The 57,671-nt window shown below is 64.8% G+C and carries 47 protein-coding genes (2 of these 47 only partly in view); 30 read left to right on the plus strand and 17 right to left on the minus strand.

All coding sequences use genetic code 11. The annotated features are described in order from the left end of the window. The 11 genes from mltG to ACOCG7_RS20385 all read left to right on the plus strand — a co-directional run. Positions 1–615 carry the 3' portion of an endolytic transglycosylase MltG gene (mltG, locus tag ACOCG7_RS20335; protein ID WP_347143460.1) on the plus strand. 396 nt of this gene lie to the left of the window's left edge, so only the last 615 of its 1,011 coding nucleotides appear in the window; its start codon lies beyond the left edge, outside the window; the stop codon is at positions 613–615. After that, the gene (gene tmk / locus ACOCG7_RS20340; protein ID WP_073426659.1) at positions 615–1,235 is read left to right on the plus strand and encodes a dTMP kinase; all 621 of its coding nucleotides are present in this window, start codon (positions 615–617) and stop codon (positions 1,233–1,235) included. The genes mltG and tmk overlap by 1 nt, the downstream gene beginning before the upstream one ends. A 94-nt stretch (positions 1,236–1,329) precedes the next feature. Next, the gene (locus tag ACOCG7_RS20345) at positions 1,330–2,364 is read left to right on the plus strand and encodes a DNA polymerase III subunit delta' (RefSeq protein ID WP_347143461.1); all 1,035 of its coding nucleotides are present in this window, start codon (positions 1,330–1,332) and stop codon (positions 2,362–2,364) included. A 120-nt stretch (positions 2,365–2,484) separates the two neighbouring features. After that, on the plus strand, positions 2,485–3,006 hold the full coding sequence (locus ACOCG7_RS20350; protein WP_347143462.1) for an N-acetyltransferase family protein: 522 nt from the start codon (positions 2,485–2,487) through the stop codon (positions 3,004–3,006). 82 nt (positions 3,007–3,088) lie between these two features. Beyond that, the gene (locus tag ACOCG7_RS20355) at positions 3,089–3,880 is read left to right on the plus strand and encodes a TatD family hydrolase (RefSeq protein ID WP_073426656.1); all 792 of its coding nucleotides are present in this window, start codon (positions 3,089–3,091) and stop codon (positions 3,878–3,880) included. Between the two features lie 66 nt (positions 3,881–3,946). Then, positions 3,947–4,672 (plus strand): ankyrin repeat domain-containing protein, encoded by a 726-nt coding sequence (locus tag ACOCG7_RS20360; protein ID WP_347143463.1) that lies wholly within the window; start codon positions 3,947–3,949, stop codon positions 4,670–4,672. A gap of 218 nt (positions 4,673–4,890) precedes the next feature. Next, positions 4,891–5,247 carry a Rap1a/Tai family immunity protein gene (locus tag ACOCG7_RS20365; RefSeq protein WP_073426654.1) on the plus strand — a complete coding sequence of 119 codons (357 nt, stop codon included), beginning with the start codon at positions 4,891–4,893 and terminating at the stop codon, positions 5,245–5,247. Between the two features lie 253 nt (positions 5,248–5,500). Beyond that, positions 5,501–6,733 (plus strand): mechanosensitive ion channel family protein, encoded by a 1,233-nt coding sequence (locus tag ACOCG7_RS20370; RefSeq protein WP_176035733.1) that lies wholly within the window; start codon positions 5,501–5,503, stop codon positions 6,731–6,733. Positions 6,734–6,910: 177 nt separating this feature from the next. Then, a complete protein-coding gene (gene otsA / locus ACOCG7_RS20375; protein ID WP_083083709.1) occupies positions 6,911–8,323 on the plus strand; it encodes an alpha,alpha-trehalose-phosphate synthase (UDP-forming) in 1,413 nt (470 codons plus the stop codon). A 67-nt stretch (positions 8,324–8,390) separates the two neighbouring features. After that, the gene (locus ACOCG7_RS20380; protein ID WP_347143464.1) at positions 8,391–9,551 is read left to right on the plus strand and encodes an AAA family ATPase; all 1,161 of its coding nucleotides are present in this window, start codon (positions 8,391–8,393) and stop codon (positions 9,549–9,551) included. 250 nt (positions 9,552–9,801) lie between these two features. Next, positions 9,802–10,869, plus strand: coding sequence for a glycosyltransferase family 4 protein (locus tag ACOCG7_RS20385; protein WP_347143465.1), 1,068 nt, complete (start codon positions 9,802–9,804; stop codon positions 10,867–10,869). 307 nt (positions 10,870–11,176) lie between these two features. Here ACOCG7_RS20385 and ACOCG7_RS20390 read toward each other — a convergent pair whose 3' ends face one another. From ACOCG7_RS20390 to ACOCG7_RS20400, 3 genes are all read right to left on the minus strand, one after another. Beyond that, entirely contained in the window at positions 11,177–11,767 is a 591-nt protein-coding gene (locus ACOCG7_RS20390) for a BPSL1445 family SYLF domain-containing lipoprotein (protein ID WP_073426650.1), read from the minus strand. A 434-nt stretch (positions 11,768–12,201) separates the two neighbouring features. After that, a complete protein-coding gene (locus ACOCG7_RS20395) occupies positions 12,202–12,651 on the minus strand; it encodes a hypothetical protein (RefSeq protein WP_073426649.1) in 450 nt (149 codons plus the stop codon). Between the two features lie 286 nt (positions 12,652–12,937). Continuing rightward, the gene (locus ACOCG7_RS20400; protein WP_073426648.1) at positions 12,938–13,243 is read right to left on the minus strand and encodes a PsiF family protein; all 306 of its coding nucleotides are present in this window, start codon (positions 13,241–13,243) and stop codon (positions 12,938–12,940) included. 454 nt (positions 13,244–13,697) lie between these two features. Between ACOCG7_RS20400 and ACOCG7_RS20405 the strand changes: the two genes are divergently transcribed. Together ACOCG7_RS20405 and ACOCG7_RS20410 are read left to right on the plus strand one after the other, a co-directional pair. Further along, entirely contained in the window at positions 13,698–13,994 is a 297-nt protein-coding gene (locus tag ACOCG7_RS20405; RefSeq protein ID WP_073426647.1) for a YciI-like protein, read from the plus strand. Between the two features lie 577 nt (positions 13,995–14,571). After that, on the plus strand, positions 14,572–15,813 hold the full coding sequence (locus tag ACOCG7_RS20410) for a transposase (protein WP_347143466.1): 1,242 nt from the start codon (positions 14,572–14,574) through the stop codon (positions 15,811–15,813). Between the two features lie 104 nt (positions 15,814–15,917). On the opposite strand, the gene ACOCG7_RS20415 is transcribed toward ACOCG7_RS20410, so the two are convergent. Beyond that, positions 15,918–17,465 carry a mannose-1-phosphate guanylyltransferase/mannose-6-phosphate isomerase gene (locus ACOCG7_RS20415; protein WP_347143467.1) on the minus strand — a complete coding sequence of 516 codons (1,548 nt, stop codon included), beginning with the start codon at positions 17,463–17,465 and terminating at the stop codon, positions 15,918–15,920. 650 nt (positions 17,466–18,115) lie between these two features. On the opposite strand from ACOCG7_RS20415, the gene ACOCG7_RS20420 reads away from it, so the two are divergent. The 10 genes from ACOCG7_RS20420 (at position 18,116) to ACOCG7_RS20465 (ending at position 31,420) form a co-directional block, all read left to right on the plus strand. Then, positions 18,116–19,513 (plus strand): undecaprenyl-phosphate glucose phosphotransferase, encoded by a 1,398-nt coding sequence (locus ACOCG7_RS20420; RefSeq protein WP_073426644.1) that lies wholly within the window; start codon positions 18,116–18,118, stop codon positions 19,511–19,513. A 128-nt stretch (positions 19,514–19,641) separates the two neighbouring features. Continuing rightward, positions 19,642–21,084 carry a UDP-glucose/GDP-mannose dehydrogenase family protein gene (locus tag ACOCG7_RS20425; RefSeq protein WP_347143468.1) on the plus strand — a complete coding sequence of 481 codons (1,443 nt, stop codon included), beginning with the start codon at positions 19,642–19,644 and terminating at the stop codon, positions 21,082–21,084. Between the two features lie 53 nt (positions 21,085–21,137). Continuing rightward, positions 21,138–21,593 carry a low molecular weight phosphotyrosine protein phosphatase gene (locus ACOCG7_RS20430; protein WP_114162422.1) on the plus strand — a complete coding sequence of 152 codons (456 nt, stop codon included), beginning with the start codon at positions 21,138–21,140 and terminating at the stop codon, positions 21,591–21,593. Then, positions 21,587–22,831, plus strand: a complete 1,245-nt coding sequence (locus ACOCG7_RS20435; protein ID WP_374709878.1) for a polysaccharide biosynthesis/export family protein — start codon at positions 21,587–21,589, stop codon at positions 22,829–22,831. Before ACOCG7_RS20430 ends, ACOCG7_RS20435 begins: the two co-directional genes overlap by 7 nt. A gap of 167 nt (positions 22,832–22,998) precedes the next feature. Continuing rightward, complete coding sequence (locus ACOCG7_RS20440; RefSeq protein ID WP_073426641.1) at positions 22,999–25,197, plus strand: polysaccharide biosynthesis tyrosine autokinase; 2,199 nt, start codon at positions 22,999–23,001, stop codon at positions 25,195–25,197. Between the two features lie 78 nt (positions 25,198–25,275). Further along, a complete protein-coding gene (locus tag ACOCG7_RS20445; RefSeq protein WP_083084286.1) occupies positions 25,276–26,208 on the plus strand; it encodes a glycosyltransferase family 2 protein in 933 nt (310 codons plus the stop codon). A 97-nt stretch (positions 26,209–26,305) separates the two neighbouring features. Then, complete coding sequence (locus ACOCG7_RS20450) at positions 26,306–27,481, plus strand: glycosyltransferase (protein WP_073426640.1); 1,176 nt, start codon at positions 26,306–26,308, stop codon at positions 27,479–27,481. Positions 27,482–27,484: 3 nt separating this feature from the next. After that, positions 27,485–28,948 (plus strand): glucose-6-phosphate isomerase, encoded by a 1,464-nt coding sequence (locus ACOCG7_RS20455; protein WP_073426639.1) that lies wholly within the window; start codon positions 27,485–27,487, stop codon positions 28,946–28,948. Continuing rightward, positions 28,945–30,174 carry a glycosyltransferase family 4 protein gene (locus ACOCG7_RS20460; RefSeq protein ID WP_073426638.1) on the plus strand — a complete coding sequence of 410 codons (1,230 nt, stop codon included), beginning with the start codon at positions 28,945–28,947 and terminating at the stop codon, positions 30,172–30,174. The genes ACOCG7_RS20455 and ACOCG7_RS20460 overlap by 4 nt, the downstream gene beginning before the upstream one ends. Before the next feature lie 79 nt (positions 30,175–30,253). Then, complete coding sequence (locus ACOCG7_RS20465; RefSeq protein WP_073426637.1) at positions 30,254–31,420, plus strand: glycosyltransferase family 4 protein; 1,167 nt, start codon at positions 30,254–30,256, stop codon at positions 31,418–31,420. 20 nt (positions 31,421–31,440) lie between these two features. Here ACOCG7_RS20465 and ACOCG7_RS20470 read toward each other — a convergent pair whose 3' ends face one another. The 4 genes from ACOCG7_RS20470 to ACOCG7_RS20485 form a co-directional block, all read right to left on the minus strand. After that, positions 31,441–32,943: a Fic family protein gene (locus ACOCG7_RS20470; RefSeq protein ID WP_347143469.1), complete on the minus strand. Its 1,503-nt coding sequence runs from the start codon at positions 32,941–32,943 to the stop codon at positions 31,441–31,443. Between the two features lie 271 nt (positions 32,944–33,214). Next, positions 33,215–34,258, minus strand: a complete 1,044-nt coding sequence (gene gmd, locus ACOCG7_RS20475; RefSeq protein WP_073426636.1) for a GDP-mannose 4,6-dehydratase — start codon at positions 34,256–34,258, stop codon at positions 33,215–33,217. A 212-nt stretch (positions 34,259–34,470) separates the two neighbouring features. Continuing rightward, positions 34,471–35,292 (minus strand): SGNH/GDSL hydrolase family protein, encoded by an 822-nt coding sequence (locus ACOCG7_RS20480; protein ID WP_416448104.1) that lies wholly within the window; start codon positions 35,290–35,292, stop codon positions 34,471–34,473. Between the two features lie 26 nt (positions 35,293–35,318). Further along, on the minus strand, positions 35,319–36,452 hold the full coding sequence (locus ACOCG7_RS20485) for an acyltransferase family protein (RefSeq protein WP_073426635.1): 1,134 nt from the start codon (positions 36,450–36,452) through the stop codon (positions 35,319–35,321). 690 nt (positions 36,453–37,142) lie between these two features. Here ACOCG7_RS20485 and ACOCG7_RS20490 point away from each other — a divergent pair. Genes ACOCG7_RS20490 through ACOCG7_RS20500 form a run of 3 tightly spaced genes read left to right on the plus strand, consistent with a single transcriptional unit; the run spans position 37,143 to position 43,307 of the window. Then, positions 37,143–39,344, plus strand: a complete 2,202-nt coding sequence (locus ACOCG7_RS20490) for a hypothetical protein (protein WP_347143471.1) — start codon at positions 37,143–37,145, stop codon at positions 39,342–39,344. 52 nt (positions 39,345–39,396) lie between these two features. Beyond that, a complete protein-coding gene (locus ACOCG7_RS20495; protein WP_073426633.1) occupies positions 39,397–40,863 on the plus strand; it encodes a flippase in 1,467 nt (488 codons plus the stop codon). Next, entirely contained in the window at positions 40,860–43,307 is a 2,448-nt protein-coding gene (locus ACOCG7_RS20500) for a glycosyltransferase family 4 protein (RefSeq protein WP_347143472.1), read from the plus strand. The genes ACOCG7_RS20495 and ACOCG7_RS20500 overlap by 4 nt, the downstream gene beginning before the upstream one ends. Positions 43,308–43,465: 158 nt before the next feature. Here ACOCG7_RS20500 and ACOCG7_RS20505 read toward each other — a convergent pair whose 3' ends face one another. After that, positions 43,466–44,668, minus strand: coding sequence for an acyltransferase family protein (locus ACOCG7_RS20505; protein ID WP_421379750.1), 1,203 nt, complete (start codon positions 44,666–44,668; stop codon positions 43,466–43,468). Positions 44,669–44,923: 255 nt separating this feature from the next. On the opposite strand from ACOCG7_RS20505, the gene ACOCG7_RS20510 reads away from it, so the two are divergent. After that, positions 44,924–45,067: a hypothetical protein gene (locus tag ACOCG7_RS20510; protein WP_167363261.1), complete on the plus strand. Its 144-nt coding sequence runs from the start codon at positions 44,924–44,926 to the stop codon at positions 45,065–45,067. 328 nt (positions 45,068–45,395) lie between these two features. Next, complete coding sequence (galU, locus tag ACOCG7_RS20515) at positions 45,396–46,301, plus strand: UTP--glucose-1-phosphate uridylyltransferase GalU (RefSeq protein ID WP_073426630.1); 906 nt, start codon at positions 45,396–45,398, stop codon at positions 46,299–46,301. Between the two features lie 186 nt (positions 46,302–46,487). Here galU and ACOCG7_RS20520 read toward each other — a convergent pair whose 3' ends face one another. The 5 genes from ACOCG7_RS20520 to glcD form a co-directional block, all read right to left on the minus strand. Continuing rightward, the gene (locus tag ACOCG7_RS20520) at positions 46,488–48,659 is read right to left on the minus strand and encodes a malate synthase G (protein WP_347143474.1); all 2,172 of its coding nucleotides are present in this window, start codon (positions 48,657–48,659) and stop codon (positions 46,488–46,490) included. An 83-nt stretch (positions 48,660–48,742) separates the two neighbouring features. Further along, positions 48,743–49,147 carry a heme-binding protein gene (locus ACOCG7_RS20525; RefSeq protein ID WP_073426628.1) on the minus strand — a complete coding sequence of 135 codons (405 nt, stop codon included), beginning with the start codon at positions 49,145–49,147 and terminating at the stop codon, positions 48,743–48,745. 19 nt (positions 49,148–49,166) lie between these two features. Further along, the gene (gene glcF, locus ACOCG7_RS20530) at positions 49,167–50,435 is read right to left on the minus strand and encodes a glycolate oxidase subunit GlcF (protein ID WP_347143475.1); all 1,269 of its coding nucleotides are present in this window, start codon (positions 50,433–50,435) and stop codon (positions 49,167–49,169) included. A 56-nt stretch (positions 50,436–50,491) separates the two neighbouring features. Further along, a complete protein-coding gene (gene glcE, locus ACOCG7_RS20535; RefSeq protein WP_347143476.1) occupies positions 50,492–51,556 on the minus strand; it encodes a glycolate oxidase subunit GlcE in 1,065 nt (354 codons plus the stop codon). Next, entirely contained in the window at positions 51,556–53,055 is a 1,500-nt protein-coding gene (gene glcD, locus ACOCG7_RS20540) for a glycolate oxidase subunit GlcD (RefSeq protein WP_347143477.1), read from the minus strand. The genes glcE and glcD overlap by 1 nt, the downstream gene beginning before the upstream one ends. Positions 53,056–53,307: 252 nt before the next feature. Between glcD and glcC the strand changes: the two genes are divergently transcribed. Beyond that, the gene (glcC, locus tag ACOCG7_RS20545; RefSeq protein ID WP_073426624.1) at positions 53,308–54,075 is read left to right on the plus strand and encodes a transcriptional regulator GlcC; all 768 of its coding nucleotides are present in this window, start codon (positions 53,308–53,310) and stop codon (positions 54,073–54,075) included. A 407-nt stretch (positions 54,076–54,482) separates the two neighbouring features. After that, on the plus strand, positions 54,483–55,367 hold the full coding sequence (locus ACOCG7_RS20550) for an MOSC domain-containing protein (protein ID WP_347143478.1): 885 nt from the start codon (positions 54,483–54,485) through the stop codon (positions 55,365–55,367). Positions 55,368–55,445: 78 nt separating this feature from the next. Here the strand turns inward: ACOCG7_RS20550 and ACOCG7_RS20555 are convergent, their stop codons facing one another. The 3 genes from ACOCG7_RS20555 to ACOCG7_RS20565 form a co-directional block, all read right to left on the minus strand. Continuing rightward, positions 55,446–55,832 (minus strand): response regulator, encoded by a 387-nt coding sequence (locus ACOCG7_RS20555; RefSeq protein WP_073426621.1) that lies wholly within the window; start codon positions 55,830–55,832, stop codon positions 55,446–55,448. Between the two features lie 308 nt (positions 55,833–56,140). After that, positions 56,141–56,956, minus strand: a complete 816-nt coding sequence (gene cobA / locus ACOCG7_RS20560) for a uroporphyrinogen-III C-methyltransferase (protein ID WP_347143479.1) — start codon at positions 56,954–56,956, stop codon at positions 56,141–56,143. Positions 56,957–57,497: 541 nt separating this feature from the next. Then, positions 57,498–57,671, minus strand: the 3' portion of a protein-coding gene (locus ACOCG7_RS20565; RefSeq protein WP_143326606.1) for a hypothetical protein. Its footprint extends 51 nt past the window's final position; the window shows 174 of its 225 coding nt (coding positions 52–225); its start codon lies beyond the right edge, outside the window; its stop codon occupies positions 57,498–57,500.

The raw sequence follows: 57,671 nt of genomic DNA on the forward strand, positions 1-57,671 counted from the left end.
CTCAGGCACGACACGCTCGGCATGAGCGACGCCGCGCTGATGAACGCGATCAACGCGCCGGAAGCGCCGATCGGCAACGGCGAGGGGCTGTTTTTTCCGGACACGTATCTGTTCGACAAGAACACGAGCGACCTCGACGTGTACCGCCGCGCATACCGGCTGATGCGCTTGCGTCTGGACGAGGCGTGGGTCGCGCGCGCGGCGGACCTGCCGTACAAGACGCCGTACGACGCGCTGACCATGGCCTCGATCATCGAAAAGGAAACCGGCAGGAAGTCCGACCGCCCGATGGTGGCGGCCGTGTTCGCGAACCGGCTGCGCGTGGGCATGCCGCTGCAAACCGATCCGACCGTGATTTACGGCATGGGCGAAAACTACGCCGGCCGCATCAGGAAGAAAGACCTGCAGACTGACACTCCCTACAATACCTACACCCGGATGGGTTTGCCGCCTACGCCCATCTCGTTGCCCGGTGTCGCGTCGCTGCAAGCGGCGATGAACCCGGCGCAAACCACCGCGCTGTACTTCGTGTCGCGCGGCGACGGCAGCAGCATCTTTTCTGACACCCTCGGCGATCACAACAAGGCCGTGGACAAATACATTCGAGGGCAATGATGGCGCGGGGCAAATTCATCACATTCGAGGGCATCGACGGGGCCGGCAAGACCACCCATCTCGGCTGGTTCCGCGAGCGCCTCGAAACGAAGGTCGCGAGCACCGGCCGTTCGGTCGTCATGACGCGCGAGCCGGGCGGCACGCCGCTCGGCGAGCAGATCCGCGAGATTGTGCTGCATCAGAAAATGGACCTCGAAACCGAGGCCTTGCTGATGTTCGCGCTGCGCCGCCAGCATCTGGCCGAGGTCATCGAGCCGGCGCTCGCGCGCGGCGACTGGGTGCTGTCGGACCGTTTCACCGACGCGACTTTCGCCTATCAGGGCGGCGGGCGCGGACTGCCGCGCGACAAGCTGGAAACGCTGGAGCGCTGGGTGCAGGGCGGGTTTCAGCCGGACCTGACGGTGCTGTTCGACCTCGCGCCCGAAGTCGCCAGCGAACGGCGCAGCGCGGTACGCGACCCGGACCGCTTCGAGAGCGAGTCGGTGGCGTTTTTCAACCGCACGCGCGCCGAGTATTTGCGCCGCGCGGAAGAAGCGCCGTACCGGTTCGCTATCATCGACTCGTCGCAAAGCATCACGCGAATTCAGAAGCAACTCGAAGAATTGATTGCAAGCCTTTGATTTTTAAAAAATATAAGCCGCCATTATAGCGACCTACGAAGTTCTTGTGACCTCTCGTGAAACGCCGTCAACTGATTGAATTCAAAGAGAAACGATGATTTATCCGTGGCAAGCCGATGACTGGAACCGCCTGCAGCAGTTGCGCGGCCACTGGCCGCATGCGTTGCTGCTTCATGGGCAGGCCGGCATCGGCAAACTGCGTTTTGCGCAGCATCTCGCGCAGGGCTTGCTATGCGAGGCGCAGCAGGCCAACGGCGAGCCGTGCGGCGCGTGCGTCGCCTGCAACTGGTTCGCGCAAGGCAATCATCCCGACTACCGGATCGTCGTGCCCGAGGCGCTGGCCGCTGAAGCCGGCGCCGGCAACGCCGCCGAGGAAAAAGCCGACAAGGCCGACGCCGACGAGGGCAAGAAGACTCGCGCGCCCAGCAAGGAAATCAAGATCGAGCAGGTTCGCGGTCTGCTGGACTTCGTCGGCGTCGGCTCGCATCGCGGCGGCGCGCGCGTGGTCGTGCTGTATCCGGCCGAGGCGCTGAATATCGCGGCGGCCAACGCGCTCCTGAAAACGCTCGAGGAGCCGCCCGCGGGCGTCGTGTTCCTGATGGTGTCGGCGCGCGTCGACCGGCTGCTGCCCACCATCATCAGCCGGTGCCGCCAATGGCCGATGAGCCTGCCGGCGCAGCAAGCGGCAACGCAGTGGCTGGCCGCGCAAGGCGTCGCCGAGGCGCCCGCGCTGCTGGCGGAAGCCGGCGGCGCGCCGCTCACGGCGCTGGCGCTCGCGAGCGACGAGAACCGCGCGCTGCGCGACTGGACCCTGAAGCAATTGGCCGCCGGTTCGGAGTGCGACGCCTTCGCCTGCGGCGAGGCGTTGCAGAAGCTGCCGGTGCCGCTGGTGCTCGGCTGGCTGCAACGCTGGATGTACGATTTGCTGGCGCAGCGCACCGCCGGCGCGCCGCGTTATTTTCCGCAAGCCTCGGCGGCGCTGACGCGCTGCGCATCGCAGGCCGACGCTGGAGCGTTCGCGCGCTTCATGCGCACGGTGACGCGCCAGCGCGCCGTCGAGAACCATCCGTTGAATGCGCGGCTGGTGTTCGAGGAACTGTTCCTCGGTTATCGCGAGTTGTTCGCTTAGGTTGGTCACTTAGGTTGGTTACTTAGGTTGCTCACTTAGCTTGGTCACTGCGGCGCCCTTTGGCCGGCAGCTCGCACGGCGTTTCCACGCTGTTTCCAATTCGATCTCACTCAAAACACCATGAGCCTTGTCTACCGCGATGCGACGCTCGACGATCTGCCCGCGATCGTTGCCATTTACAACTCGACCGTGCCGTCGCGGCAAGTCACCGCCGACCTCGAACCGGTCAGCGTGGCAAGCCGGCATGCGTGGTTCCACGCGCACGGTCCGCAAAAGCGTCCGCTGTGGGTCGTCGACGATCCGCGGCAGCCGGGCCGCGTGATCGGGTGGCTGAGCTTTTCGGACTTTTATGGCCGTCCGGCTTACCAGCGCACGGCCGAGGTCAGCATCTATCTGGACGAGTGCGCGCGCGGCAAGGGCATCGGCAAGCAACTGCTGGCGGCCTCGCTCGCGGTGGCGCCGGCGCTCGGCATCGATACGGTGCTGGGTTTTATCTTCGGCCACAATGAAGCGAGCCTGCGCCTGTTTCGCGGCTTCGGTTTCGACACCTGGGGCTCGCTGCCGCGCGTCGCGGTGCTCGACGGCGTGGAGCGCGATCTGGTGATTCTCGGCAAGCGCCTCGACACCGGGTTTGCCACCTGATTTGCCGCCTGATTTGCCACCTGATTTGCCACCTGATTCGCGCCGCCGCATTTTGATCATTAGCTAGCAGGACATCATCCTCATGTTTGTCGACTCGCACTGCCATATCAACTTCGAAGGACTCGCCGACCGCCTGCCGCAGGTGCTCGACAACATGCGCAGCCATTCGGTCACGCATGCGCTGTGCGTGTCGGTCGATCTGGAAACGCTGCCGTCCGTGCTGGACATCGCCAGCCGGTATGAGAACGTCTACGCGTCGGTCGGCGTGCATCCCGATCACGAGGACATGCGCGAGCCGAGCCTCGCCGAACTGGTCGAGCTGGCCGACCATCCGAAGGTGGTGGCGATCGGCGAGACCGGCCTCGACTACTACCGTCTGGAAGGCCGCACCATCGCCGACATGGAATGGCAGCGCGAGCGTTTTCGCACGCATATCCGCGCGGCGCATGCCACGCAAAAGCCGCTGATCATCCACACGCGTTCGTCGGCGGAAGACACGCTGCGCATCATGGCCGAGGAGCGCGCGGGCGAGCCGGGCGGCGTGATGCATTGCTTCACCGAACCGTGGGCGGTCGCGGAGCAGGCGCTGGCGCAGAATTTTTATATCTCGCTGTCGGGCATCGTCACGTTCAAGAGCGCGACCGACGTGCAGGACGTCGCGCGCCGCGTGCCGCTCGAGCGCTTGCTGATCGAAACCGATTCGCCGTACCTCGCGCCGGTGCCGTATCGCGGCAAGCCGAATGAACCTGCGTACGTCAGTTATGTCGGACGCTTCATCGCGCAACAGCGCGAGATGCCGGATGCCGCGCTTGCCGCCGCGACCACGCAGAATTTCTTCCGGCTCTTCAAGATCCCGGCGCCTGCCGGGGTTTGAGTCTAAAAATGATAAATATCAAGTGGATAGGAAAGTTTCCTAAAGCAAAATATGAGAACTAATCCGATGTCGAACGCAGCGTTTCCCCTGATTCCAGTCACGCAAACCGTTCCCGCCTTGGCGCGGCGCGGTGCGGCCCGCATGGCGCTCGCGGCCACGCTGGCCTGCGCGGCGTTCACTGCGCTCTTTGCCGCGCCGGTTCAGGCCGCGCCGATCGACTCGCTGATCAAGTCGGTCAAATTCGACGACGTCGACGGCGTGAACAAGCTGCTCGCCAAGGGCATGGACCCGAACAGCGTCGACAACCAGGGCTATCCGCTGCTGGTATTGGCCGCGCGCGAGAAGTCGGACAAGGTGGGCGCCGCCTTGCTCGCGAATCCTAAAACCGATGTCGAGATCCAGGACAAGGCCGGCGAAAACGCGATGATGATGGCCGCGCTGAACGGCGACATCGAGTTCGTCAAACAGTTGATCGCGAAGGATGCCGAAGTCAACAAGAAGGGCTGGGCGCCGCTGCACTACGCAGCCGCGAACGGCCACGACGACGTCGTCAAGCTGCTGCTCGACCACTCGGCCTATGTCGACGCCGGTTCGCCCAACGGCACGACGCCGCTGATGATGGCCGCGCGCGGCGGCCATGTGTCGACGGTGAAACTGCTGCTCGACAATGGCGCGGACCTCACGGTGAAGAACCAGATCGGCCTGACCGCGCTCGATTTTGCGAAGACCTATAAAGAGCCGGACGTCGTCGAAGGACTGACGGCGCGCCTGCAGCAAATGCAACAGAAGTGAAGGGCGCGGCGAGGCGGTGTCCGCGCCGCCGCGGTCCGGCGCGCCGGATTGCATGCCGGCAAGCCGCGAACACCGCGCACGTAAAAGCGCCTGAAGCTAGCCGCTGTTGCCTGCTGCCGCTTCGCAAAACAGTGCAGAATGACGACTTTGGCGCGCCGCGTGGCGCGCCCTCGGGACGCGGCAGCAGACCGCGTGATAAACGACTGGAAAGGAACACCATGCTGCGGGCTTTGATTTTCGCCAGCGCGCTTGCCGCACCGCTATCGGCATTCGCGTTTACGGGAGGCGACCTCAACAAGCTGTGCACCAAGACGGACGTGGCGTCGCGTAGCGCGTGCGCCGCTTATATCGAAGGCGCCGCCGACGGCATCTTCAATACCATCGACGCGATCGGCGGCACCACCGGGCCGCGCGTCGGCCAGTACTTCTGCCTGCCGCAAGACGCGCGCTCGGCGCAACTGACCGACGCGGTGCGCAAGTACATCGCGGAAAATCCAATCGTCGCGGGCTACAACGCCAGCACGGCGATCTCGTTGGGACTCGGCAAGGCGTTTCCTTGCAAGAGCGGAAGCTGATCCAAACGACGGCTGACGCCTCCCACGCCGGGGTTAACGGGCCGCCAGGCGCGGCCCGGGCAATCGAAACATAGACGGCGCGCCGCGTTTATTTCAGGCGTGTCAGTATCATCAGCGGGACGGGGCTTTCGGGCTCGCGCCCGCGTCGCGGGCGCCTTGCCGCCTCTTTCGCCGTGCGCGGCGAGCCGCACGCGCCGCGTTCTCGCGTCGCGGTTCGGCGATTCCGTGGTCCGATATCCAAGTCAGGAGGAACATGCGCTACCTGCCTACTCTCGACGAACTCAGCCGTATCGCCGAAGCGCCGCTGCATACGTGGCTCGGCGCGTTGATCGTCTCGGGCGTCGCGGTGCTGCTGGGCATCGGCATTCATCGGGTCGGCGCGCGCATCGTGACGCGCATCGCGCGGCCTTATCCGCTCACCAGCGTGGTGCTGCGCTACATCGACAAGCCGTCGCTGTTCGTCCTCGTGATCCTCGCGCTGGAGGCGGTGTGGTGGGAAGCGCCCGATACGCTGCGCTTCATCGCACCGTTGCGCGACGCCGCCGCGATGGCGCTGATCGGCGCGCTCACGTGGCTGTCCGTGCGCTCGGCGGCGGCCATCGGCGAGGCGATCATTCAGGCGCATCCGCTCGACACCGCCGACAATCTGCACGCGCGCCGCATCCATACGCAGGCGAGGGTGCTGGCGCGCACGGTGATGCTGGTGATCGTGATCGTCGGGGTGGGCGGTGCGCTGATGACGTTTCCGAATGTCCGGCAGATCGGCGCGAGCCTGCTGGCGTCGGCGGGCGTGGCCGGTCTGGTCGCCGGTATTGCCGCCCGGCCGGTGCTCGGCAATCTGATCGCCGGTTTGCAGATTGCGTTGTCGCAGCCGATTCGTCTGGACGACGTCGTCGTGATCGAGGGCGAGTGGGGGCGCATCGAGGAAATCACCGGTACGTATGTGTCGGTGCGTCTGTGGGATCAGCGGCGGTTGATCGTGCCGCTGCAATGGTTCATCGAAAATCCGTTTTCGAACTGGACGCGCAGCAGTTCGCAGATCATCGGCACCGTGTTTCTTTACGTCGATTACCGGATGCCGCTCGCGCCGCTGCGCGAGGAACTCGCGCGCATCGTCGAGAGCGCGCCCGAGTGGGACCGCCGCGTGCAGGTGCTGCAAGTCACCGACGGCACGGAGCGCTCGATGCAATTGCGCGCGCTCGTCAGCTCGCTCGATTCCGGCCTGAACTGGGACCTGCGCTGCCGGGTTCGCGAGGGGCTCCTCGACTTCATTCAGAAGCACTATCCGCAGTACCTGCCGCGCGCGCGTGCCGAAGTGTCGGCGGAACTCGAAAACGGCAAGGGCGAGCCGCTCGACTGGGTGCCGCGCGGTGCGCGCACGCCGGCCGGCAGCACCGCCGCGCACACCGAAGCCGATCCGGTCGCAAGCCGTGGCAGCCGTCCGGCGGTGCCCGAGCCGTCGCGCAAGGTGAAGGAGAACGCCTAGCGCGGCCGGGCGGCGCGTGCGTGAAACTGCGTGCAACCGATCGGGCACCACGTGGTCGAACCGCCCACTGATTGACGAACCTGACGCGGCATGGCGCGCCTCGCTTCACTCGCTTATCTTCCTGCCGTCGAAGCGAGGCCGCGCTCAAAGCCGTGCGAACCAAGGAGGATAACCAACATGGGCCGACTGATCGTCGTGTCGAATCGCGTCGCAACGCCGACGGAAACCAAGGGGTCGGCGGGCGGCCTCGCGGTCGGCGTATTCGGCGCGCTGAAGGACGCGGGAGGCGTGTGGTTCGGCTGGAGCGGTGACGTGGTCAGCGAAACCGTCGCCAACGCCGGTCCGACGCTCGAACAGGACGGCGCGGTGACGTTCGCGACCGTCGGCCTCACGCGCAAGGACTACGACCAGTACTACCGCGGCTTTTCGAACGCGACGTTGTGGCCGGTGTTCCACTACCGCAACGACCTCGCGCGCTACGAGCGCGAGGAATACGCGGGCTACCGGCGCGTCAACGCATGGCTTGCGCACAAGCTGATCAAGCTGCTCGAACCGGACGACGTCATCTGGGTTCACGACTATCATCTGATCCCGTTCGCCGAAGCGTTGCGTTCCGAAGGCATCACGAACCGCATCGGTTTCTTCCTGCACATTCCGTTTCCCGCGCCGCAGATCCTGCTCAACATTCCGCCGCACGAAGAACTGGTGAAGTCGCTGTCGTGCTACGACCTGCTCGGCTTTCAGACCGCGACCGATGAACTCGCCTTTCACGATTACGTGACGCGTCATGCGCGCGGCACCGTCAGCGCGGACGGCCTCGTCGAAGCATTCGGCCGCAAGCTGCGCACGGGCGTCTACCGGATCGGCGTGTTTCCCGACGAAATCGCCGAACAGGCCAAGCGCTACGAAAGCCGCCAGCACGTGCTCGATTTGAAGCAGAGTCTGGAGGGCCGCAAGCTGATCATGAGCGTGGACCGGCTCGATTATTCGAAGGGACTGGTCGAGCGGTTCCGCGCGTTCGAGCATCTGCTGGAGCGCTCGCCCGAGTGGCGCGGCAACGTCACGCTGGTGCAGATCGCGCCGCCCACGCGCTCGGACGTCGCTACTTATCAGAAGATCCGCCAGGACCTGGAGTACGAGGCAGGGCGCATCAACGGGCGCTATTCGGGCCTCGACTACACGCCGATCCGCTATCTGAACCAGCAGTACGACCGCTGGAAACTGATGTCGCTGTTTCGCGAGTCGCAGATCGGCTTCGTCACGCCCTTGCATGACGGCATGAACCTCGTCGCCAAGGAGTATGTGGCCGCGCAGAATCCCGACGACCCTGGCGTGCTGGTGCTGTCGATTTTCGCGGGCGCGGCGGCCGAGTTGAGCGGCGCGCTGCTCGTCAATCCGCACGATGCGATCGGCATGTGCGAAGCCTTGCAACGCGCGCTGCAAATGCCGCTCGATGCACGTCAGCGGCGTCACGAGATCAACATGGCGGCGCTGCGCAAGAACGATCTCGGCGTGTGGCGCGATACGTTCCTGCGCGATTTACGCAGTGTGCCGGTGCAGACGCCGGGCAAGGGCGGCGGGCATGGATGATGACGCATGGATACGGGGTGCGTGTCGCGGGCACGTCGCGGCTCGCGTTTGACCGAAGGCGGCGCGTATGCTGACGACCCTGGCCATCGCCGGTTACCGGTCGCTGCGCGAATTGATCGTGCCGCTCGGCCGGCTGAATGTGATCACGGGCGCGAACGGCAGCGGCAAGTCGAGCGTATATCGCTCGCTGCGTCTGCTCGCCGAGACCGCGCGCGGCGGAGTGATCACGTCGCTCGCGCGTGAGGGCGGTTTGCAGTCCACCTTGTGGGCTGGGCCCGAGCGTTTTTCGCGTGCGGTGCTGGATGGGGAATTTGCGGTTGAAGGGACGCGCCGCAAAGAGCCGGTGAGTCTGCGGCTCGGCTTTTCCGGCGACAGTTTCGGTTATGCGATCGACCTGGGGCTGCCGCAGCCCGGAAACAGCCGCTTCCAGCTCGACCCGATCATCAAACGCGAATGCATCTGGAGCGGTCCGGTGCTGCGCCCGGCCGCAATGCTGGTCGATCGGCGCGGCCCCGCGATCCACACGCGCGACGGTCGCGACTGGCAAGCCGTTCCGCAACCCGTCGCCAGCTTCGACAGCATGATGACGGAGTTCTCCGACCCGCGCACCGCGCCGGAGATGATCACGGTTCGCGAACAGATCCGCTCGTGGCGCTTCTACGACCACTTCCGCACCGACGCCGAAGCCGCCGCGCGTCTGCCGCAAATCGGCACGCATACGCCGGTGCTTTCCAACGACGGCGCCGACCTCGCCGCCGCGTTGCAAACCATCCGTGAAATCGGCGACCCGGTCGCGCTCGATGCGGCAATCGACGACGCCTTTCCCGGCTCGCGCCTCGACATCGCGACGCAGGACGGCCGCTTCGAAGTGACGATGCAGCAACACGGCCTGCTGCGACCGTTAAAGGGCGCGGAGCTATCGGACGGCACCTTGCGCTATCTGCTGCTGGTGGCCGCGTTATTGACGCCGCGTCCGCCGGCGCTGCTGGTGCTGAACGAACCGGAGACGAGCTTGCATCCGGATCTGCTGCCGGCGCTCGCGCGTCTGATCGCGCGTGCTTCAACGCATTCGCAGGTGCTGGTGGTGTCGCACGCGGCGCGGCTGATCGCGGCGCTCGAGCGCGAGAACGACAGCCGCTCGATCGTGCTGGAGAAGCACTTCGGCGCGACGCGTATCGCGGACGCGGACGATCGCGACTTACCGGCGTGGAAATGGCCGACTCGTTAGCAGCGTCGCGATTCGGTGCCTGGGCGGATGTAAGCTGAATGTAACAGCACCGAGGAAATGCAAGACCAGGGGCTTTTTGTTGCGCCTTGATGAATAATGCTTCGATGCCGGTGATGCACGCGCTCGCGCGGCGGGTGATCGCACTGATCGGCATTGATCGGCATTGATCGGGAAGCACCTGGCGCCGGCATCCCGGCGCCGCTGACGCGCACCGCCGCACGCGCAAGCCGTCAGTTCACGGAGACACAATATGAAGATTGCGCAGATCGCCCCCTTGACCGAATCGGTGCCGCCCAAGTTATATGGCGGCACGGAGCGCGTCGTGTCGTACATCACCGAGGCGCTCGTCGATCTCGGCCATGACGTGACGCTGTTCGCGAGCGGCGACTCCGTCACGAACGCAAAACTCGAAGCGGTCTGGCCTCGCGCCTTGCGTCTGGACCCCGGCATCCGCGACCGCGTGGCGCCCCATATGTTGCTGATGGAACTGGTGCGCCGCCAGGCCGAGAGCTTCGACGTTCTGCATTTCCACCTCGACTACTACTCGTTTTCGGTGTTCAAGCGCCAGGAGACGCCCTTCGTCACGACGATGCATGGCCGTCTCGACTTGCCCGAGCAGCAGCCGGTGTTCGACACGTTCAACACCGCGCCGGTGATTTCGATTTCGAATGCGCAGCGTCATCCGCTGCCGCAGGCCAGGTGGCTCACGACCGTCTATCACGGTTTGCCCGAGCAGCTCTACACACCGCAACCCGTCGAGCAGAAGTACCTCGCGTTTCTCGGCCGCATCTCGCCGGAAAAACGTGTCGACACGGCGATTCGCATTGCCGGACGTTGCGGCATGCCGATTCGCATCGCCGCGAAAGTGGACGCCGCCGATCGCGAGTACTTCGAACGCGATATCCGGCCGTTGCTGGACTTGCCCTATGTCGAATTCATCGGCGAGATTGCGGATCACCAGAAGGCCGAGTTCCTTTCCGGCGCGCATGCGCTGCTGTTCCCGATCGACTGGCCGGAGCCGTTCGGCCTCGTCATGATCGAGGCGATGGCGTGCGGCACGCCGGTGATCGCGTTCAATCGCGGCTCGGTGCCCGAAGTGCTGGAAGACGGCGTGACCGGCTTTATCGTCGAGGACGAGATCGGCGCGGTCGCGGCGGTCAATCGCCTGCATAAGATGCCGCGCGCGGGCGTGCGGCAACGTTTCGAGGAGCGCTTTACGTCGCACCGGATGGCGCAGCAGTATGTGGACGCGTATCAGTCGGTGATTCGCGCGCAGAAGCGTTCGCGCTTCAAGGTGATCGATACGTCGGGCAGTTGAGGCGAGCGGACATGGCGCAGTGGGCCGGGTTGATAAAGCGGCCACCGCCTCGCGCGGCACGATAAAAAGAACGGCGATGTGCAAGGCGCATCGCCGTTTTTATTGCCGCTTCGCTGGGGATAGTCGCATCGCCGGCATGAGGGCTCGCATCGGGATGCCGAACACAAAGCTCCATGACCCGCAGGCACCGCGTGCGCGGGATGCAACGTGCAATCGCCTCGTCCGCGGGCTGCGTCTGAACCGCTGCCGCCGCTAGCGGAACCGGCGGATCCGCCGCAGCCCGCGGACCGGCAAACTCACCGCGCGCTCAGATCTTCAGGCGCGACACCTTGGTGCCCTGGAGCGACAGGTCGGCCATCAGGCCGGCATTGGTCATCACGAATACCTCGACCGGCGCCGTGGCCGTGTTCGTGTCGATCGCGCCGTTGGCGCCCATCTTCACCAGTGCGACGGAAGCGTCGCCGCCCACGGACCAGCCGTCGGCGTTGCGGAATTTGTCGAGCGCGTCTTGCGTCATGAACAGGAAGACGATGGCCTTCGATTGCGCGCCTGCCTGCAGACCGAACGATCCCGTGGCCGTGCTGTAGTAGCCGACCGTGCTGCCGCCCACGCGCAACGCGCCTTCGCCGTACTGGCCGCCGACGATGAAGCCCGCTTGCAGGACCGACGGGAACACGAGAACGCCGCGCGCCTTGGCGACGAGTTCGCGCGAACCCTTCACCGTTGTATAGAGGCGCGACATGGTGCCGTCGACGCTGGCGTCGATCGACTGGCGTTTGGAGGTATCGGTGGAGGACGTGCCCTGCTTGCCGCCGCCGGTGGTCGTACAGCCGGCGAGTGCAAGGCCTCCGAAAGCGAGCGCAGCGGTAGTCTTCAACATGAAGTTTCGTCTTTGCATCGTTTTTCTCCGTCATGGTTCCGGGGCGCAACCTCGTTGGATGTTGCCGGGGTTGCCCTTTGAGTTATATCACATGCGGACCTGGAGGGACGCCTCGCCGGCAGGCGGAGAGCCTTGTGTGGCGGGGCTTTGCGGCTAATCGCAAGGCATCGTGATGTAAATTTGACCTGCATCGAAAACACCGTTCGAAGCGCTCCGGCAGCGAGTTCGAATGGGCTTTCCGGGGCGGCCGTCGAGACTCGATCCGCTCCACGCTCGAAAGGACCTGACCGAACCGAATGCCCGTTTTTACCGATTTTTCGCGCCAGCGATTCCCGTTGCAATTCAATTGAAAGTGTTGCTTCTGCGCCGCGAACCGGTGTTTCGTGACGCTGATCCGGCGCCCGCGCGAATGCAACGACGCCAGCGCGCAGCGACTATCGACGCAGTCGCCGTCATCCGTGATTCGCCGGGCTTTTCACCGCCGGCGGCCGCCGCAGCGCGCGGCGAATCATGCCGATCAGCACGCCGAGCAGGAACAGTGCGATAGCCGGCACGACCCAGTAGCCGACGAACGCATGCCAGAGATAAGCCATCAGGGTAGTGCGGCGCACGCTGTATTCATTGCGGGCGTCCTGCTGACGCGGCGCATTGGCGGCCAGCACCTCGGCTGGGCAGCCGGCGGCTTGCGCTTCGTCGGGCTTGCCGTGGCAGCGCGCGGCTACGCCTGCGGCGCGTTGCGCGTCGGTGAGATTCCAGGTGGTGAGCGCGCGATCGAGGTCGACGGCGTTGTACGCCATTTCCTCCCTGATCTCGTTCACCGCAACGATCGCCACGGGCACCGCCCAGAAGATGATGACGACCAGCCACCGCCTTAACCAGCGGTTTTTATGCTTCGATACCATCCTTGCCTCCGATCGATGCCCTGCAGCACCAACGACAAGATGGCGGCCCGTCTGATGTTGTATTGAGGGTGGGCCGTCTCCGCAGCCATCATAGAAGAAAAACGGCACGTTCGTGCGCGCGTTGGTGCGTGCGTTGATGCGCGCGTTGATGCGCACGGAGCGTTGCAAGAAGGGCGCACAAAGCAAAGGGCCGCGCCAGAGAAAGGCGCGGCCCTTATCGATCGATGAGCGACTCAATGCCGGACGTTTGCGCCGGGTTCATTCCGTCGCATTCATTGCGCATCGCTCATTGCACGGCCTGGTTGGCCGGCGCGGACGACAGGCAACTCTTCATGAACGCCTTGCGGTCGTCGCCTTTCTTGCCGGTGGCTTGCGTGTTGCACACTTTCATCTTTTCCTGCTGGGTCATCGGCGCGGCCGCGGGCTTGGCGGACAGGCAACTCTTCATGAAGGCCTTGCGTTCGTCGCCTTTCTTGTCGGCTGCCTGCTTGTTACAGTCGGCCATTTTGGTCTGCTGGCTGTTCTGTGCGAACACCGGCGAAACGAGCACCGCGCCCAGCACCAGCGTAGCGATAGCGGATTGGATCTTCATGTGACACTCCATGGGTGGTGAGACATTTTGTGGTTGTTCAGGCGCGCGGGCACAAACGCAACAGCCCGCAACAGAGCCGCTCGGCACGTTCATTATGGCAAATACTGTCTGCCACAACGGCGGACGGCGCGTTCTGGTTGACACGCGCGCGCCGTGGTATTCCCTTACGCCTGCCATGGCGGAGGCCGCGTGCGTCCCATGATTTGAGCAAGCGCGACAGCGCCGAATCATGTCATGCGACGCAGAGGAATTGTCGCGGCGAATTCGCATGAATTACATCAACGGCATTCACGCCGAATGATGAAAGGCGTAAGTATGCATTTCGGATTGCTGCGGGCGCACGTGAATAGTAAATCGGAAGAAAATCCATTGGTGATCATTGGCGTCTATTAGACTCGACATGTGCCCGGTGCGTCACTGATCCATTCTTGCAAGCAAGCCTTGGGAGACTCTCATGCACTACCTCTTGATGTATGACCTCGTGCCCGACTATCTCGAACGTCGTGGCACGTATCGCGACGAACATCTGAAGCTCGCATGGGCGGCAGTCGAACGCGGCGAGCTGCTGTTGGGCGGTGCGTTGACCGAACCCGCGGACACCGCCTTGCTGCTCTTCCAGGGCGACTCGCCCGCTGCCGCGAGAGCCTTTGCCGAGGCCGATCCGTATGTTCGCGCGGGTCTGGTCGCGCAATGGCGCGTGCGCGAATGGACGACCGTGGTGGGCGAGGGCGCCGCCAAGCCAGTGCGCTAGAAACCTGCGCCGGCCCGCGCGGGTGTCGTCGAACGCGAAGCCGGCGCTTTGCGTGGGCGTTGCTCGCGCGCGCGGCGGCGTACAGGCGGCTGTTCGCGCGCTGTCGAAAAGATGCGTCCGAGGTGTTGCGCGCCTCTTCGACATTCACTCAAAATGTATTGAAATCGCGTTCCGTCTGGGCAACAGATTTACCAAGGCAACTCGTTTAGATAGTCGTAACGTTGTGCTGCGCAGCAACCTTTTCCATCGCCCGAATGGACAGTAGTTCTGTTACGGCAATGCGTGGAATGACGCAGCAAAAAGGACAAGTTTGTTTCCATCCGTAACACTTGTCTCAGTCATATTCACGCAAACCCTGGGGATGGTATGCTTCGTGCACAATTCTCCCATGCACGAGTGAGACCACGTTTTGTGCTTCGCAATAGGGACAAACCGCACTAAGACAGGGCGGTATTGACCAGCCAGCAAAACGTCCAAGACATATTTGTGCAACCGAGGGTCGCACATGGATCGTGAAAGTTGAATCCGTGGCTGACCCAAAGCCGCGGCCTGGCCAGGCTGCGTGGAGAAAATCCAAATGTTTTTTGATGAGCTAAGCAATGACGAATGGGCGCTGCTGGCAGCGCTCGTCTCCGATGAGCCGGCCGTCCGTCTAAACCGACGCGGCCGGCCCCGCGCCGAACCACGCATCGTGGCGAATGCCGTCCTGTGGATTTTGACAACCGGTGAGCCCTGGTCGAAACTGCCAGGCCGCTATCCGTCGGGTCCTACCTGCCGGCGCCGTTTTGAAGAATGGCAATTGAACGGCACGCTGCTCGAGATGGTTCGGCTGTTATCCCAAACCGGGCGCACTTTCGCGTACGTCCCCCAACCGGCGCCGCCCGTCGCGGCCAAACCCGCGGCACCGGTCACGGAAACCCCCAGCACGCGTGACGAAAGCATGCGTGGCGTGTCCTGGAAGAGTCCCGAGTCGTGGCAAGCGCCGGGCTCGTCCAATGGCACGTCGCATCATGCGGGTAACTGGCGTTCGGCCGATCCGATCGCGGACATCACGCGCCAATTGGCGGGGCTCGATACCGCGCCAGCCGTGGTGCCGCCGGCCGCGCCGTCGCGCATGCAGGCGGCGTCCAACGGCGCGTCGGCAGTGGCGGCACGGCCCGTGTGGCGAGCCGGTCTGCCGCGCATGGACGAAGCGGGCGCGGTCGGCGCGGCCATGAACGGTTTGAATTCGGCCGTTGTGTCGGCACGCCACGCGCATGAACAGGCGGATCAACGCACGCCGCTGTCGATGAGTCTCGCGCCACGCGGCACCGAGATCGCCGACCGGCGCGGCTATCAGATCTACATCGCGGCCGAGCGGGTGCCCAATGAGATGTATCGCGCATGGGCGGAAATCATGAAGGACGGCAAGCGCATCGAGCGCTCCGGTCTCGTGGGCCCACGCTTCGCGCATGCCGAAGAAGCGGAGCAGTACGCGTTTGAATGGGCGCGGCAGTGGATCGACCGTGAATGCGGCACGCTCGCGGCGGCCCAGACACAAGCGACCCAAGCGGCACCGGAGCCGGCATCGACGGTGAATGTGCCCGCGCCTGCGGTGAATTCAACGGTGCCGGCGCCCGCGCGTCCCTTGCCGCCCATGCGTCATGTGCCGGAGCCTGTCGCGGTGAATCACGGCGCGCCTTTGCACGGTCCGCTCAATGCGTTCCGCGGACCCTTGCGCCGCTATCCCGGCGAACCGGCCAGCACGAACGCAAGCAGCGAGAACAGTGCGTCAGATCGTTTTTCGTCGTACCCAGAACTCATCTCCCACGCGGGATGAGCGCAGCACCCCGCGGCCGGTAGGAGCAACCGCCGCAGGTTCCCGCTTCATCCGTTGTGACTCGTCACTGGCATTGATTCATCGACGTCCCTGACCGGCGTCCCTCATTGACGTCCATAAGTGTCGTCAAAGCGCACGATATCGTCTTCGCCGAGATACGAACCGGACTGCACCTCGATCATTTCGAGCGGCATCTTGCCGGGGTTCTCGAGACGATGCGTGACGCCCAGCGGAATATAAGCCGATTCGTTTTCGGAGACGATGAAGCGCTCTTCGCCGCGCGTGACGAGCGCCGTGCCGCGCACGACGATCCAATGTTCGGCGCGGTGATGATGCATTTGCAGCGAAAGCCGCGCACCCGGTTTCACGACGATGCGCTTGACCTGGAAACGCTCGCCCGTGTCGACGGAATCGTAGTTGCCCCACGGGCGATGCACCTTGCGATGGTTGGCCGCTTCGAGCCCGCCGTCCTCGCGAATCCGGCCGACGATTTTCTTGACGTCCTGCACGCGCGATTTATCGGCGACCAGAATCGCGTCGGCCGTTTCGACCACCACCAGATCCTGCGTACCCACGCAGGCAATCAGCCGTCCCTCGGAATGCGCGAACGTGGAGTTCGCGCCTTCGAACATCACGCGCCCGCGGCCTACGTTCTGACTCGCGTCCTTGTCGGAGATGTCCCAGATCGCGTCCCACGAACCGACGTCCGACCAGCCCGCCTGCAACGGCACGACCACGCCCGAGGCGGCGGTCTGATCGTTGCCGAGCTGCTCCATCACCGCGTAGTCGATCGAATTCGACGGCGACGCGCTGAACGCATCGCGTTGCAGACGGAAGAAGTCGCCGTCCGCCTTGCCGCCCGCGAAGGCCGCTTCGCATGCTTCGAAAATCGCCGGCTGGAAGTGGCGGATCGCCTTCAGCCACGTCGACGCGCGCATGATGAAAATGCCGCTGTTCCACCAGTATTCCTGCGATTCGATGTAGCGCTGCGCGAGTTCCAGATGCGGCTTCTCGACGAAGCGATCGAGCTGATGCACCTCGATCTTGCCGGTGCTTTCTTCCTGAGCTTCGTCGGCTGCACCGACAAGCGCCGCGCCGATGCGAATGTAGCCATAGCCGGTTTCCGCGCGGGTCGGCACGATGCCCATCGTCACGATATGACCGGCTGCCGCGTGCTTCACGCCGACGGCCACCGCCGCATGAAAGCCGTCGAGGTCGGTGACCGCGTGATCGGCGGGCATCACGACCATGATGCCGTCCTCGTCCTGCGCGGCGACCGACAGCGCGGCCACCGTGAGCGCCGGCGCCGTGTCGCGCCCGACGGGTTCGAGAATCAGCCGGGCCGGCTTGCCGCTCGTGCGCAATTGCTCGGCGGTGGTGAAGCGCTGCTCTTCGTTGGCCACCACGACGAGTTGTCCGGTGACGGGATAGCCGGCCTCGAGTCCGTCGAGGCGGCGCGTGGTGGATTGCAGCAATGAATCCTCGCCGAGCAGGCCGATCAACTGCTTCGGATGCTGTTCGCGCGACATCGGCCACAAGCGCGTGCCGGAGCCGCCCGCCAGAATCACGGGATGAACCTTGAGCTTGACGTTCAGGGGCGTAGCTTGCGTGGACCGGGTGTCGGCGGGGATGGCCGTGACCGGAGCTGTCATGATGGACTCCTCGAGGCTGGGGTGAATGCGTCGAGTTTTATCATGAACTCTGGAATCAATAAAAGCGCGTTAAATAGAAACTATATAAATCCGCTAATAAAAATCGTCTGTTTCGTGAAGAAAAAATGTCGGCGTAACTTTTAAAAAAGAAAAATTACCCGAAAAAAATCATGGGCCATTTTTTTACGCCCGACAATGCGGCAGAATAACCACGAAAGGCGCCGCTGTAAGCTTCGTAGGAAACGCTCGGCAGCCACCGCATAGGCCGACGGAAAGGCGCGCAATACGCCGTTCCAACGCTAAATCCGGTAACAATTGCCGAACAAAAGTCGGAAAAAATACCGAAACTTTGACCGATACAATTTGAGATTTTTTGCAGGCTTGCGGCGCGAATTTTAATACCGCTTTATCTATACCTGTACAAGGGTATTCACTCATTCCGACACGCATTTTCCAGCCGGCCGTTCCAGTCATTTCTCTGGAAAGGAAAACGGCGGAGCAATTAGCACCGGTTCAATTCATTTCGCGTCGCGCATTTATCTGGCCGGACGCGGATACCGGCGTTGTGCGTCGCGCGGCGGACCGAAGTGCATGACGGAATTAATCAACCACAACGGATGGCACTTGACTGACGAACTGAGGGGCCACGCATGCTGAGCGTTCTATCGAGAATCATCGACATCGCCATGGTCGCGCTGGGCGCCGCCCTCGCGGCGGCCGCGCACAGCGGGAAGTTCGTGTGGCTGGACGATATGCAAAGCGTGTCGCTCGCGTTCGATTGCCTGCTGGTGGTGGTGTTTTTCCCCGCGCTCGGCATCTATCAGTCATGGCGCGGCAAGCCGCTGTACGACCTGCTGTGCCGCGTCGCCGGCGGCTGGGTGCTGGTGGAGGTCACCGGCATTCTGATCAGCTTCAGCCTGCACCGCTCGGACAGCCTGTCGCGGCTGTGGCTCGCGTATTGGGCGCTGGCCACCATCGTGCTGCTGATCGTCACCAAGGTGATCGTGTATTCGATCCTGCGCGGTCTGCGCCGCGAGGGCTTCAATCAGCGCGCGGTGGCGATCGTCGGCGGCGCGCCGTATGGGCGGTTTCTGATCGAGCAGATGCGCAGTCGCCCCGATGCGGGCTTTAGCCCCGTGGTGGTGTTCGACGAGGACGGCACGATCAACCATTACGAAGACCCCGACGCGGGCGACGCGATCGACGGCGTGCCGGTCGAGCGCGACTATCAGCGCATGCTCGAACTGGTGCGCCGGCGCGCGATTCGCGAGTTGTGGCTCGCGCTGCCGATTTCGAAAGAGAAGGCGATTCACCGCTTCGTGATGGACCTGCGCAACGACTTCGTGAATATCCGCTTCATTCCCGACGTGCGCAGCCTCACGCTGTTCAACCAGCCGATGGTCGATCTGCTCGGCGTGCCGGCGATCAACCTGGCCGCCTCGCCGATCACCGATCTGCGCGTGCTGCCCAAGCGCATTTTCGATCGCCTGTTCGCGCTCGCCGCGTTGACCGCGCTGTCGCCGCTGATGATCGTGATCGCGGTCATGGTGAAGCTCAGTTCGCCGGGCCCGGTGTTTTTCCGCCAGAAGAGAAAAGGCATCGACGGCCATCAGTTCGAGATCTACAAGTTCCGCTCGATGCGCATCCATCAGGAAGAGGCCGGCAAGATCACCCAGGCCACGCGCCGCGACCCGCGCATCACCGCGGTCGGCGCGTTCCTGCGGCGCACGAGCCTCGACGAGCTGCCGCAATTCATCAACGTGCTGCGCGGCGAGATGTCGGTGGTCGGCCCGCGTCCGCATGCGCTCGAACACGACGACATCTACAAGGATCTGGTGAAGGGCTACATGCACCGCTACCGGATCAAGCCGGGCATCACCGGGTGGGCGCAGATCAACGGCTATCGCGGCGAAACCGACCGCATCGAAAAGATGATGGGCCGCGTCAAGCTCGATCTGTACTACATGCAGCACTGGACCTTCTGGCTCGACATCAAGATCGTCGTGCTGACGCTGTGGAAGGGCTTCGTGGGCAGCAATGCGTACTGATGTCGGCCCCCAACTGTCGCTGCGCGCCAGCCCCCCGAGGGGGTGCGAGAAAACCTGGGGCGGCCCGGCGTTTTCTTGCGGTGGCCCCGAACTTTATTTGTGAACCAACCCAACCTCCGAGGTAACACATGAACCTGACGATCATCGGTAGCGGCTACGTAGGCCTCGTGACGGGCGCCTGTCTGGCCGACATCGGCCACGACGTGTTCTGTCTCGACGTCGATCAGCGCAAGATCGACGTGCTCAACAACGGCGGCGTGCCGATCCATGAACCGGGTCTGCAGGAGGTCATCGCACGTAATCGCAAGGCCGGGCGTCTGAAGTTCTCGACCAACGTCGAAGCCGCGGTCGCGCACGGCGACATTCAGTTCATCGCGGTGGGCACGCCGTCGGACGAGGACGGGTCGGCCGACCTGCAATACGTGCTGGCCGCCGCGCGCAACATCGGCCGCCACATGACCGGCTTCAAGGTGATCGTCGACAAATCGACGGTGCCGGTGGGCACCGCCTCGCGCGTGCGCGAAGCGATCGCGGAAGAACTGGCCGCGCGCAATGCGAGCCACATGTTCTCGGTGGTCTCCAATCCCGAGTTCCTGAAGGAAGGCGCGGCGGTGGAGGACTTCACGCGGCCCGATCGCATCGTGCTCGGCTGCGACGAGGACGTGCCCGGCGAAAAAGCGCGCGAACTGATGAAGCGCCTCTACGCGCCGTTCAACCGCAATCGCGAACGCACGCTGTACATGGACGTGCGCTCCGCCGAATTCACCAAGTACGCGGCCAACGCGATGCTCGCCACGCGCATTTCGTACATGAACGAACTCGCCAATCTGGCCGACCGCGTCGGCGCCGACATCGAGGCCGTGCGCCGCGGCATCGGCTCCGATCCGCGCATCGGCTACGACTTCCTGTATGCCGGCTGCGGCTACGGCGGCTCGTGCTTCCCGAAGGACGTGCAGGCGCTGATCCGCACGGCCGCCGATCACAAGGCGAACCTGCGCATTCTCGAAGCGGTGGAAGCCGTCAACGACACGCAGAAGAAAGTGCTCGCGCACAAGATCGTCGCGCGTCTGGGCGAGGACCTGTCGGATCGCACGTTCGCGATCTGGGGTCTCGCGTTCAAGCCGAACACCGACGACATGCGCGAAGCGCCGAGCCGTCCGCTGATCGCCGAACTGCTGCGCCGCGGCGCGCGCGTGAAGGCCTACGACCCGGTCGCGATCGACGAATCGAAGCGCGTGTTCGCGCTCGATCTGAAGGACGTGCCGCAGCAGCACGCGCGCCTCACGTTCACGACGGAAGAGATGGAGGCGGCCGAGGGCGCCGACGCGCTGGTGATCCTCACCGAATGGAAGGTCTTCAAGAGCCCGGATTTCGACGCGCTCAAGCAGTTCCTCAAGACGCCGCTGATTTTCGACGGCCGCAATCTGTACGAACCGGACGCGCTGCTGGAACTCGGTATCGAGTATCACGCGATCGGCCGTCAGCATGCGCTGCGCAACGCGCCGGCGAAGGTCGGCGCGAACGGCTTGCCGCTCGTCGCCGAGGCCGCCACGGCCGAGACCGGCCGCTAGGCCGTCGACGCCAACGCGCCGTCACGAAGCGTCTCACCCGAAGGGAGTCCGCTATGTTCGCCAACGTTCTGATCGTCTGCCACGCCAACGTGTGCCGTTCGCCTGCCGCCGAAATGCTGTTCAAGGCCCGGCAGCGATTGACGTCGCGCACGTCAGCAGCGCCGATCGCGTTTCATTCGGCGGGCATCCGTGCCGTGAACGGCCACGGCATGGACCCGGTGATGCAGCGCCTGCTCGCGGAGCGGGGCGTCGCCTCCGGGATCCACTACTCGAGACGTCTCGACCGGCAGCTCGTGCGCGCCGCCGATCTGGTGCTGGTCAGCGAGCGCGCGCAGGTGAGCGCGGTCGAGGCGCTCGATCCGGCCTCGCGCGGCAAGGTTTATCCGCTCGGCAAGTGGGAGGCCGATTCCGACGTCGCCGATCCGCACGGCGGCGCGGAAACCACTTATAGGGAGAGTCTCGTGCTCATCGAACATCTGGTCATGGGATGGCTGAAGAAAATATGCTGATGAAAAAAACCGCTGCAAGCTCGCTTGCGAACTTCACATCGACGGGCTTCGACTCGACGCGCTTCAAGTCGAGCGTTGCCGCCTCGCTTTTGCTGACGTCCTTTCTGTCGGCCTGCGCCACCGCACCTGGCAATTATCTCGACACCTCCCGTCTGAAAGACGACGGCCAGCACCAGAGCCAGGCCGCGGAAACCTATCCGGTCCATCTGATCGACGGCCCGCTGGTCGCCGCGCAGGCGCAAGCCGCCGCCGCCGCGACCCAGGTGCTGCCGACCTCGCGTTTCAGCGATCCGTCGCAGTACGTGTACCGTCTGTCGCCGCAGGACATTCTCGGCATCACCGTGTGGGATCACCCCGAATTGACCACCCCGCAGGGCAGCACGCTGTCCTCCGGCGGCAACACCACGCAAAGCGTCGCCGGCGCGTTGCAGCAGCCCTATACGGCCGCGCTGCCGGGCCAGGCCGATCCGTACGGCCAGACCATCGCCGCCGACGGCACGATCTTTTTCCCGTTCGTCGGCCGCATCAAGGCCGCCGGCAAGACGCCGGGCGAACTGCGCGATCAGCTCGCATCGGGCCTCGTGCGCTATATCCGCAACCCGCAGGTCGACGTGCGCGTGCTGTCGTACCGCGGGCAGAAAGTGCAGGTCACCGGCGAGGTGAAGACGCCGGGGCCGCTCGCCGTCAGCGACGTGCCGCTCACGCTGGTCGACGCGATCACGCGCTCGGGCGGCTCGACCGGCGACGCGGACATCCAGCGCGTGCGTCTCACGCGCAACAACAAGCTCTATGTGCTCGACGCCAACCGCATGCTCGACAAGGGCGACACCACGCAGAACGTGATGCTGCAAGGCGGCGACGTGATCAACGTGCCGGACCGCAGCGACAGCCGCATCTTCGTGATGGGTGAAGTGAAGACGCCGATCCAGGTGCCGATGCTGAAGGGCCGTCTGACGATCGCCGACGCGCTCACGCAGGCGGGCGGCATTCTCGACACCGACGCCAATCCGCGGCAGATCTTCGTGATGCGCGGCATGCGCGAGAAGCCGACCACGCCGGACGTGTACCGCCTCGACATGACGCAGCCGGACGCGATCATGCTGTCGTCGCAGTTCCAGTTGCAGCCGATGGATGTCGTGTATGTGGGCACCGCCGCCTCGACCACCTTCAACCGTGTGTTGCAGCAGGTCTTGCCGAGCGTGCAGACGTTGTTCTACCTGAAGCAGTTGACGCGCTAAGCCGCGACGGCGTCGACGGGTCCGCGCCGCCTTCACGGGGCGCGGGCCCTCGACACGGAAAGACAGGCAAGCCAGCCGGGAAGCAGGATGAAAGAAGCAAGAAGCCCAGACACACGCCGCAGCAACCGATACGGGATCGAATTGTGAGCAATCAAATCTCTCCATACATGGCCGGTCCGGTTCGGACCGAAGAAGAGGACGTCGTCCTCGGGCAACTGGTGCAGGTGATCCTCGACGACATCTGGTGGCTGATCGCCATTGCCGCGGTGATCGTCGGCATGGCGGGCGCGTACTGCTACCTTGCCAAGCCGGTGTATTCGGCCGACGCGCACGTGCGCGTCGAGCAGTCCGACAACACCTCGCAGGCGCTCACGCAGACGCAGACGGGCGCGGCGATCACCACCGGCTCCACCTCGCTGCCGACCGACGCCGAAATCGAAATCATCAAGAGCCGCGGCGTGGTCGCGCCCGTGGTGCAGCAGTTGAAGCTGAACTTCAGCGTCACGCCGAAGATGTTCCCCTTGCTCGGCAGCATCGCCGCGCGCATGGCGAGCCCCGGCCAGCCGGCGCGGCCGTGGCTCGGTCTGTCGTCGTATGCATGGGGCGGCGAGGTGGCCGACGTCGATTCGATCGACGTGGTGCCCGCGCTGGAAGGCCAGAAGCTCACGATGAAGGCCATCGACGACCAGCACTACGAGCTCTACGCGCCGAACGGCACGCTGCTGCTGCGCGGCCAGGTCGGCCAGCAGGAGCAGGGCGGCGGCGTGACGATGCTCGTGAACAAACTGGTGGCGCGTCCGGGCGAGCAGTTCACCGTGATGCGCGCGAACGATCTCGACGCGATCACCGCGTTCCAGTCGGCGATCAGCGTGCAGGAGCAGGGCAAGCAGACCGGCGTGATCCAGATCTCGCTGGAGGACAAGGACCCGGCGCACGCGGCCGAGGTCGCCAACGCGCTCGCGCAGTCGTATGTGCGCCAGCACGTGCTGAACAAGCAGGCCGACGCGAGCAAGATGCTCGACTTCCTGAAGAGCGAGGAGCCGCGCCTGAAGTCCGATCTCGAACGCGCCGAGGCCGCGCTGACCGCGTACCAGCGTCAGTCCGGCTCGATCAACGCGAGCGAGGAAGCCAAGGTCTACCTGGAAGGCAGCGTGCAGTACGAGCAGCAGATCGCCGGCTTGCGTCTGCAGATGGCGCAGCTCACCGAGCGTTACGGCGACGACCACCCGACGCTCAAGGCCGCGCGCGAACAGATGGCCGAATTGCAGGCGCAGCGCGCCAAGTACGCCGACCGCTTCCGCGATCTGCCCGCCACCGAAGTGAAGGCCGTGCAGTTGCAGCGCGACGCGAAGGTCGCCGAGGACATCTACGTGCTGCTGCTCAATCGCGTGCAGGAGCTCTCGGTGCAGAAGGCCGGCACCGGCGGCAACGTGCATATCGTCGACGCCGCGTTGCGCCCCGGCGTGCCGGTCAAGCCGAAGAAGGTGCTGATCCTGTCGGCGGCGGTGATTCTCGGCCTGATCGCGGGCACGGGTTTCGTGTTCCTGCGCCGCAATATGTTCAAGGGCATCGACGACCCCGACCACATCGAGCGCGCTTTCCATCTGCCGGTGTTCGGCCTCGTGCCGTTGAGCCCCGAGCAGGCGCTGCTCGAAAGCAGTTTCGAGCGCGGCGGCGAACGCCTGCGCTCGGTGCTGGCGAACGCGCGGCCGAAGGACGTCACGATCGAAAGCCTGCGCAGCCTGCGCACCTCCATGCAGTTCACGATGCTCGACGCGAAGAATCGCATCGTCATGCTGACGGGCCCGATGGCCGGCGTCGGCAAGAGCTTCCTGACGGTCAATCTCGCGGTGCTGCTGGCGAATTCGGGCAAGCGCGTGCTGCTGATCGACGGCGACATGCGCCGCGGCGTGCTCGAACGCTATCTGGGCGGCGCCCAGGACAATGGCCTGTCCGAATTGCTGAGCGGCCAGATCTCGCTGGAGGAAGCGATCCGCAACGCGCCCGTGGAAGGCTTGAGCTTCATTTCGTGCGGCCGCCGTCCGCCGAATCCGTCGGAGCTGCTGATGTCGCCGCGTCTGCCGCAATACCTCGACGGCCTCGCCAAGCGCTACGACGTGATCCTCATCGACACGCCGCCGGTGCTGGCGGTGACCGATGCGTCGATCATCGGCGCGTATGCCGGCTCGACCTTCTTCGTGATGCGCTCGGGCGTGCACAGCGAGGGCGAGATCGCCGACGCGCTCAAGCGTTTGCGGGCCGCCGGCGTGCACGTGCAGGGCGGCATTTTCAACGGCATGCCGGCGCGCGCGCGCGGCGGCTACGACCGCAGCTATGCGGCGGTTCAGGAATATCTGAGCACCTGAGGTGAGGCGCGTTGACGAGCCCCTGAACTTCGCGCGCATTCGAAAGCTGTCGCAATGACGATAACAAAGGACATCACGATGAAAGTGACGGTACTGGTTCCGACTTACCGCCGCCCGGCCGATCTGGCGCGCTGCCTCGCGGCGCTGCAACGGCAATCGCGCGCGCCGGACGAAGTGGTGGTGGTGGCGCGCGCCGACGACGAAGCGACCCATGCCTGTCTGCGCGATCCGGCGGTGCCGGGCAAGCTGCCGCTCGCCGTGGCGCTGGTCGACGTGCCGGGTCAGGTCGCGGCGCTCAATCGCGGACTGGACGCCGCCACGGGCGACGTGATCGCGATCACCGACGACGACGCCGCGCCGCACGCCGACTGGGTCGAACGCATCGCGGCCGCGTTCGAAAACGATGCGCGCCTCGGCGCGCTCGGCGGACGCGACTGGGTGCATGAAAAAGGCCGCGTGCTCGACGGCCAGCGCCCGCTGGTGGGCAAGGTCACCGCGCACGGCAAGATCATCGGCAATCATCATCTCGGCGTGGGCGGCGCGCGCGAAGTCGACATCCTGAAGGGCGCCAACATGAGCTACCGGCGCGATGCGGTGCGCGCCATCCGCTTCGACGCGCGTTTGCGCGGCGCCGGCGCGCAGGTCCACAACGACATGGCCTTCAGCCTCGCCGTGAAGAACGCCGGCTGGAAGCTGATGTACGACCCGCGCGTGGCGGTCGATCACTTCCCCGCCGAACGTTTCGACGACGACCGGCGCGACGCGCAGACCATGACCGCGTTGCGCAACGCCGCCTTCAACTTCCATCTGATCCTGCGCGACCAGTTGCCGCCGCTGCGCCGCGAAACCGCGTGGTGGTGGTGGACGCTGGTCGGCACGCGGGTCTATCCGGGACTCACCCACGCGGCGCTCGCACTCGTGTCGAGGCAGGCGGCCCTGAAGCTGTCGCGCTGGCGGGCGGTGCGCACCGGCGCGCACGAGGCGCGCCGCGCGCTGTCACGCGCCGCGTGAGCGAAACCAGCGACATGTCCGGCACGTTCGTGCATCGGCCGGCGCGCGGGCACGCGCGCGGCGATGCCCCTTTCCACCGGCAGACCGGAGTGACTGCATGAGTACGAAAGTTCACGTTCACCTGTTTTATGGCGCCGACCCGCGTTTTTATCGACCGGGCGACAACATCGGCTGCCTGTATGGCTATCACCACGCGGAATCCGACGCGTTCGCGCTGACCTATTCGCAGGACGCGCGCGAAGGCAAGGCCGCGCGCCTTTTGCGCCGCGCGCTGAAGGCGGCGCTCGGCTTCGACTTCATCCACACGTGGCGCAACCGCGCCGACATGCTGCGCGCCGACGTGATCTGGACGCACACCGAACAGGAATGGCTCTCCGCCGCGCTGATGCTGCTGCTCTCCGGCCGCAAGGCGGGCGCCGAGTCCTCTCCCTTGCTGCTCGCGCAAAGCGTGTGGCTGCTCGACAAGTGGCCTTCGTACGGGATGCTGCGTAGCTGGCTGTATCGCAAGCTGATGACGCGCGCCGATCAGTTGACCACGCTCGCCAGCGAAAACGCCGAGCTGTGCCGGCGCTATTTCGACCGCGATGCGAAGCCGCTGCTCTACGGCCTGAATACGCAGGACTTTCCGGTGCGCGCGCCGAGCGAGTGGAAGCCGCACACGCCGCTGCGCATCGCCGCGATCGGCAACGACCGCGACCGCGATTGGGAGACGCTCATCAAGGCGCTCGGCAACGACGACCGCTACACGGTGAAACTCGCGACGCGCCGCCGGATTCCCGCCTCGCTGCGCGCGCCGAACGTCGAGATCGCGCTGTTCTCGGGCATCAAAAAGCAACACGAACTGTACGACTGGGCCGACGTGATCGTCGTGCCGTTGCGGCCCAATACGCACGCGTCGGGCATCACCGTGATGCTGGAGGCGGCCGCCGTCGGCAAGCCGATGGTGGTCACCAACGTCGGCGCGTTGCAAGATTATTTCCCGGCGGGCGAGGCCGCGTATATCCCGCCGTTCAATCCGCAGGCACTGCGCGAAGCGGTGGACCGGCTCGTCGCGTCGCCGGCCGAAGCGTTGCAGCAGGCCCAGGCGGCGGCGGCCGGTTTGCTGTCGCGCGATCTGACCACCCAAAGCTACGCGATGCAGCACGTGCGGATCACGCAGGACATGCTGCGGGCGCGCGCGGCGTTGCGCGGGCGCATGGCGGGTGCGGGCGCGGGCGCAGGCGCAAGCGGTTCCGCCGGACAGCGCGCGCGCGAATCGCGCGGAGGCTTCTAAACGATGTCGACGATCACGCGAGCCGGCGCCGACGGCGCACCGCGAGCCGTCTCCAACGGCCGCAAGGAGTGGATGCCGGAGGCGCTGCTGTGGCTGATCACGGCGCTCATGATCGGCGCGCGTCAGGGCACGGTGCTCACGCTCGCGTTTCCGCTGCTCGCGATCCTCACGGGCCTGTGGCTGTATTTCAGGAATCCGGCGCGCTACATCGGCTTCATGTGGTGGCTGTGGTTCCTGAGCCCGGAAGTGCGGCGTCTCGCCGACTGGTCCAAGGGCTCGTTCACGCCGACCAGTCTGATCCAGGTCGCGCCGCTCGCGGTGACGATGATCAGCGCGTTCTCGTTGCTGCGCTACTACCGGCTGCTGTCGCAGCGGCGCGGCTTGCCGGTGCTGCTGGTGCTGCTCGGGCTCGCCTACGCGTTCATGATCGGCGTGATGTCGAGCGGGCCGCTCGCCGCCACCTACGACCTCGCGAACTGGCTCTATCCGATCCTGATCGGCTTTCACATCATGGCGCACACGCGCCAGTATCCGCAGTACCGCGACACCATCGTCAATACCTTCATCTGGGGCATGCTGGTGATGGGCGGCTACGGGCTGATCCAGTTCTTCATCATGCCGCAGTGGGACGCGCTGTGGATGCTCGGCTCGCAGATGAACTCGCAAGGCGACGCCGTGCCGATGGGCGTGCGCGTGTTCAGCACGATGAATTCGTCGGGCCCGTTCGCGTTCGCGATGATGGGCGCGATGGTCTTCGTGATGGCGGCCACGCACCGCGTGCGCTGGATCGCCGCGGCGCTCGGCTTCTTCTCGTTCGCGCTGAGCCTCGTGCGTTCGACGTGGGGCGGCTGGATCGTCGCGCTCCTGATTCAACTGGTCAAGTCGAACAACAAGGTGCGCGTGCGCATCATCGCGAGCGCGGTGCTGCTCGCGGGCCTGTGCGTGCCGTTGCTCGCGGTCGGTCCGGTGGCCGAGCGGATGCAGGCGCGGCTCTCCACCATCGTCAACCTGAACGACGACCAGAGCTACGCCGCGCGTAACGAGTTCTACGCGACCTTCGCGAAAACCGCGTTTACCGACGTGGCCGGCGAGGGCATGGGCGCGACCGGCACCTCCACCAAGCTCTCGAACGACGGCGGCCAGCTCGGCCAGTACGGCAACTTCGACAGCGGCGTGATGAACATTCCGTTCGTGCTCGGCTGGCCCGGCACGCTGCTGTACATGTCCGGCATCGTCTGGCTGGTGGTGCGCGCGGTGCTCGCGTCGTTCAGGATGCGCAACGACAAGTTCGTGTCCGCCTGCCTGAGCCTGAGTCTCGCGACCTTCGCGATGCTGGTGTTCACCAATTCGCTGGTCGGCACAGGCGGACTGCTGCTTTTCATGAGTGTTTTTTCGATCCTTTCTGCGGTGCACTACGAAAAAATGAACCGCAGACGCACGCTATTTGTCCACGGAGGCACTGAGTGAGAGTCGCCATTGTCACGCACGTCGTGCGCCATAACGACGGCCAGGGGCGCGTCAACCACGAGATTGCGCGCGCCGCGCTCGACGAGAACATCGGCGTCACGCTGGTCGCCTCGCACGTCGCGCCCGATCTGCTCGCCCACCCCAACGTCCGCTGGGTGCCGATGAAAATCGGCCGCTGGTGGCCCACCAATCTGCTGCGCCAGCAGGTGTTCGCGTTCAAGAGCGCGATGTGGCTACGCGCGCATCGCAGCGAATACGACGTGCTGCACGTGAACGGCTTCATCACGTGGATGCCCGCCGACGTCAACACCTCGCACTTCGTGCATAGCGGCTGGTTCGGCAGCAAGTACTATCCGTTCGGGCTCACCAAGGGCGTGTGGTCCGCGTACCAGTCGATCTATACGCGCTGCAACGCGCTGCTCGAACGCTGGGCCTACCGCCGCTCGAAGGTCATCACGGCGGTGTCGCAGAAGGTCGCCGACGAGATTCGCGCGATCGGCCTCACGCCGGATAACCGCGTCGATGTGATCTACAACGGCGTCGACACGCAAGGCTTCGCCGCAGCCACCGGCGACCGCGAGAAATTCGGCTTGCCGAAGGACGCGTTCCTGCTGCTGTTCGTCGGCGACTTGCGCACGCCGCGCAAGAACCTCGGCACGGTGCTCGCCGCGCTCAAGCATCTGCCCGGGCACGTGCAGATGGCGGTGGCCGGTTTTCTGCCGGGCAGTCCCTATCCTGAAGAAGCGAAGGCGCTCGGCATCGCGCATCGCGTGCATTTTCTGGGGCTCGTGAAGGAGATGCCGGTGCTGATGCATTCGGTCGACGCCTTCGTGTTTCCCTCGCGCTATGAAGCGATGAGCCTGTCGCTGCTCGAGGCGATGGCGGCGGGTCTGCCGGTCGTCACCGCGCGCACGGCGGGCGGCGCCGAGATCATCACGCCGGAATGCGGCATCGTGCTCGACGACCCGGACGATCCCAAGGCGCTGGCCGGCGCGGTCGCGCGTCTCGCCGACAACGACGGCGCGCGGCGCGCGATGGGTGTCGCCGCCAACGAACTCGCCACCGGCTTCGGCTGGGCCCGGATGGCCGCGCAATACATCGCGCTGTACCGGCAACTGGAAGGGCAGCAGAAAAACCGCCGGCGCAGCGACGCGGAAGCGGCAGTGGTCGCCAAGACCGACGCGTTGACGCTGAACACGCTGGCCGGACAGAAGAGCGCCGAATGATCGCGCGGACCTCGCTTGCACGATCGCGCGCCGCATCGCTTGACTCACACAACTCACAGAACGCACAGGGGCAACAACCATGACGACGAGCTCAATCAAATCGCTGCAGATCGGGATGCACTGGTTCCCCGAGCGCGCGGGCGGCCTCGACCGCATGTACTACTCGCTGGTCGGCGCGCTGCCGGGCGCGGGCGTCGCGGTGCGCGGCGTGGTGGCCGGCTCGCCCAAGGTGGCCGCGGACACCGGCGGCGCGATCAACGGCTTCGGCTCCGCCGCGCAATCGCTGCCGCTGCGGCTGATGGCCGCGCGCCGCGCGCTGCGTCAGGAAATCAGCCGGTCGCGGCCCGACGTGATCTCGTCGCACTTCGCGCTGTACACGTTTCCGGGGCTCGACGTGACGCGCGGCATTCCGCAGGTCTCGCATTTCCAGGGACCGTGGGCCGACGAGAGTCATGTGGAAGGCGCCGATTCGCTCGGCCAGCGCGCGAAGCGCTATCTGGAGCAATCGGTGTATGCGCGCTCGTCGCGGCTGATCGTGCTGTCCGAGGCGTTCGGCAAGATTCTGACTTCGCGCTATCGCATCGCGCCGGATCGGGTGCGCGTGGTGCCCGGCTGCGTCGACGTCGAGCAGTTCAATCTGCCGATCACGCCGGCCGAGGCGCGCCTCAAACTGCAATTGCCGCAAGACCGGCCGATCGTGCTGGCGGTGCGGCGTCTGGTGCGCCGCATGGGTCTGGAGGATCTGATCGACGCGGTGAAGCTGCTCAAGCGCAGCGAGCCCGACGTGCTGCTGTTGATCGCGGGCAAGGGGCGGCTCGAAGGCGAGTTGCAGGCGCGCATCAGCGAGGCTGGGCTGGAGAACAACGTCAAGCTGCTGGGCTTCGTGCCCGATCAGCATCTGGCGGCGCTGTACCGCGCGGCGAATATCAGCGTGGTGCCGACCGTGGCGCTGGAAGGCTTTGGGCTGATCACCGTCGAATCGCTGGCGTCGGGCACGCCGGTATTGGTGACCCCGGTGGGCGGTTTGCCGGAAGCGGTGGCGGGTCTGTCGCCGAACCTGGTGCTGCCGGAGACGGGTGCGAAGGCAATCGCCGAAGGCCTGGCGGGCGCGTTGAACGGCTCGCTGAAGATGCCGGATTCGGATGCGTGCCGCCGCTACGCGCGTGAGAACTTCGATAACTCGGTGATCGCGAAGCGGGTCGCCGCGGTGTATGGCGAGGCGATCGCGGCGGGTGGGGTGCATTGAGCGAAGTGGGCTCGGTGCGCTTATGTGGCTCGGCTACCGTCGGCGTTCAGCAATCGGAATTCCGCAGGAGACTCTTCGAACGCATTCGCGCGCCTCATTGCTGATACGAGCGTTGCAAGGTCCTTATAGTCGAATGCCGCGCACCAGATTGCCACGCGCGATAGTGCGTTGATGAGCGGCTCTGGCCGCCCATTCTGGGTGAGCGCCCGAAGACAGTCCACAAACTGCGGGTGAAAGAGTGTGGGAATAATGATTCGGGAGTGCCCAGACCTGGATAGCTCGGCGTTCATCACCAGTCTTGAGAGCCGCCCATTGCCATCGGCAAATGGATGCACCTCGGCGATGAGGAACAGGTAATAAATCGCCCTTGCCATGCCTTCAGGAATCGCCAGGGCAAGGCGCGATCCTTCGGCAAGCGTCCCGCGCACATGCGAAGGTTGAACAAACTCAGTCGTGCCGGCGTAGTTTGCATCGAGCTTAAGGTGCCCTGGATTAACTTCCGGTCTGCGCTCGAGCATGATTCGATGGCGTTCCTGGAGCACATCCACGAAGTCGTCGCCGACAGGTGGCACTATTGCGCGGGTCTCGGTCTGATAGGCAAGATTGAATACGCCCAGGATGTCGTGTGAATCCTTGGGACGCTGCGCGACGATCTGATTGCGCAAGACGATGCTCTCTGCCTCCTCCACTGAGAATCGCGTGCCCTCGACATAGTTGGAAAAATACGATTCGACGAATGCAAAATGGATGCGGCTACTGCCTTGACCAGCAACGTCTGCAAGATCCGGCAGCACTGTTGTCCGTAGCGCCGTCGCAAGCGTGTTGAAGAGTTCGACGCGCGCCATGTCGATGGGCGTGCCTTGCGCAATCGCCAGGCCAGCCTTTGTTTTGAGTACGCCTTTTGAATGGGTGCTCAGCAGAGCGCCGATCAGTCCGTTGAGAACTTCGTAATGGGTCTGGGCTCCGAGCGGCTCGGCAAGTTCGCGAGCACGATCCCGAATCTGGTTAAGTCCAGCCTCTTTATTTGCGTTCAGGCAGGTGACGAGGCGTTCTTCGACCTGGTCGCGGGTAGCGCGGGTCGTAGCGGAACTTCGACCCAGGTTCTCAAGAAGCGCGCGTTCCTGCGAGGCCCAATACAGGTCGAGCGAACCGAGCCGAAGATCACCAGGTTGCGGGCCCGGTCCTTTCATCAAGACCAAGGTGAGGCCGGGATAGCGGATGCGCCGGTTAAATCGCGTTGGATGGGACAGCACCACTTCATGGGACGGCGTGATGCCCCCCGCAAACGCGCTCAGGTGCGAGACGACGGCGCCCGGTACCGCGTACGCCGCAATCTTCTGCCAGTTCCGGCGAATCCGGCCTTCCACTTCCTCGGCGGTGCCGTGTTGGACGTAGATGCCAGACCCGACGCGAATTAGCTGACCTTCCTTGGCGCGTCGCTGAAGATGGCGATCTGCACTCGCGTCACCGATCGCGAAAAGAATTTCGTCTGCCTGTCGTTTTTCCGCTAAAGAGCGAGCCATTTGGGCCAGCGTTTGTCGTTAACCAGCTTTTATTTTAGTGCATTTGTCGTTTTCTGGCTAAAGACGGGTATGTCGGCAAGAGACGGGCGTGTCGTTATTTAGCTAAATTAGCCTGGTTCAACGAGGTATTTTGTCGTAATCCAGCTAAAATACCCCGTCATTTGTCGTTATTCAGCTTAGTTGAGGCATTCGCAAGCCGGTGCGCCACGGCCTGCCTGGCTTTCGGGTCCCCACACCGAAGTCGCAGCCGTGGCGAATGCCCACTCGTCGCTTAGAACGTCTCGTGATGCTCGTTGCGCCCGATATCCGCATGAACCATCATGTGGCATAGCTGTTCGAGCGTGGTTTCCGGCTTCCAGCCGAGCTTCTCATGCGCCTTGTCGGCGCAGCCGATCAGCAGATCCACTTCGGCCGGACGGTAGAACTTCGGATTCACGCGCACCAGGGTCTTGCCGGTGGCGACGTCGATACCGATCTCGCGTTCCTCCTTGCCCGACCACTCGATCTGATAACCCGCCGCGGCAAACGCCATGAGCACGAAGTCGCGGACCGTTTCGGTGCGGCCGGTGGCGAGCACGAAGGTATCCGGTTCATCGGCTTGCAGCATGCGCCACATGCCTTCGACGTATTCGAGCGCGAAACCCCAGTCGCGCTTCGCGCTCAGGTTGCCGAGTTCCAGCACGTCCTGCTTGCCGAGCTTGATCTTCGCGACGGTGTCGGTGATCTTGCGCGTGACGAATTCGCGGCCACGTAGCGGCGATTCGTGATTGAACAGAATCCCGCTGCTCGCGAAGAGGCCATACGACTCGCGGTAGTTGATGGTCGACCAGTGCGCGAACAGCTTGGCCACGCCATACGGGCTGCGCGGATAGAAGGGCGTGTCCTCGCGTTGCGGCACCGCTTGCACGAGGCCGAACATTTCCGAGGTCGACGCCTGGTAGTAACGGGTCTTCGGATTCAGAATGCGGATGCCTTCCAGCAGATTCAGCGCGCCGATGCCGGTCACTTCGGCGGTGGTCACAGGCTGGTCGAACGAGACGCCCACGAAGCTTTGCGCGGCGAGGTTATAGAGTTCGTCGGCCTGCGCGCCTTCGAGCAGGCGCAGCGTGGAGCCGAGGTCGGTCAGATCGTGTTCGACCAGACGCAGATTCGGATGATCGAGCACGCCGAGCTCACGCATGCGCCAGAAGTTGACGGAACTGGTGCGCCGGTACGTGCCGGTCACGTGATAGCCCTTGTCGAGCAGCAGTTTGGTCAGATAGGCGCCGTCCTGTCCGGATACGCCGGTGATGATCGCTTTGCGTGGTTGGCTCATAGCTTGCCTTCGATATTGGTAAAAGAGAAAGAGAAGAAGCAGTCGCGCCGGCTACGGCGCATGTCATTGGCACATTTTTGTCGACGAACACAGCGGCACGGTCATTGGCACATCAAGCGGCACACCCCGCGGCAATACTCGAAAAGCGCCTGTCGGAAGCACGCTTCGCGAGCCGCTCACAAGGCGCACCCCAGGCGCACCCGAAAAAAGCTTCAAAGCGCGCCGTCCAGCAGTCGCCGCACCAGCGGATCGACGATTTGAAAATCTTCCTCGGCCTTGAGCCGGTACAAGCCCGGCTTCGGATGCGCGCCGTCGGACATCAGCGTCTTCCAGTCGGGCAAATTGCTGATGTAGGCAAACTGGTCGACGAGCGGCACCTGCTGTTCGGCGGCCACGCGGCGCGTCATCGCCACCATCGCGGCGAGCCGCGCGTTGAGCCGGCCGTCGGGCATCGGATTCGAGGTCTGCAGAACCGGCTCCTTGCCGAGCGCGCGGGCGGTTTTCACGAGCGCCGTTTCGGCCGCGTAGAACGCCTCGGGCGTCTGGTTCTGCATGACTTCGTTGATGCCGTAATTGATCAGCACGATCTGCGCGGGCGAGGCGGCAAGCCGCTCCTGCCACGGCAGCCCGGCGCTCGGGCCGGCGCGGCGGTTGCCGGTGCCGTCGCGCAGTTGCGTCGCCATCGTGCCGCCCACGCCGTAGTTCGTGACGCGCACGCGTTCGCCGTGCCGCGCCTGCAATTCATCCTGCAAAAAAGCCACGGCGTTTTGCGCCTGCGGGCCGCAATGACCGTCGCTGCATGTGATGCCGAGCGTGGTCGAATCGCCATAGGCGTCGATCAGCACCTGGGCCGGTTTTGCACGCGCCTGCGTCGGCTGAATTTGCGTGGCCCGGATTTGCGTCGCCTGGGTTTGCGTCAAATTCATCGGCTTCGCCTGGCTTGCGTCCACGCTGGCCGCATGCGCGCCGGCCGGCAACGAAAGCAGCGCGAACGACAGCAGCGCGAGCGAAGCCAGCGCCGCGGTAGTCGTCAAGCTCGCTCTGCGCCATCCGCCGCGCCTCATGCACGGCTGCGCGGCGCTTGCGACGCGGCCCCGCCACGGCCCGTGGCCGGCGCTTGCGGCGCCGCCCACGTGACGCCCGCGCCCGGCACCGGCGCTTGCGCCGCTTTGCCGCCCGCGCCGAAAATCAGCCGCTTCTCGAACGCGAACCACGTGATGCTCGCGTAGGCGAGCGTGATCGCGAGCGCGAGCGCCGCGGTCATGTAGCGGTTCAGATGCAGCGGCCACAGCGCGTACAGCACGCTCAGGTGAATCAGATAAACCGTGTAGCTGATGGTGCCGATATAGACCAGCACCGGATTGCACAGCAGCCGCTTGACGATGCCCTTGCTTTGCAGGGCGATGACCACGACGGACGTGCAAAGCACCAACGAAACGCTGTAGAGCCCCGCGTTGGAGAGCGGCGTATTGGCCGCGCGAAAACGCGGGTAATGCAGATGCAGCCACGCCAGCACGGCGAGCGCGGCGAATACGCCGAGCACCGCGACGCCCTTGAACGGTTCGAGCGCGTCGCGATCGCGCCGCACGGCGACCGCGAGCAGCGCGCCGGCCGCGAGCAGGTCCATGCGAAACGGCGTCAGGTAATAGATCGGCCAGAACGAATCGAACCAGGGCGTGGCGACCGCGCGCAGCACCGGCACGAGCAGGATCAACGCGGCCGCGACGTAGCCGAGCACGCGCTCGGGCACGAGCAGGATCACGAACGGCCAGAAAATATAAAACTGCTCCTCGACGGCGAGCGACCACAGCACGTTCAGGCTGTCGTGGCCGCTCTGGTTGAGCGCGTCGCCGATATTCGTCGCGAAGAACGCGTACCACTGCCAGTGCTGCGCCCAGCCGAGACCGAACAGCAGCGACGACACCACCATCAGCAGCAGATACGGCGGCAGGATGCGCCGCGCGCGGCGCGCGTAGAAGTAAGCGAAATACGACTGCTCGCGCGACTTGCGTTCGAGCAGGATGCCGGTAATCAGAAAGCCGCTCAGCACGAAGAACAGATCGACGCCCATCCACAGTGGCGCCTTGAGCGCGTGCTGCGCGAACACCGCGAGCACGGCGATCGCGCGCAAGCCGTCGAGCTGCACGATGCGGCGGGAGTGGGAAGGCGCTAAGGGCAGGGCGCTGGCAGTCATGAACCGTCCATGGTGTGAAGCGGATGGGCCGGGCGAAGCAACGCGCGTTCGGCAACCACAGGCGCGCTCGCTTCGCGTCGCAACGGAAGTGCAATCGATTCTAGGCAAAAGAAAATCGTGAAAAAACGGGAATGAATTGGATAAATGAATCAGATTGCAACAGGGTGTTTCGTTATTCATTTCCAATGAGTTTTCATGCTTGTGCCGAAGGCGTGACGCGACGCGTAAGAACTGCGCCGTGAGCCTGGCCGGGTCGGTAAGCTTGGCTGCAACGGCCTCGCGCCGGCCAGCCCGGCGTCCATTCCGTTTTAATCGATTTTTAAATCAGTTTCTTTCATTGCGCTTAAAGCGGCGAATATTTTTGAATTATTTTCGATTTTCGTCGCGGTGTTTTTTCCGCGTAATGTGAGCCGTGTGAATTGGGTGGCCAAGGACGGCGCGTGGGCCGCACCCGGTTGTCCCGCTCGCGAGCCCGCGGCGCCGCCGCTTCCCGTTGCCTGCATGCCGCCTCGCCGTCGTTACCCGGCCTCGTGTCCTGCGCGAACCGGTCTGATGTTCTTGTGTTGCTTCTGGCTTTTTTGTACCCGTTCGTATTCGTTCGCAAGCGTTCTTACCGTGACCTCACCGGATTTTTTTATCCGCGCGGGTCGTTTGCCTGAGCGCGGCGCGCCGCTGATTGGAGAAAATACTTTGCCCCGTTTCGCGTTCAAAAGCTGGTGTGCCGTGCTGGCATGTGCGGCGGGACTGGTCGCGGGATCGGTCGGCGTCACGGCTCGCGCGGAAACCGCGTTGAACGCGAAAACCTCATGGATCGGCAACACGTTCGGTTTCGGCGAGGGCACGTGGGCGCAAATCAATATCACCGCGATCGCGGTCGCGCCCGATGGCAAGGTCTATACGAACGCGCCGTGGGACGAGAGCGGCGCGGAAGCCAGCGTCTACCAGGACGGCAAGATGCTCGGCTTCGCGGGCGGCACGCACGGCTGGGGCAATAGCGGCGGCAACGCGATCGCGCTGAATCGCCAATACGCGTTCGTGGCGATCGCGGTCGGCAACGAGAAGGGGCGGCTCGTCGAGCAGGGCGTATGGCCGCAGAAGGGCAAGCAATGGTTCGGCATCTCGCGCCGGCTGATCGCCGATCCGAAGCGCGCCGCGCCGTTTCAGCCGGCCGCCAAAAGCGGCGACCCGCATGCGCAGCTCGCCGCGGGCTTCCTGATGATGAACGAAGTGCCCACCGGCACGAGCGCCGAAATCGGCGGCCTCGCGGCGAACGACACCACGCTGTTCGCGGCCAACACGGCGCGCGATCGCATCGAGGTCTACGACGCCGAATCGATGCAACAGAAAACCACCTGGACCGTGCACGAGCCGGGCCGTCTCGCGCTGGCGCCCGACGGCACGCTGTGGGTGCTGGCCGGCACGCGCAACGACCCGGCGCCGCACGTCGAGCACTACACGGTCGCGGGCAAGCGCATCGACGAAAACTTCACGCTGCCCGCGGACACGCTCGCCGTCGATATCGCGGTGGACGCGCAAGGTCGCATCCTGATCGCCGACAACGGTCCGCGTCAGCAGGTGCTGTTCTTCAGCAGGAGCAATGGCCGCTATGCGGAGTCGGGCTCGCTCGGCGAGCGCGGCGGTATTTTTAGCGGCGTGGCGGGCAGGCCGGGACCCCGGCGTTTCAACGGGCTGACCGGCGTGGGCGTGGATGCGCGCGGCAACGTGTATGTGTCGACCAACGGCATCGGTCCGCGCTATGAGCCGATCGGCGCGGGCCTCGGCGCCACGCTCGAAAGCTATGCGCCGGACGGCCGGCAGAACTGGCAGGTGCAAGGGCTGCTGTTCGTCGACGGCGCATGGATCGATCCGGCTCGGCCCGACAGCGTCTACACCGGCAACAAGCGCTTCGAACTCGATCTCTCGAAGCCCGCGGGGCAGGACTGGAAATACGTGGGCTTCCTGTCGAACCGCTTCAAGTATCCCGACGACCCCGTGTTTCACACCGACCAATATCCGGGGCTGCCGATCGCCCGCAAGCTCAAGGGCAAGACCTTCCTGTATCTCACCGACATGTACGCGGATCACCTGAAGATCTACCGCTTCGATCCGCAGCGCGACGGCGAGGTGGCCGCGCCCTCGGGCTTCATCGCCGGGCGCGAGCGCGCGGTGGCCAAGGTGCCGAACGCGCCGCCGGGCGGCGACTGGATCTGGCGCGACGCGAACGGCGACGGCAAATTCAATACCGACGAATTCACGCCGAACACGAGCGGCACCAAGCTCGCGGGCGGCTGGGGCTGGTGGGTCGATAGCGCGGGCGACATCTGGCGCACGCGCGACACCAAGGGCATCTATCGCTTCCGCTTCGGCGGACTCGATGCGAAGGGCAACCCCGTCTACTCGTATTCGGACCTGACGCAATACCCGGTGCCCAAGCCCTTCACCGAACTGCACCGCGCGATCTACGAACCCGACACCGACACGATGTACGTGGCCGGCTATACGGCCGACACGCCGACCGATCGCGGCTTCTGGAAGGAAGTGGGCCGCGTGCTGGTGCGCTACGACAAATGGTCGAGCGGCAACCCCGTGCAGCGCTATTCGATCACGCTGCCCTGGACCACGCAGAGCAAGCCCATCGCCACGATCATCGGGCTCACCGTCGAGGGGCAATACGTGTTCGGCGTGGAGCCGGCCGGCGCGGTGCACGTGTGGGACAAGGGCAGCGGCAAGGAACTCGGCGTGATCCGGCCGGGCCCGGAAGTGGGCCGCGCGTCGGGCTGGGTCGACGTGCCCAACGGCATCAGCGCCGCGAAGCGAAGCAACGGCGAGTACCTCGTGTTCGTCGAGGAAGACGCGCGCGGCAAAGTGATGATGTACCGCTGGAAACCTTGATGAAGCGCACAGAACAACAGGCAGTCAACCGTATTCAACCCCAGGGCATCCGATGGACAAAGGCATTCTCAAGAACGTAGCGATCAATTTTTTCGGGTTGGTGCTGCCCACCTTCGTCTCGCTCGTGACCGTGCCGTCGTATATCAGGCTGCTCGGCGTCGAGCGCTACGGCGTGATCAGTCTCGTGTGGACCCTGATCGGCTACTTCGGGATTCTGGATCTCGGCATGAGCATGGCCGCGCAGAACCACATCTCGAAGGCGCGCGCGTCCGGCGACAAGACCGAGAGCGCGCGCGTGTTCTGGAGCGCGACGTGGCTCAATCTCGCGACCGGCGTGATCGGCGGGCTGATGATTTACTTCGGCGCGTTTCTGTACACCGCGTATTTCACCAAGGTGTCGCCGGAGTTGCAGCACGAGGTGTATATGGCGCTGCCGTGGCTCGCGGTGGCGATTCCGATCGCCAACGTGTCGTGGGTGTTCGCGGGCGCGATCAACGGCGCCGAGCGTTTCGGCGTCTACAACACCAATCAGACCATCGGCACGTTTCTGTTCCAGTTGCTGCCGCTCGGCGCCGCGCTGTGGCTGGGCGCGACCTTGCAGAACGTGCTGGCCGCCGCGGTGTTCGCGCGCATTCTCGCGGCGCTCCTGCTGGGCCGCTCCGCGCTGAAGGTGCTGGAAATCCGCAGCATCCTGCCGCCGCAACTGGGCGTCGCGAAGGGGCTCTTCAACTTCGGCGGCTGGATGCTGATCGCGAGCGTCACCAACATGATCGCCGAATCGCTCGACCGCGTGATGCTCGGCACGAGTCTGGGCGCGCGCTTCGTCACGTACTACACGGTGCCGCAAAACCTCGTCACGCGTCTGAACATCGTGCCGACGGCGATGGTGCGTACGCTGTTTCCGCGCCTTTCGGCGGTGAGCCGCGCCGACGCCGACACCATCACGCGGCAGTCGCTCGAATTTCTCAACGGCGTGTTCACGCCGGTCGCGCTGGTCGCGATGCTGGTGCTCGAACCGTTCCTGCATCTATGGGTCGGCAATGAAATCGCCACCGTCGCCGCGCCGGTGGGCCGCGTGATGATCGTCGCCGTGTGGCTCGTCGGTCAGGCGAACGTCACGCGCATTCTGATCCAGTCGCAGGTCCATCCGGCCACCGCCGCGCGCGTCGGCTTGTTCGAATTGCCCTTGTTTGCAGGGGCATTGTGGTTCGGCATCACGCATTTCGGTTTGACCGGCGCGGCGTTCGCCGTGGCCGGCCGGGCGCTGTTCGACTACGCGGTGCTGCTGCGTCTGTCCGCGATTCACGCGCGGCAGATCGCGCTCGACATGCTCGCCCACCTCGCTTTCCTGCTGGCGAGCCTCTGGCTTGCCGGCTTCCTGCCGGGTCTCGCAATGGCGATCGTCGCCGGTGCATTGATGGTGGCGGCCAACGTCGCCTGGTCGATCACGATGACACCCGCCTTGCGCGATCTTGCGCGTTCACTGCTGTTGCGACTGAATTTGAGGAAAAGCGCATGAACCAGGACATCCTTGAAGAAGCCGTGCTGCAACCCGCGACGCGCAGCGCACTGGCCGAACTCACCACCGTTCCCGGCGCTGAGACGCAGTCGCGCCGCAGCGCGTTGCGCGGCGACAAGACGGTGCGCGTCGCGATCGTGCATGACTGGCTCGTCACGTACGCGGGCGCGGAGAAGGTGCTGGAGCAGATCGTCGCGTGCTTTCCCGACGCGGACCTGTTCAGCCTCGTCGATTTTCTCGACGACCGCAGCTTTCTGCGCGGCAAGCCGGTGACGACTTCGTTCATCCAGACGCTGCCGCTCGCGCGCACCAAGTACCGCACGTATCTGCCGCTGATGCCGCTCGCGATCGAACAGCTCGACGTGTCGGCCTACGACGTGGTGATTTCGAGCAGCCACGCGGTCGCCAAGGGCATTCTCACCGGCCCGGACCAGGTGCACATCAGCTACGTGCATTCGCCGATCCGCTACGCGTGGGATTTGCAGCATCAGTACCTGCAGCAGTCGAAGCTCACCAACGGCCCCAAGTCGGCGATGGCGCGGCTGATTCTGCACTACATCCGCAACTGGGATATCCGCACCTCGAATTCGGTGGATGGATTCGTGGCGAACTCGGAGTTCATCGCGCGGCGCATCAAGAAGGTCTATCAGCGCGAGGCGCAGGTGATCTTTCCGCCGGTCGACGTCGAGGCGTTTTCGCTGTGCACCGACAAGGACGATTTTTATCTCACGGCCTCGCGGATGGTGCCGTACAAGAAGATCGATCTGATCGTCGAGGCGTTCGCGCGGATGCCCGAGCGCAAGCTCGTGGTGATCGGCGACGGCCCCGACATGCAGAAGATCCGCGCGAAGGCGGGGCCGAACGTCGAGATCCTGGGCTATCAGCCGTTCAAGGTGTTGAAGGAGAAGATGAGCCGCGCGAAGGCTTTCGTCTTCGCCGCCGAGGAGGACTTCGGCATTTCGGTGGTCGAGGCGCAGGCATGCGGCACGCCGGTGATCGCCTACGGCAAGGGCGGCGCGCTCGAAACCGTGCGCGATCTGTCCGAGCCGCGGCCGACCGGCATGTTCTTCGACGACCAGAACGCCGAGTCGATCATCGCCGCGGTCGAGCGTTTCGACGAGCACGTGAAGCGTTTTTCGCCGGTGGATTGCCGCGCGAACGCGGAGCAGTTTTCCGCCGCGAATTTTCGCGAGCGCTTCTTCGCGCATGTGCGCGCTTCGGTGCCGGCGTTGCGTTCGGCCACGCTGCCGCCTTACGTGCCCTACAAGGCCGAAGCGGGCGCCGACGCGCCGCGCATTCTCGCCGTCGATCAGAGCGGCGTGCTGGGCGGCGCCGAGCTGTCGCTGCTGGAAATCGTCAAGGCGCTGCGCTCGCGCATCGAGGTCGTGCTGTTCGACGACGGCCCGTTTCACACCGCATTGGCCAGGGCCGGCGTGAGCGTCGATGTGCTGGACGCCGGCGCCTTGCGCCACGTTCGCAAGCAAGGCGGCTCGCTGCCGAAGGGCCAGGCGCTCAAGGGCCTGCTCTCGCTCGTGCGCGCCACCGCGAAACGCGCGCGCAATGCCGACGTGATCTACGCGAACACGCAGCGCGCGATGGTGATCGGCGCGATTGCCGGCAAGCTGGCGAGGCGGCCGGTGGTCTGGCATCTGCGCGATATCGTGAGCCCCGAGCATTTCGGCGGCAAGCAGTTGGCGATCATCAAGTGGTGCGCGCGCCTCGGTCTCACGCACGTGATCGCCAATTCCGCCGCTTCGGCGCGAGCGTTCACCGAACTGACGCGATTCGACGAAAAACGTGTCGACGTGGTGTTCAACGGCATTTCCGCCGCGCCGTTCGACGCGTTGCGCACGGTGCCGCAAGCGGCGCTGCGCGAGCGCCTGAACCTGCCGCGCGACGCCTTCCTGGTGGGCTCGTTCAGCCGTCTCGCGCGCTGGAAAGGCCAGCACGTGCTGCTCGAGGCGATGGTCCTCAATCCGCGCATGCACGCGGTGCTGGTGGGCGCGCCGCTGTTCGGCGAGGACCAGTACGAGATCGAACTGCATGCGTTCGTCGCCGCGCACAAGCTGGGCGACCGCGTGCATTTCCTCGGCTTCCAGCACGACATTCCGGCCTGCATGTGCGCGGTCGACGCGGTCGTTCACACGTCGATCACGCCGGAGCCGTTCGGCCGCGTGATCGTCGAAGGCATGCTGGCGCAGCGGCCGGTGGTGGCGGCTCGCGCGGGCGGCGTGCTGGAGATCATCGACGACCACGAGAACGGCGTGCTGTGCACGCCCGGCGATGCGCAAGGTCTCGCCGACGCGCTGAGCGAATTGCAATCGAACGACGCGTTGCGCAACAAGCTCGTCAGCAACGGCTATCAAACGGCGCTGCGCCGGTTCGGCACCGCCACTTATGTCGAGGGCGTCGAGCGGATTCTGAAGCGCGTGGCGGCGGGCTGAGCGCGTTGCGAGTGAATGGCTTTGTGCGGGGTAGGGGCAGGGACTTGGCCAGTCCCCGCCGTTAGCGCAACGGAGCGAAAGTCCCAGGGACTTCGCTCCGTTTTTTTATCGCGTGGATTTCAAGCCTGGATTTGAAGCCTGGATTTGAAACCTGCGTTTCAACCTAGTTTCAGCGCGGCTTTCGGTTTGAAACTGGCGGACCACTTCATGGCCGGCAGTTCGACCAGCCGGTAGAACACATAGGCGACCGGCACGGCCACCAGCATGTAGCCGAACGACGGCCAGATCGACATCTGCAGCGACGAGCGGAACAGCAGCGACGACAGCAGCACGAAGATCGGCAGATGGATCAGATACAGCGAGAAGCTGAAGTCGCCGAAGCGCGACAACACACGCAGACCCGGCGTGTCGGCGTTGCGGCGTTCCAGCGCCTTGTACAGATAGAACGCGAAGCCGATCGCCCACAACTGGAAGGCGCCGTACTGGCCGAAACGGAACGCCGCGCAGCCGAGCGCGATGAACCCCGCGGCCAGCACGTAGAGCCAGATCGACGAGCGCGCCTGCGGCGCGGTGCGGGCCTTGGCGTCCGCGATCCACGCGCCGAGCGTCCACGAAAACCAGTACGACGTGAAAAACTGCAGGTCGTTACGCTCCAGCAGATAGGCGGACGCCACGTTGACCACCGCGACGATCGCCAGCACGGAGGTCATGCCGATGCGCCGGCGCAGCGCGAACAGCAGCGGATACACTGCATAGAACTGCACTTCGAGCGAGAGCGTCCAGAGCGCGCCGTTCGAGCCGAACGTCTTGCCGGCCACGCCTTGCAGCGAAAACAGATTGACGAGGAAAGCCTGCAGGCCGATCTCGCGGATCTTGTGGCTGACGGGCGGCAGTTGCAGGCTGAACCAGTCGAGCGCGAAGGTCAGCACGAGCGCCGCCAGCAGCACCGGATAGATACGCGCGAAGCGGCGCACCCAGAAATTGCCGGTATCGAGCCGGTAAGCGGGATTTTTCGCGAGCCGCAGCGCCGCGCTGCGATGAATGCAGTATCCGCTGATGACGAAGAAAATCGGCACGCCCGCCGAGCCCCATGCAATCGGGAAGGTCAAATACGCGGCAATCGCATTCAGATTGAATGAATGACCGGCGCTTTGATGAAACGCCTGCATGCCGACCCATTCGATCTGCCGGCAATGGAAATAGGCGACCAGCAGCGCGGCGAAGCCCCGCAGCGCGTCGATGACATGCTCCTTGCCGGCGCTGTCGGCGCGCGCCTCGCTCTGCGCGCGCGGCGCGGCGCCGGAGCGGGCGGGGGAAAGGGGCAGGGATGAGCCGGCGGCATCCAGTGCTGAGTCGCTCATGCGCGGTCCTTATTCTGGAGAAGGGAAAAGCTGATTCCCGGGCGCATGCGCGCCCGCGATGCATGACATCCTAGTGCAACGAGGCGGGCAAAAAATCGGATAAAAAATGACATGACGAATCGCATGACGAATGCCATAAGCGCGCAATTTTGTGACGAATTGTAATTAAGTCTTATCAAATGCGGCAGCGAATTATTTACCGCTTTTGTCGTGTTAATTTTTGACTTGGGGATTCTACTGACCAGAGGTGAAGTCATGAACCTGCATCTACTCGCCGGCATCGCCGTGCTGCTGATCCTCGTCGCCGCCTCCGCTTACCGGGAGGCGCTGCGCAATGAGCCGATCCGCCGTTTCCGGATGAATTCGGGCAAGCTCCCGCAGATCGACGAGAACGAATAACGCGCCGAATAACACGCGCGGCAAGCCGCGGCAAAGCAATGACGCGCCCGCGACCTCCGTTCGTCGGGGCGCGTACCGTCCACCGCAACTCCGTTTGGCCGGATACGTAAAATTTTCGGCATTTCCGAAAACAATTCGCTTTCGTCACGTAATTGTTTCCTGTTCCTTGTCACGATGCGATATAGCGAAAGCGAATTGAATTAAATATTCCGGATGGAAAAATTCACGCGTGAACTGAGTTAATTTTTTTGTTAGTCTTTTCGACGACATCGATTGGCCGAAAGGTCCGCGAACACACTAATCTCTAACCGATGTGGGAATGCCTACCATGCTGAAAGTCACCAAAGCCGTGTTTCCCGTAGCGGGCCTCGGGACGCGATTCCTGCCGGCTACCAAAGCAAGTCCCAAGGAAATGCTGCCGATCGTCGACAAGCCGCTGATTCAATACGCGGTCGAGGAAGCGATCGCCGCCGGCATCACCGAAATGATCTTCGTGACGGGCCGCAGCAAGCGCGCCATCGAAGACCACTTCGATAAATCGTATGAAATCGAGGCCGAGCTCGAAGCGCGCAACAAGCAGAAGCTGCTCGACCTCGTGCGCAGCATCAAACCGGCCAACGTCGACTGCTTTTACGTGCGCCAGGCCGAGGCGCTCGGTCTGGGCCATGCGGTGCTGTGCGCCGAGAAACTGGTGGGCGACAGCCCGTTCGCCGTGATCCTCGCCGACGACTTGCTGCATAGCTCGAAGCCGGTGATGAGCCAACTGGTGGACACCTTCAATCACTATCACAGCTCGGTGATCGGCGTCGAAACCATCGACCGTGAAGACAGCCGCTCGTATGGCGTGGTGGACGGCCGCGAGTGGGAAGACAACGTGATCAAGCTGTCGGGCATCGTCGAAAAGCCGGCCCCGGACAAGGCGCCGTCGAATCTCGGCGTGGTCGGCCGCTATGTGCTGATGCCGACCATCTTCAAGCATATTCGCTCGATCAAGCCCGGCGCGGGCGGCGAACTGCAATTGACCGACGCGGTGCAGTCGCTGCTGACCGAAGAGCAGGTGCTCGCGTATCGCTACTTCGGCACGCGCTTCGATTGCGGCAGCAAGCTCGGCTATTTGAAGGCGACAGTGGAATTCGCGCTGCGCCATCCGGAAGTGAAGGCGGAATTCGAGGCGTATCTGCAAACGTTCATGCAGGCCAACATGCCGGCGCAATACACGGCTGAAGCGGCTTAAAGTTCAAGGGCCGTCCCTAACGTCCCTAACGTCCATAACGCCGTCCTTTAGGGCCGAGCCCGCAACGCATCACGCAGAAGCAACGCGCAGCAGCACCGCGCACATTAAAACGGGCGCCGCATCACGCGGCGCCCGTCCTTTTTTTCTGCCGCGCTCAAAGCGTATTCGAGCCTCGGCGTATCTCCCTCAGCCTTGCTTCATTTCAAGCCGGAACTTGTGCAGCAGCGGTTCGGTGTAGCCGCTCGGCTGCTCGCGCCCTTCGAACACCAGCGCCTGCGCGGCCTTGAACGCCACCGTGTCGAAGCCCGGCGCCATCGGCTTGTAGAACGGGTCGCCCGCGTTCTGCTCGTCCACCACCTTCGCCATGCGCTTGAACGTCTCTTCGACCAGCTCGCGCGTCACCACGCCGTGACGCAGCCAGTTGGCGATGTGCTGGCTGGAAATGCGCAGCGTCGCGCGGTCTTCCATCAGGCCGACGTTATGAATGTCGGGCACCTTCGAGCAGCCCACGCCCTGGTCGATCCAGCGCACCACGTAGCCGAGAATGCCCTGCACGTTGTTGTCGATTTCGCTGCGAATCTCGTCCGCGCTCCACTGCGCCGATTCGACGACCGGAATCGTCAAGAGGCCGTCGAGCAGTTCGTCACGCACCTTCGCAAAGTCGGTGCGCTCCAGTTCCTGCTGAACCGCTTGCACGTCGATCTGGTGATAGTGCAGCGCGTGCAGCGTCGCGGCGGTGGGCGAGGGCACCCAGGCGGTATTCGCGCCGGCCTTCGGATGCGCGATCTTCTGTTCGAGCATCGCGTGCATCAGATCGGGCATCGCCCACATGCCCTTGCCGATCTGCGAGCGGCCGCGCAGGCCCGCGCTCAGACCGACCAGCACGTTGCTGCGCTCGTAGGCGGCAATCCACGTGCTCGACTTCATGTCGCCCTTGCGCATCATCGGGCCGGCTTCCATCGCCGTGTGCATCTCGTCGCCGGTGCGGTCGAGAAAGCCCGTGTTGATGAACGCGACGCGCTCGGACGCCTCGCCGATGCAGGCGAGCAGGTTGACGCTGGTGCGGCGCTCCTCGTCCATGATGCCCATCTTGATCGTGTTGCGCGGCAGCTTCAGCAAGACTTCGACGCGCGCGAACAGTTCGCTCGCGAACGCGACTTCGGCCGGGCCGTGCATTTTCGGCTTCACGATATAGATCGAGCCGGTGCGCGAATTCAGCTTGTGCTTGCGGTCGTGCAGCGCGCAGAGCGAGGTGATCACCGCGTCGAGAATGCCTTCGGGAATCTCGTGGCCGTCTTGAGTCAGCACCGCCGGGTTGGTCATCAAATGGCCGACGTTGCGGATGAAAAGCAGCGAGCGGCCGTGCAGCTTCACCGGCGTCTTGCCGTCCGCGCCGGTGTAGTCGCGATCGGCATTCAGACGGCGCGTGAAGGTCTTGCCGCCCTTCGTGACCTGTTCGGTCAGATCGCCGTTCATCAGGCCGAGCCAGTTGCGATAGAGCTGGACCTTGTCGTCGGCGTCGACGGCGGCCACCGAGTCCTCGCAGTCGATGATCGTGCTCACCGCCGCCTCGACCACCACGTCCTTCACGTGAGCCGCGTCGGTCTTGCCGATCGGATCGTTCGCGTCGATCTGGATTTCGAGGTGCAGGCCGTTGTGCTTGAGCAGCACCGCCGACGGCGCGCCCGCTTCGCCCTGATAGCCGATGAACTGCGCGGGCGTCTTGAGTTCGCTCGCGCCGCTCTTTAGCGTGACGAGCAGCTTGCCGCCTTCCACCTTATAAGCCGTCGCGTCCGCGTGCGAGCCGTTCGCGAGCGGCGCGGCCTGATCGAGAAACTTGCGCGCATACGCGATCACCGCCGCCCCGCGCACCGGGTTGAAGGTCTTCCGCCGGTCGGCGCCGTTGCTCTCGGGAATCGCGTCGGTGCCGTACAGCGCGTCGTACAGGCTGCCCCAGCGCGCGTTCGCCGCGTTCAGCGCATAGCGCTGATTCGACAGCGGCACGACCAGTTGCGGGCCGGCCTGCTCGGCGATTTCGGTGTCCACGTGGTCGGTCGTGGCCTTGACGGCGGCTGGCGCCGGCACGATGTAGCCGATGCCTTCGAGAAACGCGCGAAAGGCGCGCGGATCGCGCACCGGGCCCGGATTGGCGCGATGCCAGTTGTCCAGTTCGGTTTGCAGACGGTCGCGCTCGGCGAGCAGCGCGCGGTTTTTGGGCGCCAGCTCGTGCACGAGGGCGTCGAAGCCGGACCAGAACGCGGCGCTGTCGATTCCGGTGCCGGGCAGGGCTTCGGTTTCGACGAACTGGTCGAGGTTGGCGGCGACTTGCAGTCCGCCGCGCGGGTTCATCTGAGTCATCGACTGCTCCATCTATCTGAATGAATGGGGCCGATGTGGGGGCATCGGCCCGCGTTGTGCTGCGTTCTTCCGCTTGCCGCGACTTAGGCGGCGATCGCCGCAATGCCCGCGCGGGCGATCTGCGCGTCCTGGTCCGACTTCACGCCCGACACGCCGACCGCGCCGACCACCTGGCCCTCGACGATCACCGGCACGCCGCCTTCCAGCGTGCCTTGCAGCGGCGCGCTCAGGAATGCGGTGCGGCCGTTGTTGATCATGTCTTCGTATACCTTGGTTTCGCGGCGGCCGATCGCCGAAGTACGGGCCTTTTCCGTCGCGATGTACGAACTGGACGGCGCGCTGCCGTCCAGACGCAGCATTCCGAGCGGGTGGCCGCCGTCGTCGACCACCACGATCGCGACGGCCCACTTGTTCTTCTCGGCTTCCGCGCGCGCGGCTTCGAGGATCTGGGTCGTTTCGGCGACGGTCAACACGGGTTTGCTCAGCATGATCGATGTCCTGTTTCGTTTAAGGTAAGGAGGCTTCTACAAGTTCTATCCAATGACGCACCGGCGTGCGCCCGGCGCCGTCCAGATGCGCCTGGCAGCCGATGTTGGCCGTGACGATCAGCGCCGGCCGGCCGCTTTCCAGCGCGTCGAGCCGGTTGTCGCGCAAGCGCTCGGCCAGCTCGGGCTGGGTGATCGAATACGTGCCCGCCGAACCGCAGCACAGGTGCGCGTCGGGCACCGCGGCGAGATCGAAGCCGAGCCGTTGCAGGACCGACTCCACCGCGCCGCCCAGCTTTTGCGCATGCTGCAACGTGCAGGGGCAGTGAAACGCGATCTTCCGCTGCGCGTGCCCAGGCGGCGTTGCCGGCAACGCCGCTTGCAGCGTCGCCTGCGACGGTTCCGCCTGCAAGCGCTCGAGCGGTTCCTCAGCCAGGATCTCGACGAGGTCCCGCGCCAGTTCGCTGACCCGCTGCGCTTTTGACGCATAGCGCGGGTCGTCGCGCAGCAGCTTCCCGTATTCCTTGACGAACGCGCCGCAGCCGCTCGCGGTTTGCACGATCGCCTCGGCGCCGGCTTCGATGGCGGGCCACCACGCGTCGATATTGCGCCGCGCCCGCGCAAGCCCGGCCTCTTGCGCATTCAGATGATAATCGGTCGCCCCGCAGCAGCCGGCCCGCCCGGCATTCACGATGCCGATGCCGAGCCGGTCGAGCACGCGGGCGGCGGCCGCGTTGGTGTTCGGCGACAGCGCGGGTTGCACGCAGCCTTCCAGCATCAGCATGTTGCGCGGATGCCGCGGCGCGGGCCTCGTCTTGGCCCGCGCGCCACGCCTGGGGATTTTACGTCCAAGCGCAGCGGGAAGAAATGGCCGCAGCGTGCGGCCGGTCCTGAGCAGCGCGTCGAACACCGCCGGATGCGGGATCACGCGGCGCAAACCCTCGCGCAGCAGGCGTTCGGACGCGGGCCGGCGAATCCGCCGTTCCAGTTCCGCGCGGCCGATATCGAGCAGCGCGTGATACGTGACGCCCGACGGACAGGTGGTTTCGCAGTTGCGGCAAGTCAGGCAGCGGTCGAGGTGCAACTGCGTTTTGCGCGTGACCGGCTCGCCTTCGAGCATCTGTTTGATCAGATAGATGCGTCCGCGCGGGCCGTCGAGTTCGTTGCCGAGTAGCTGATAGGTCGGGCAGGTCGCGTTGCAGAAGCCGCAATGCACGCAGGAGCGCAGAATCTGTTCGGCTTCGTCCGCGCGCGCCAGGGTTTGGGCGGCGTCGCTGAGATTGGTTTGCATGGTGTGGGTTCGCCTTCGGTATTCACAGAGCCGCGCTCATCGAGCGGCGCGCATGGTCACAGGCCGGCATACAGACGGCCCGGATTGAACAGGCCGCGCGGGTCGAGTTGCTGTTTGAGTTGCCGATGAAAACGCAGCAGCGCCGCGGGCAGCGGCGTGAACGGTTCGGCGTGCGCATGGGGTGTGAAGCAGGTGGCATGACCGCCGGCGGCATGCGCGATCTGGCGGATCGTTGCGGCCGGCGCATCGCTTTTCAGCCAGCGTTGCGCGCCGGCCCAATCGAGCAATGTGTCGCCCGGCAGCGGCACGAGCGGCGAGGCGTTCGGCAATGAGAGGCGCCACAGCGCACGCGGATCGTCGAAAAAACCCAGACGGTGCTCGCGCAATGCGTCCCAGAAGCGTGGGTCGAGTTCGTCGCCGCCGATGCGATCTCTTGCCGACGCCACCGACCCCGCACCGCCTTCGAGCCGCACTTGCAAGCGGCCGTCGACGTGACATGCGCCGCTCACCGGCAACGCCGCGCGGCGCCATGCCGACAGTTCGCGCAGCGCTTCGCCCGCGTCGAGATCGAGCGTGAGGCTGCCGGATGCGCGCGGTTTCGGCAGCACCTTCAGCGAGACTTCGGTGATGAGGCCTAGACAGCCGAAGCTGCCGGCCAGCAGCCGCGACACGTCATAGCCCGCCACGTTCTTCATGACTTCGCCGCCGAAGCGCAGATGCTTCGCGTGACCGGTGATCACGCGGCAGCCCAGCACGAAATCGCGCACCGAGCCCGACCACGGACGGCGCGGCCCGGCAAGACCCGCGGCCACCATCCCGCCGACGGTGGCTGCGCCGAACGCGGGCGGCTCGCACGGCAGCATCTGGCCGGCGGCGTCGAGCGCGGCGTTCAGCTCCGCGAGCGGCGTGCCGGCGCGCGCGGTGATGACGAGTTCGGTCGGGTCGTAGCCGACCACGCCGCGATGCGAGCGCGTGTCGATCGGCATGCCTTCGACGGGCCGGCCGAGCAACGCCTTGCTGTTGCCGCCGCGGATCGCCAGCGGCGTGCCGCGTTCGAACGCTTGCGCGACTTCGGCGACGAGCCGTTCGCTATCGTCCATCGAGACTGCTTCGATCAGCATCAGAAACGCTCCAGTTCGGGAAAGGGCAGTGCGCCGTGATGGACATGCATCGAGCCGAATTCGGCGCAGCGGTGCAGCGTCGGTACGTTCTTGCCGGGGTTCAGCAGGCCGCTCGGGTCGAACGCGGCTTTCAGCGCGTGGAAGAACGACAGTTCGTCGCTGTTGAACTGCGCGCACATCTGGTTGATTTTTTCGCGGCCCACGCCATGCTCGCCGGTGATGCTGCCGCCCACCGCCACGCACAGTTCGAGGATCCTGGCGCCGAGCGCTTCGGCGCGTTCGGTTTCGCCGGGCGCGTTCGCATCGAACAGGATCAGCGGATGCATGTTGCCGTCGCCGGCATGGAACACGTTGGCGACGCGCAGACCGTGTTGCGTCGACAGATCCTCGATGCCCTTGAGCACGCGCGGCAATTCGCGGCGCGGGATCGTGCCGTCCATGCAGTAGTAGTCGGGCGAGATGCGGCCCACGGCGGGGAACGCATTCTTGCGGCCGGCCCAGAAACGCTGGCGCTCGGCTTCGTCTTTGGCGACGCGGATATCCGTCGCGCCCGCCGCGCGCAGCAGCGCTTCCACGCATGCCACGTCTTCCTGCACGTCGCTTTCCACGCCGTCGACTTCGCACAGCAGGATCGCTTCGGCATCCACGGGATAGCCCGCGTGGATGAAATCTTCCGCCGCGCGGATCGCGAGGTTGTCCATCATTTCGAGGCCGCCCGGAATCACGCCCGCGCCGATGATCCGCGCGACCGCCGCGCCGGCCTTTTCCACGTCGTCGAAACTCGCGAGCAGCACTTTCGCGCTTTGCGGCCTGGTGAGCAGCTTCACGGTCACTTCGGTGACGATGCCGAGCATGCCTTCCGAGCCGGTGAAGAGCGCGAGGTAGTCGAAGCCGGGGGCGTCGAGCGCTTCGGAGCCGAGCGTGATGCGCTCGCCGTCGATGGTGAGAATCTCCAGCTTGAGGATGTTGTTCACCGTCAGCCCGTATTTCAGGCAGTGCACGCCGCCCGCGTTCTCCGCGACATTGCCGCCGATCGAACAGGCGATCTGCGACGACGGGTCCGGCGCGTAGTAGAGACCATGAGGCGCGGCGGCCTGCGAGATCGCGAGATTGCGCACGCCGGGTTGCACGCGGGCCACGCATGCGTCGGGATCGACTTCGAGAATGCGGTTAAAGCGCGCCATCACCAGCAGAATGCCTTTGTCCAGCGGCAATGCGCCGCCCGACAAGCCGGTGCCGGCGCCGCGCGCGACCACCGGAATCTCATGCTCGCTGGCGAATTTCAGCAGCGCCTCGACGTGTTCCACCTTGTCGGGCAACGCGACCAGCATCGGCGTCGCGCGATAGGCGGCGAGGCCGTCGCATTCGAATGGCCGCAGGTCTTCCTGCTCGTGCAGCAGTTCCATGCCGGGAATCAGCGCGTGCAGCCGCGCGACGACGGTGGCTTTGTCGTGCGTCGCGAGCGGGCCGTCGACGCGCTCGTCGTAGTGATAGCTCATGTGGGGGTCTCCTGGCGCGGCGCTTCAAGCTGGCGGAATGCCCGTGGGCAACGGCGCGCGAACGTGTCTCCGGCGGGATTGTTGCGGCTATGCCGGCCTGTGTCGATGGGGCGGCGAAGTGGTCGTACCAGTTTTTGATTGAGCGTTTGGCGGGCATTTCTCCTTAAAGTGCCTGAATTGAGGCGCTTTCGAGAGGATATGCACACATCGCGTGCTAGCATTTGAAATTGGTCGTACCAGTGAGATTGAGCCATGCAGACAGCGGATCTTGAGAGCGCAAGGCAAGTGGCGGACGTGGTGGCCGAGCGCATCGAACGCCTGATCGTCGACGGCGTGCTGAAAACCGGGCAGGCGCTGCCCTCCGAACGGCGCTTGACCGACAAGCTCGGCGTCTCGCGCACGGCGCTGCGCGAGGGGCTCAAGCTGCTGCGGGCGCGCGGCATCATCGAGACTTCGCACGGCAGGGGTTCGTTCGTCGCGAGTCTCACCGCGCAGCCCGCGCTCACGCCGATGATGCATCTGCTCGGCTCGCAGCCGCGCACGCTCTACGATCTGTTCGAGGTGCGCGGCATGCTCGAGGCGGAGTCCGCGCGGCTCGCGGCGCTGCGCGGCACGCCCGCCGACTTCGTGCTGATCACGCGCCGCTATGAGGAAATGCTGGCGGCGCACGGCAAGGAGACGAGCGCCTCCACGCACGCGCGGCTCGATCACGCGTTTCATCTCGCGATCTGCGAGGCCTCGCACAACCCGGTGCTGGTGCATACCTTGAGTTCGCTGACCGACTTGCTGCTGAGTTCGGTGTTCGCATCGGTGAACAATCTCTATCATCGCGAGCCGCACAAGCGCGTGATCGACCGGCAGCACGCGCGGCTCTATAACGCCGTGACCGGCAAGCTGCCGGAACAGGCGCGCCGGGCCGCGGCCGATCACATCAAGAGCGTGTGCGCGAATCTGCGTGAAATCGAGCAGGAAGAACAGCGGCTCGTGCGCGCGACGTTGCGGCTGGAAGGGTGGGAGTGAGCGGCGCTAACGTGGCGCAAGCGCGGCGCGAAGATGGCGCGTTAGCGGCACGGGGGCGGCACAGGCGCGGCGCGAAGATGGCACGTTCGCGGCACAAGGGCAGCGCAAGCACGGCATAAGCGCGGCACGAATGCGGCGCAAGCATGGCACGAAGAGCACGTTCGCAGCACATGGGCAGCGCAAGCGCGGCGCGAATGCAGCGCAAGCGCCGCACGACGAGGCACGAATGTGGCACAGGCGCGGCAGGATCGAGGCACGATCGAAGCGCAAGCGGCGTCACATTCGCTTCGACTCGAATGCGGGCGGCCCCGTCCATACACCTCCGCGAGACGCTGCGACAAAGCGCGTAGGCACTTTACAATCGAGCCTCGACAAAAAAATCGCGTGTCCCGCACGCCCCCCACATCATGCCGACCATCAGCGAGCTTTTCGTCTATCCGATCAAATCCTGCGCGGGCATTGCGTTGAATGAAGCGCGCCTTCACGCCACCGGCCTCGAATACGACCGCGGCTGGATGGTGGTCGACGCGAGCGGCGCAATGCTCACGCAGCGCGCGTATCCGCGCATGGCGCTGATCAAGGTGGAGTTCGGCGAACGGGAACTGGTGATCCGCGCGCCCGGCATGAGCGAACTGCGCACGCCGCTCGACGCCGCGCAGCTGCACGCGCCGCAAAAAGTGCAAACCGTGGTGTGGCGCGACGCGGCCTACGGACTCGACACAGGCGCCGCGAGCGCCGCGTGGTTCTCGAACTTTCTCGGCTTGCCGGCGCGGCTGTTGCGCTTCGATCCCGAGCGCGAACGCACCGTCGATCCCGAGTACACCGGCAGCACCGGCGGCGCGACCACGCATTTCGCCGACGGCTTTCCGCTGCTGGTGATCGGTCAGGCTTCGCTCGACGATCTGAACGCGCGTCTGAACAGCAAGGGCGCGCCGTCGATTCCGATGAGCCGGTTCCGTCCCAACATCGTGCTGACCGGACTGGAGGCGTACGAGGAGGATTACATCGAAAGCCTGAGCATCGAAAATCTCGAAGGGCAGCAGGGGCAGGATGTGCAATTGCAACTGGTCAAGCTGTGCGCGCGCTGCCCGATGCCGACCATCGACCAGGCGAAGGGCGCGCCCGATCCCGATTGGCCGAACGAGCCGACCGACACGCTGAGCGTCTACCGGGCGAACCCGCAGCGCGGAGGCAAGGTGACGTTCGGCAACAATGCGCTCGTCGCGCGCGGCGCCGGCGCGTGGCTGCGGGTCGGCCAGGCGGTGGAAGCGGAAATCGGTTTCGGCGATTAGCCGATCAGGCGACAGATCGGGCGCGGGGACCGGGAATCGAAGCAGGCGCCCGGATCAGCCGGCGGCGTCATGTGCCGCTCATGTGCCCGTCAGCGCGGCGAGAATGACCGGCATCGGCGTCGGCTTGACGAAATGGTGATCGAAGCCCGAGCGCAGCGAGTCGTTCCTGTCGTCGGGACAAGCGAGGCCGGTCACGGCCACCAGCGTCGGCGCGGGCGTGTCGCCCACGTTGCGGATGCACCGCGCCACCGAGCGTCCGTCGAGGCGCGGCATCTCCACGTCGAGCAAGGCGGCGGCCGGGTGCCACGCGCAATACTGCGCGAGCGCGTCGAGCCCGTTCTCCGCGGTCCGAACGTCGAAACCATGAGCGACGAAGAAAAGGGCGTAGGCGGCCAGCAGGTTCGCATCGTCGTCCGCGATCAGCAGCCGCGCAGCCAGGGGACTCGAAGCTAAGTGACTCGACATCGGGCTTCCTCGGATTGCATTCCCTGTGTAGAACAACAGAGCGAGCAATTTGAAGTCCCGATTCAGGCGTCGCCGGGGCCGCGCATTGACGCGGCTTTCGCGAGGCAGCGGCCACCGCCCGGTGAAGAAATTGCCATTGGCGATGAAAGACGGCCATATGGTTGCGCCGTGCGGCCCTCGTGCCTCATGCGGCTCATGTGGCTCATGCGGCTCGTGCGCCTCATGTGGCTATGTGGCTATGTGGCTATGTGGCTCATGTGGCTGGTGCGCCTCGTGCCGCTCGTGCGCCTGGCGGGGTTCGTCCCGCTTCAGGCGGCCCTGGCGGTCGCCTCCCGCCCACGCGACTCGCCCGCATCCGCGGCGGTGACGCCATCGCGCGACGCGTCGGCGTCCTGCGCCCTGGGTTCGACGCTCTCGCCGATCGCATCCCCCACCAGAATCACCGCCGGACTGCCGAAGCCCGCGCTCGCGGCGTCGGCGGCCAGCCGGTCGAGGCGCGTGAGCAGACGCCGCTCGTCGGCCCCGCCCGCCCACTGCACGACGGCGGCCGGCGTGTCGGCCGGCAGGCTCGCGAGCAGCGCGCCGGCGAGGCTCTCGATGCGCCGCATTCCCATGTAGATAGCCAGCGTGGTGCGGGTCGCGGCGAGCGCGGCCCAGTCCGGCTCGCCGTGGTCCTCGGTGTGGGCGGTGACGAAGCTCACGCCGTGGCAATGGCGCCGGTGCGTCAGCGAGACGCCGAGCCCCGCCGCGGCAGCGAAGCCCGACGAGATGCCGTTGACGATCTCCACCGTGATGCCCGCGCCGCGCAACGCCGCGAGTTCCTCGCCGGCGCGTCCGAACAGCAGCGCCTCGCCGCCTTTCACGCGGACCACGTGCAAGCCCTTGAGCGCATAACGCTGCATCAGCCGTTCGATGAACGCTTGCGGCGTGGAGCGGCAGCCGCCGCGCTTGCCGACGCGAATCACGCGCGCTTGCGGCGCGAGCGTCACGATGTCGGGATTGGCGAGGTCGTCGAGCAGCACGACGTCGGCGGCCGCCAGCGCTTTCGCGGCCTTGAGGGTGAGAAGGTCGAGATCGCCTGGGCCGGCGCTCAATAACGTCACCTTGCCGGGTTGGGTGTTCATCGCGGTGTCCTTAGCCTGTGTGTCTGTCCTTGCCGACGGCAGCCGTCGCGTCGGCGTCGAATAAAAAACGGCGTCCGCCCGTGACTGGTCACGAGGGGACGCCGTTGTCCGTGTTCCTGCTGCTTGCGGTATTCCTGTGGAGCGGGGCGAGGCACTGCGCTGTGTCTCGCCTGTCGACCGCGTGGGCCGCGTTCGCTCCGTCATCGGCTGCGTTGCCGGTGACCCGGCATTCGCTCATGCAAATACCACGCCACCCGCGGCCTGGCTTGCCGCGCTGTTCGGCGAGCGCTTGCCGAGCGCTTGCCGAGCGCTTGCCGCGCCGTGGCCGCAGGGCCGGAAAACACGCCGTCTACGCACCCGCCGCGCCCCCCATGCATGCCCGCTTCCCGCACGTGCCGGGTGCTGCGTCGCACCAAGCGTGTGCTTGCCTGCCTCAAAACCAATCGTCAGACCGCTGCGCCGCACGTCTGTGCGATTCGCCGCCAAGTCCCGTCACACAGCGCTCGCGCGGCCTTTCCGCGCAATTGGCACAGCCTTTGCATTAAGCCCTGCCATCGGACCAACGAGGGTCCGGCGCGAGCGCAACAACAAGGCGCTCGCCGCAGTACAGGTCAGGACAACGGCGTCCCCCGAATTCAGTCATCGACTGGGTTCGCGGGACGCCGTTTTTATTTTCCGAATCACTTTCGCCATCTGCCACGCGGCGGCGAACCCA

It is taken from the genome of Paraburkholderia sp. DD10, assembly GCF_049177125.1.
In the GTDB taxonomy this organism is placed as follows: domain Bacteria; phylum Pseudomonadota; class Gammaproteobacteria; order Burkholderiales; family Burkholderiaceae; genus Paraburkholderia; species Paraburkholderia terricola.

Coding starts and splice junctions, on each gene's coding strand:
- ACOCG7_RS20360 (WP_347143463.1), top strand. CDS start 3,947: ATGTCGAACGCAGCGTTTCCCCTGATTCCAGTCACGCAAACCGTTCCC.
- tmk (WP_073426659.1), top strand. CDS start 615: ATGGCGCGGGGCAAATTCATCACATTCGAGGGCATCGACGGGGCCGGC.
- ACOCG7_RS20410 (WP_347143466.1), top strand. CDS start 14,572: ATGTTTTTTGATGAGCTAAGCAATGACGAATGGGCGCTGCTGGCAGCG.
- galU (WP_073426630.1), top strand. CDS start 45,396: ATGCTGAAAGTCACCAAAGCCGTGTTTCCCGTAGCGGGCCTCGGGACG.
- ACOCG7_RS20395 (WP_073426649.1), bottom strand. CDS start 12,651: ATGGTATCGAAGCATAAAAACCGCTGGTTAAGGCGGTGGCTGGTCGTC.
- ACOCG7_RS20525 (WP_073426628.1), bottom strand. CDS start 49,147: ATGCTGAGCAAACCCGTGTTGACCGTCGCCGAAACGACCCAGATCCTC.
- ACOCG7_RS20350 (WP_347143462.1), top strand. CDS start 2,485: ATGAGCCTTGTCTACCGCGATGCGACGCTCGACGATCTGCCCGCGATC.
- ACOCG7_RS20405 (WP_073426647.1), top strand. CDS start 13,698: ATGCACTACCTCTTGATGTATGACCTCGTGCCCGACTATCTCGAACGT.
- otsA (WP_083083709.1), top strand. CDS start 6,911: ATGGGCCGACTGATCGTCGTGTCGAATCGCGTCGCAACGCCGACGGAA.
- ACOCG7_RS20485 (WP_073426635.1), bottom strand. CDS start 36,452: ATGACTGCCAGCGCCCTGCCCTTAGCGCCTTCCCACTCCCGCCGCATC.
- glcF (WP_347143475.1), bottom strand. CDS start 50,435: ATGCAAACCAATCTCAGCGACGCCGCCCAAACCCTGGCGCGCGCGGAC.
- ACOCG7_RS20430 (WP_114162422.1), top strand. CDS start 21,138: ATGTTCGCCAACGTTCTGATCGTCTGCCACGCCAACGTGTGCCGTTCG.
- ACOCG7_RS20495 (WP_073426633.1), top strand. CDS start 39,397: ATGGACAAAGGCATTCTCAAGAACGTAGCGATCAATTTTTTCGGGTTG.
- glcC (WP_073426624.1), top strand. CDS start 53,308: ATGCAGACAGCGGATCTTGAGAGCGCAAGGCAAGTGGCGGACGTGGTG.
- cobA (WP_347143479.1), bottom strand. CDS start 56,956: ATGAACACCCAACCCGGCAAGGTGACGTTATTGAGCGCCGGCCCAGGC.
- ACOCG7_RS20510 (WP_167363261.1), top strand. CDS start 44,924: ATGAACCTGCATCTACTCGCCGGCATCGCCGTGCTGCTGATCCTCGTC.
- ACOCG7_RS20500 (WP_347143472.1), top strand. CDS start 40,860: ATGAACCAGGACATCCTTGAAGAAGCCGTGCTGCAACCCGCGACGCGC.
- glcE (WP_347143476.1), bottom strand. CDS start 51,556: ATGCTGATCGAAGCAGTCTCGATGGACGATAGCGAACGGCTCGTCGCC.
- ACOCG7_RS20345 (WP_347143461.1), top strand. CDS start 1,330: ATGATTTATCCGTGGCAAGCCGATGACTGGAACCGCCTGCAGCAGTTG.
- ACOCG7_RS20425 (WP_347143468.1), top strand. CDS start 19,642: ATGAACCTGACGATCATCGGTAGCGGCTACGTAGGCCTCGTGACGGGC.
- ACOCG7_RS20365 (WP_073426654.1), top strand. CDS start 4,891: ATGCTGCGGGCTTTGATTTTCGCCAGCGCGCTTGCCGCACCGCTATCG.
- ACOCG7_RS20435 (WP_374709878.1), top strand. CDS start 21,587: ATGCTGATGAAAAAAACCGCTGCAAGCTCGCTTGCGAACTTCACATCG.
- ACOCG7_RS20450 (WP_073426640.1), top strand. CDS start 26,306: ATGAGTACGAAAGTTCACGTTCACCTGTTTTATGGCGCCGACCCGCGT.
- ACOCG7_RS20355 (WP_073426656.1), top strand. CDS start 3,089: ATGTTTGTCGACTCGCACTGCCATATCAACTTCGAAGGACTCGCCGAC.
- ACOCG7_RS20380 (WP_347143464.1), top strand. CDS start 8,391: ATGCTGACGACCCTGGCCATCGCCGGTTACCGGTCGCTGCGCGAATTG.
- ACOCG7_RS20550 (WP_347143478.1), top strand. CDS start 54,483: ATGCCGACCATCAGCGAGCTTTTCGTCTATCCGATCAAATCCTGCGCG.
- ACOCG7_RS20385 (WP_347143465.1), top strand. CDS start 9,802: ATGAAGATTGCGCAGATCGCCCCCTTGACCGAATCGGTGCCGCCCAAG.
- ACOCG7_RS20470 (WP_347143469.1), bottom strand. CDS start 32,943: ATGGCTCGCTCTTTAGCGGAAAAACGACAGGCAGACGAAATTCTTTTC.
- ACOCG7_RS20465 (WP_073426637.1), top strand. CDS start 30,254: ATGACGACGAGCTCAATCAAATCGCTGCAGATCGGGATGCACTGGTTC.
- ACOCG7_RS20370 (WP_176035733.1), top strand. CDS start 5,501: ATGCGCTACCTGCCTACTCTCGACGAACTCAGCCGTATCGCCGAAGCG.
- ACOCG7_RS20555 (WP_073426621.1), bottom strand. CDS start 55,832: ATGTCGAGTCACTTAGCTTCGAGTCCCCTGGCTGCGCGGCTGCTGATC.
- glcD (WP_347143477.1), bottom strand. CDS start 53,055: ATGAGCTATCACTACGACGAGCGCGTCGACGGCCCGCTCGCGACGCAC.
- ACOCG7_RS20390 (WP_073426650.1), bottom strand. CDS start 11,767: ATGCAAAGACGAAACTTCATGTTGAAGACTACCGCTGCGCTCGCTTTC.
- ACOCG7_RS20505 (WP_421379750.1), bottom strand. CDS start 44,668: ATGAGCGACTCAGCACTGGATGCCGCCGGCTCATCCCTGCCCCTTTCC.
- ACOCG7_RS20420 (WP_073426644.1), top strand. CDS start 18,116: ATGCTGAGCGTTCTATCGAGAATCATCGACATCGCCATGGTCGCGCTG.
- ACOCG7_RS20415 (WP_347143467.1), bottom strand. CDS start 17,465: ATGACAGCTCCGGTCACGGCCATCCCCGCCGACACCCGGTCCACGCAA.
- ACOCG7_RS20445 (WP_083084286.1), top strand. CDS start 25,276: ATGAAAGTGACGGTACTGGTTCCGACTTACCGCCGCCCGGCCGATCTG.
- ACOCG7_RS20440 (WP_073426641.1), top strand. CDS start 22,999: ATGGCCGGTCCGGTTCGGACCGAAGAAGAGGACGTCGTCCTCGGGCAA.
- ACOCG7_RS20455 (WP_073426639.1), top strand. CDS start 27,485: ATGTCGACGATCACGCGAGCCGGCGCCGACGGCGCACCGCGAGCCGTC.
- ACOCG7_RS20520 (WP_347143474.1), bottom strand. CDS start 48,659: ATGACTCAGATGAACCCGCGCGGCGGACTGCAAGTCGCCGCCAACCTC.
- ACOCG7_RS20400 (WP_073426648.1), bottom strand. CDS start 13,243: ATGAAGATCCAATCCGCTATCGCTACGCTGGTGCTGGGCGCGGTGCTC.
- gmd (WP_073426636.1), bottom strand. CDS start 34,258: ATGAGCCAACCACGCAAAGCGATCATCACCGGCGTATCCGGACAGGAC.